The sequence below is a fragment of the Glycomyces sp. NPDC047010 genome (genome assembly GCF_040644205.1).
Taxonomy (GTDB): Bacteria; Actinomycetota; Actinomycetes; order Mycobacteriales; family Micromonosporaceae; genus Glycomyces.
The window spans coordinates 223,346-280,066 of sequence record NZ_JBEYVY010000003.1 but is presented as its reverse complement, the minus strand read 5'-3'; the positions used below and the strand labels follow the sequence as shown (position 1 = coordinate 280,066).

The window sequence follows — 56,721 nt, the reverse complement described above, 5'->3', positions numbered from 1 at the left end:
GGGGAGCGGTCGCTGACCGCGCTGGCGCTGCTCGTGGCGATCTTCCGCGCCCGCCCCAGCCCGTTCTACCTGATGGACGAGGTGGAGGCGGCGCTCGACGACGTGAACCTGGGGCGCCTGCTCGACCTGCTGCGCCAGCTCCAGGAGAACTCGCAGCTGCTCATCATCACGCACCAGAAGCGGACGATGGAGATCGGCGACGCGCTGTACGGCGTCACCATGCGCGCCGGTGTCACGCAGGTCATCAGCCAGAAGTTCTCCCGCGAAGAGGAGTAAGGGCAGCCCAGTACAGTGGTTGACGACCGTCGACTCGTGGAGGGCTTTACCTGTGGACAACCTGTGGATCTGGCTGGTCGCGGCCGTCGTCGCGATCGGTGTCGTCGTCGGCGCCGTGCTGGCCGTGCGCGGCCGGTCGAAGCCGGCCGTCGAGGCGCCCGCCGAGGAACCGCAGGTCGAGGCCGCGCCGAAGACCGAGACTCCGGCTGAGGCGCCGCAGCCCGCCGCCCCGGTCATCGAGGCCCCCGAGCCCGTCGCGGGCCGCCTGGTGCGGCTGCGGTCGCGCCTGGCCCGCTCGAACAACGCGCTCGGCAAGGGCCTGCTGGCCCTGCTCGCCAGCGACAAGCTCGACGACGACGTGTGGGACGAGGTCGAGGAGACGCTCCTGACCGCCGACGTCGGCCTGGCCGACACGACCGCGGTCGTCGAGCGCCTGCGCGAGCAGGTCAAGGTCCTCGGCACCCGCGACCCCGAGGAGCTGCGGCGCCTGCTCAAGGCCGAACTGACCGCGGTCCTCGAACCGGACCTCGACCGGTCCATCGCCACCGCCTCGCCCTCCGGCGAGGGCCCCGCGGTGATCCTCATGGTCGGCGTCAACGGCTCCGGGAAGACCACGACCTGCGGCCGCGTCGCCCGGGTGCTCATTGCTGAGGGCAAGTCCGTGGTCATGGGCGCGGCCGACACGTTCCGCGCCGCCGCCGCCGAGCAGCTGGAGACCTGGGGCGCCCGCGTGGGCGCGAGAGTCGTGCGCCGCGAGGCGGGCGCCGACCCGGCGTCCGTCGCGTTCGACGCCGTGAAGGCCGGTGCCGACGACGGCGCCGACGTGGTCCTGGTCGACACCGCGGGCCGCCTCCAGAACAAGGCCGGGCTCATGGACGAGCTCGGGAAGGTCAAGCGCGTCATCGAGAAGCAGGGCCCGGTCGCGGAGACGCTGCTGGTCCTGGACGCGACGACCGGGCAGAACGGCCTCCAGCAGGCGAAGGTCTTCGGCGAGGTCGTGCAGGTGACCGGCATCGTCCTGACCAAGCTCGACGGGTCCGCCAAGGGCGGGATCGTGATCGCGGTTCAGCGGCAGTTGGGGGTACCGGTTAAGCTGGTCGGACTCGGAGAAGGCCCGGACGACCTGGCCCCGTTCGAGGTCGGAGCGTTCGTCGACGCACTCGTCGACGGCGCCGAGAGCTGACACAGCACGCAGGCGCAAGCGGGGACCGGTGAGCCAAGACGAGATTCCGCTGATCGGCGGCAACACGAGCACGGTCATCCGGCTGGGGGACACGGTCCGCCGGAACACCGGACCCTGGACCCCCGCGGTCCACGCCCTGCTCAGGCACCTCGACGGCGCCGGTTTCACCGGCGCGCCGCGGGTCCTGGGCGTCGACGAGCACGCGCGCGAGGTGCTGTCCTTCGTGGAGGGCGAGCCGGGCAAGTACCCGCTCGCGCCGCACTGGACCACCGACGAGACCATGAGCGCGGTCGCGAAGATGCTGCGCATGTACCACGACGCGCAGTACGGCTTCCGGCCGCCGCCCGGTGCGACCTGGCGGTCCTTCGGGCCGCCGCCCCCCGACACCGAGGTGATCTGCCACCACGACGCCGCACCGCACAACGTGGTGTGGCGGCCGGACGGGACGCTGTCGCTCATCGACTTCGACCTGGCGAGCCCCGGCGCGCGGATCTACGACGTTGCGTACGCGGCGTGGACGTGGGTCCCGATCTTCACCGACCGCGACTCGATCACCTTGGGCTGGAAGAAGCCCGACCGGGCGCGGCGGCTGCGGATGTTCGCCGACGCGTACGGGCTCTCCGACCGGGACCGCCAGCGCTTCATCAAGGTCATCCGCAAGCGGATCGTCGACCACATCGAGGGCATCCGCCGGATGGCCCAGGCCGGGGACCCCGCGTTCGAGCGGATCGTGCAGAAGGGGCACCTGCGCCGTCCGGCGCGGGACCTGCGGCTGCTCGACGCCGAGCGGTACATCCTCGACGAGGCCCTGCGCTAGGACGCGAGCCCTCCGCGGAAGCGGAGGGCGAAGACCCGCCGACGAGCCGGGAGCCGGGGGTCTTCGCCCAGGGGAGCGCTCCCAATCGCGATGCGCGGACCCGTCGGAAGGATCGGGCGGATCGTTCGGGGGAGCGCCGGGCTGTGTGCTGGAACAGTGGCGCGGGATGGATTTGAGGGAATTGGAGCAAACCTACCGTGCGAGCGTTTGCCTGTCAATACATCGTCAACTGTCAATATTAAGTGCCTTGGGAGGGCGCCCACGACCCCCTGCGCCCCACCCGTCCCCCTGCGTCGCAGCGGTGCGCCCGCTCAGGCCGCCGTCCACCGCAGTTCGCGGCTCGCCAAGGGCCCGTAGGGGGTCAGCGCCGCCAGGTCCGCCTTGTGCTCGCCCGGCTCGCGGTCGAGGACCCGCGTGAAGCGCCGCTCCGCGTCCTTCGGCGGGGCCGCGATCGGCTCGCCGTTCCACACCCCGCCGACCGCGTACGGGTGCTCGGGCCTGATCCGCACCGCGGGGGCGCCGTCCTGCGCGACCACGCCGACCGCGACGTCCGACAGCCGCGGGTACGCGGACGCGGGCTCGCGCAGCAGCCGCTCCGTGGGGAGCACCTGGCCCTCCTGGAACACCGGCACGAACCCCTCGGGCGCCCACGCCGCGCCCGTCACGGACGCGTGCGCGAAGTACGCCCACCACATCGCCGGGTCCTGGATCGCCTGCCGCGGCCCCACGTGGACCGGCCGCGCGGGCTTCCCCCGGGCCTGGAGCTCGGGGAGGCTCAGCGGCCGCCCGTCCTCGTCGGCCCAGTACGCGCCGTGCTGCCCGTCCAGGAGCACCCACCGGTCCAGGTCGTCGATCCACGCCTCCGCGACGGCGTGCCCCTGCCCGACCCCGTCGTGGTAGTCCCCGCGGCGCAGCCACACCCGCCGGGCCGGGATGCGCAGCGCGTTCAGGCCCTGCGCCAGCACGATCGAGTACTCCACGCACGAGTACCGCGCGCCGAGGGCCACCTGCTCCAGGACGTCCACCGCGTCGCCCGCGTTGATGCGCGCGTTCGCGTGCCGCCACAGCGCCGACGTCCACGCCAGCAGGTCCCGCGCGGTCTGCCACGCGCCCTCCCGCGGCCGCGGCAGCCGGGACGCGAGCTGGCCCTCCCGGTGCGCCTCGATCCGGTCGAGCCGCAGCGGGGCGCCCGTCCCGGGCTCGGGCCACGCGGTGATCCGCAGCGGCGGGGCCGGGACGTTCGCCCTGGCCCGCTCCAGGACCCGGGCCCAGTCCGGGTCCGCGCCGAACGCGGCCGACAGCTCCGGCTCGAACAGGTCCGTCTGGTGGAACCCGGCCTCGATCGCCTCGTCGAGCTTCGCCCGCGCGCCCTTGAGGCCCACCTTGTGGGCCGCGATCGCCAGGGACGGCGCCCACAGGTCGCGCCAGAACTCCGCGTCGGCGCGCAGCGTCTTCTCCAGGTCGAGGAGCGTCCACCACCGCGCGCCCCGCATCGCGTCCTGCGCGACGGTGCGGACGCGCGCGAGTTTCACCGGGGAAGGGGCCTGTGCCATGCGTATGAGGTTAGTCATCCCCGGCGCGGGCGGAAAGGGCGTTGTGCGCGCGGCGGGAGGGCGCTAGAGTGAGCGGCATGATCCTTTAGAAGAGATACGGCCGCTGTGGGCGCGACTGCCGACCGGCCGACCACGATGAGTGCAGCTTCCGCTGGAAGCACGGCCATGAGACGTCGAGCAACGCTCCGTTTCGCGCTCACGTCTCTTCAAGCTCGACCCGAGAAGGGGATCCGCATGACCGACGAGACTCCGGAACCGCAGCAGGACGGCGACGACGCGCCGCTCAACCGCGAGGAGCGACGGGCGCTCGCCCGCGGCAAGAAGTCCGGCAAGGCCGGGCACCAGACGATCGGCGACAAGAAGTCGAAGGTCCGCTCGCAGATGCCGAAGGGCGGGGTCGGCAAGTTCCAGCTCCCGACCAAGAACGGCTGAATTCACAGTGAGCCAAAGCAGAGGCCGCCGGACCGAACGGTCCGGCGGCCTCCGCCGTTCACTTCGCTAGATCGCCTGGCAGGTCACCGTCGGCGTCGCCGCCGGGGTGGACCCTATGAAGCCGAAGACCTCGCGGCTCTGCCCCGAGGCGACGGTGCCGTTCCAGCCCACGTCGGTGGCCGTGACCCCCGCGCCGGAGCTGGTGATCGTCGCGTTCCACGAGGACGTGATGCGGGTCGCGCCCGCCCACGTCCAGGTGAGCCGCCAGCCGTCCAGGGCGGCGCCGGTGGCGGTCACCGTGACCTTGCCCTGCCAGCCCGAGCCCCAGTCGTTCACGACGCCGATCGCGGCGGTGCAGTCGCCGCCGACCGGGCCGCCCGTGGTCGGGCCGTCCGTCGGGGACGAGGTCGGGTCGGTCGGGTCCGGGTCGTCGCCGAAGACCGTGGCCCGCTCGGCCGTGTTCTGGATGCCGTTGGTGGACGTGAAGACCCGCTGGCCCCACGTGGTCAGCGCCGACGGGTTGAAGCTCGTCGTCTGGTCGAGCTCCCCGCCGGTGTTGCCCGAGTAGGACCACGCCAGCCAGCCGATGCCGCGGGCCTGCGCCTGCGACTGGATCGTCTCCCAGGCGACCGTCTGGCCCTGGAACGTGTCGCCGTACTCGCCGACGATGAGCGGGAGGTTCATCTCCTCGAACGCGTCGAAGTAGTCGATGACCGCCTGCGGGTTCGTGTAGACCGCGTACATGTGGATCGAGAACAGCGTGTTGCCGTCCTCGTCGGCGGCCGCGACGGTCTCCGCGTTGTCGCGCATGACGTTCTGCCAGTCCTGGCCCCAGTTCGGGGCGTCCACGACCAGCGTGTGCTCGAAGCCGATGGACCGCATCCGCTCGATCGCGTCCACCGTCTGCTGCGTCCACTGCTGCGGGTTGGTGTTGCCGACCGGCTCGTTGCCGATGTTGATGAGGACGTACGCCTCCTCGCCGTCGAGCACGCTGAACAGGCCCTGCCAGAAGGTGACGGCCTGATCCAGGGTGGCCGCACCCGACTCCTCGCCGTAGCCGGTGGTGTCGTGGACTTCGAGCATGCAGATCAGGCGCTGCGCCTTGCACTCGTCCACGATCTGCTGGACCCGCGCGGCCGTCGAGACGCCCCAGTTGCGCTGGCCGGAGCCGAGGACGACGCGGACGGTGTTCGCGCCGAGGTCCGAGATCTCGCCGTAGCTGGCGAACTCGCCCTGGTACCAGACGTCGGGGTGGGAGGTGCCGCGCATGATGAACGGGTTGCCGTTCGCGTCGATGAGCTGCGTGCCGTCGATCGAGAAGCCGCCCTGCTGGGCGCCGGCCGGGACGAGCTGCCACAGACCGCCGAAGGCGATCGCTATGGCGGCCAGTGCGGCCATGAGCCATCTGCGCATCCGACGCCGTGCCGGGGCGGCGTCGGTCGTGCCGTGTTCCATGGTGATCCCATCTGTAGGTTCGGGTCAGAGGTGAATCGGTTCATCCCGACCTCAACATAGAGAACCATAAATATCGATGGGGTTCAAGACGTGCCTGGGAATTGTCCTGGCAGGAACGACGCCCGACCGCGCGTCAGGGCTTGGCGGGGCCCGTGGAGGCGCGCGGGGAGAGCTGGGCGGGTCGGCACTGAACCGAGAAAGTGCGGTCCGCGTTCGGTTCGGCCCCGATGATCGACAGGAGCGCCTCGGCGCACTGTGAGCCGTAGGCGCTGATGTCGCGCGTCAGGGACGTGAGCGCGGGGTGGGTGAGGCGGCACAGCGGCGAGTCGTCCCAGGCCACGATCGACAGCTGGCCCGGCACGCCGATCCCCAGCTCGTGGGCGACGCCGAGTCCGGCCACGGCCGTGACGTCGTTGTCGTAGATGATCGCGGTGGGGCGCCCGGCCGAGGACAGGATGCGCCTGGTGATGCGCGCGCCCTGCTCGCCGGTGTAGTCGCTGTGGAACGTCTCCATGGACTCCAGGCCCAGGTCGGCGGCGGTCTCGGCGTAGGCGTTGTCGCGGATCTCGGTGTGCAGCAGGTGCGCGAACCCGGCGACGCGGGCGATCCGCCTGTGCCCCAGGGCGTGCAGGTACTCCAGGATCTCGCGGCACGGCTCGGCGTCGTCGTGCCAGACCGCCGGGAGGCGCGCGCCCTCGATGGGCCCGCCCACGGCCACCGCGGGCAGCCCCAGGTCGGCCACGAAGTCGAGCCGCCGGTCCGCGGTGCCCACGTCGCACATGAGGACCCCGTCGACGCGGCGCTCGGCCCACCAGCGCCGGTAGACCTCCAGCTCCTCCTCGACGGTGTCGACGATCTGGAGCGTCAGCCCGAAGGACCCGGCCGAGAGCGTCGCCTCGATGCCGCTGATGAGCTCCATGAAGTAGGGCTCGATGCCGAGCGTGCGGGCCGAGCGGCGCAGCGCGATGCCGACCGCCTGCGCCGAGGACACCGACAGCGAGCGGGCGGCCCGGTTGGGGACGAAGCCCATCTCGGCGGCGATCGCCAGGATCTTCTTGCGGGTGGCCTCGGAGACCCCGGGCCTGCCGTTGAGCGCGTAGGAGACCGCGCCCTTCGACACGCCCGCCGCGGCGGCGATGTCGGCGATGGTCACGCGCCTGGTCATCGGCGGTCCTCTCGGGGGAGATCGGCATGGGCGACCGTCGATGCGGCACCGGTCCGAACTGTAGCGCACGGCCGCTGCGAACCGGTTCAGCCGATGTCATCAAGGTATCGACATGTATCATTTCAATTTGATCACAGTGGCGTCAATACATTGACTGGGCCTGGGCAGACGTATAAGTTCGGGTCACTTATCCGGTTAAGCGATGCGGCGCCGCGGACCCCCGGGCAGTCCCCGCGCGACCGGTGAACCCCTTACATCCGAACGGAGTGATCCACCGTGATCGCGAGAACGAAACGATTCGGAGCGGCGGCCGCGGCCGCGAGCCTGGTGCTCGCCGCAGCCGCCTGCTCCGACGACGGAGGCACCGGCCAGGGCACGTCCATGGACGAGGAGGACGTCGACTCGATCACCATCTGGCACACCGGCGACGCCTCCCAGAAGCCCATGATCGAGGCCGTCGGCGCCGTCTTCGAGGAGGAGACCGGCGTCGCCGTCAACGTCGAGATCATCGACTGGGCCGACGCCCACACCAAGATCCTCACCGCCATCCAGAGCGGCGACGGCCCCGACCTCTTCACCGGCGGCCTCTCCTGGGGCATCGAGTTCGGCGAGCTCGGCGGCCTCTACGACCTCCGCCAGTACGAGTCGGAGAACCTGGAGGACAACGTCATCGACGGCCTCTGGCAGTCCATCGAGTCCCCCGGCGGCGAACTCTACGGCGTCCCCCTCAACATGACCACCTACGCGATGTTCTACCGCTCCGACATCCTGGACGAGAACGGCATCGCCGTCCCCACCACCTGGGACGAGATGGACGCCGCGATCACCCAGCTCCAGGGCGCCGGGTACGCCACCCCGTTCGTCTCCACCTGGGAGCCCATCGGCTGGCTCGACTGGTTCAACTACATGTACGAGGCCGGCGGCTCCCTCTACAGCGACGACTGCTCCGAGGTCACCGTCGACTCGCCCGAGGTCGTCGCGGGCACCGAGTACTGGGCCAAGCGCTTCTCCGAGCAGAACGTGCCCACCGACCAGCCCGACATCTCCGGCTTCGCCAGCGGCGAGTACGTCTTCGCCACCGGCGGCTCCTGGAACTACGACGGCCTCGCCACCGGCTTCCCCGAGCTCGAAGGCAAGTGGAGCTCCGCGCCCCTCCCCGCCGGGCCCGCCAACGCCGGGTCCTTCATCGGCGGCAACGTCATCGGCGTCATGGCCCAGTCCGAGGCCCCCGGCACCTCCGCCGCCTTCATCGACACCGCCTACTCCGACGCCGGAGTCGACGCCATGCTCGCCGCGGCCGCCGAGAACAACGTCCTGTGGCTGCCCCCGCGCACCGACAAGGTCATGGACACCCACCTCGACGACGCCAACAAGCAGGCCCTGACCGAGATCTTCGAGACCTCCGTCGGCCCGCCCAACTGCGCCGGCTGGGAGCCCGCCTCCCCGAACGTGCAGCTCGCCCTCCAGTCCATCGTGCTCGAAGGCGTCCCCGTCGAAGAGGCCCTGGCCAACGCCAAGACCGAGATGGAAGCCACCCTCCAGTAGCCGCGCGGGCGGGGCGCGGCCCGGCGCCGCCCCCGCCCCCTCACCGCCTCGGAGCACCCCTTGACGCTCAACCAGACCGCCCGCCCCGCGAACGAGGCCCCGCCCGAGCCGCCGAAGCGGCGCCCCGGCCACCGGCTCCAGCACTACGGCCCCGCCTACCTCATGCTGCTGCCCTTCGCGGTCCTGTTCGCCGTCTTCCTGATCTACCCGCTCGCCCGCTCGCTCTACTACTCGCTCACCGACTTCAACGCCATCAAGCCGCCCGTGTTCGTCGGCCTCGACAACTTCACCGAGCTCCTCGCCAACGACGACCGCTTCCACAAGGCCATCTGGAACACCTTCAAGTACGTCATCGGCTCGGTCGTCCTCACGATGGTCCTCGGGCTCCTCCTCGCCGTCGCCTTCAAGTCCACGTCCCTGCGCGACCGCCTCCTGCGCACGGTCTTCTTCCTGCCCTCGGTCTCCGCGGGCGTCGGCATCGTCCTGGTCTGGAAGTGGATCTTCATGGTCGACTCCTGGGGCCTCGCCAACACCGTCGTCCGCTTCTTCGGCGGCGACAACCGGTCCTGGCTCGCCGAACCCGCCATGAGCATCCCCATCCTCGTCACCATGGCCGTCTGGGGCGGCGCCGGATACGCGATGGTCCTGTTCGTCGCGGGCATCAACGCCATCCCCGACGAGCTCTACGAGCAGGCGTCCATCGACGGCGCCTCCAAGGCCCGCCAGTTCTGGCACATCACGCTGCCGCTGCTGCGGCCCGTCCTCGTCTTCGTGTTCATCACCTCGACGATCGGCGCGTTCCAGATCTTCGAGCCCGTCTACCTGCTCTGGCGCCGCTCCGCCTCCATCGTCGGCGGCCCACTCGACTCCGCCCTCACGATCGTCCCCTACCTGTACGACATGGGCTTCAACCGCTTCCAGCTCGGCTACGCCTCCGCCATCGCCTGGATCCTGTTCGCCATCATCTTCCTGGTCACCCTCGTCCAGCTGCGCGTCACGAAGACCTTCAAGGAGTTCGACCGATGAGCGTCGAGACCATCAGCGCCGCCGGCACGGTCACCAAGCGGCCCAAGAAGATCAACCTCGGCGCCGAACTCGCCCGGCTCCCGCTCTACCTGTGGGCCGTCGTCGTCCTCATCCCCTTCTGGTGGATGATCATCGCCGCGTTCAAGACCGTCCCCGAACTCATGAAGAACCCCCCGACGTTCTTCCCCCGCGACCCCTCGCTCGACTCCTTCTACGACCCGAGCGCCCCCGCCCCCGGCGGCACCCCCAACCCCGACGCCGTCCCCGGCGTGTTCCAGCGCTGGCCCGAGGTCGCGGGCGGGTTCCTGCGGTTCACGCTCAACACGTTCGGCGTCACCGTCATCGTCACCGTCGTGAGCCTGCTCATCGCCTCGCTCGCCGCGTACATGCTCACCAAGACCAACGCGCCCGGCCGCCGCACCGTCTTCGTCGTCATCATCTCCTCGATGATGATCCCGTGGCAGGTCAGCCTCATCCCCAACTACCTGCTCACCTCCGACCTCGGCATGACCGACTCCTACCTCGGCTACATCGTCCCGGGCCTGGCCAAGTCGTTCGTGGTGTTCTTCCTCGTGCAGTACCTGCGGTCGATCCCCGACGAACTCGTGCACGCCGCGCGCGTCGACGGGGCCAGCGAGTGGCGCATCTGGTGGCAGATCGTGCTGCCGCTGCTGCGGCCCGCGCTGGCGGCCATGGCGATCTTCGTGGCCCTGGGGGAGTGGAACAACTTCCTGTGGCCGCTCATCATCATCCGCGACGAGGACCTGTTCAACCTGCCCATCGCGCTGTCGAACCTGAGCAACGCGATCGTGTCCAGCCCGGGGTCGATGGGCGTCGCGATGGCCGCCTCGATGCTGGCTACGCTGCCGACAGTCGTGTTCTTCTTTCTCTTCCAGAAGCACTTCATCAAAGGCATCGCTCTCTCCGGAATCAAGGCATAGGACTAGGAGCTTCATTGAGCGCCAAGCGAACCCTGCACGAAGGCTGGACCGTCACCGGGGACCCCGGGACGCTCCCCGCCGTCGCGGCGATCCCGGCGACGGTCCCCGGGGAGGTCGTCTCCGACCTCCTCGCCGCGGGCCTCGTCGCCGACCCGTACACCGACGAGGCGGAACGCGACCTCGCGTGGGTCGGCCGCCGCGACTGGACGTACCGGACCGCCTTCGACTTCGCGGCGGGCGACGAGGACCGGATCGACCTGGTCTTCGACGGCCTCGACACCGTCGCGCAGGTCCGCCTCAACGGGACCGCCGTCGGCGAGACGGCGAACATGCACCGCCGCTACCGCTTCGACGCGCGGGAGGCGGTCCGCGAGGGCGTCAACGAACTCGAAATCGCGTTCACCTCCCCGTACGCGTACGCCGAGGCCCAGCGCGACCGGCTCGGCGACCGCCCCAACGCCTACCCCGAGCCCGGGAACTTCATCCGCAAGGCCGCCTGCAACTTCGGCTGGGACTGGGGCCCGAACCTCGCGGGCGTCGGCATCTGGCGCCCGGTGCGCCTGGAGACCTGGAAGACCGCGCGGATCGCCGAGGTCGTGCCGCGCGCCACTGTCGAGGTCGCCGACCGCGTCTTCACCGGCGTCGTCGAGTTCACCGTGGACCTCCAGCGCGCCGACGACGCGGAGCTCGAACTCGTCTGCACCGCAGGCGGTTACACCACCACCATGGCCGTTCCGGCGGGCGCCGGGTCCGCTCTGGCCCGCGTCGAGGTCCCGAACCCGCAGCCGTGGTGGCCGCACAACCGCGGCGGGCAGCCGCTCTACGACGTGGCGGTGTCGCTGCGCTCCGGCGGCGGGGAGCTCGACTCCTGGACGAGCCGGATCGGCTTCCGCACCGTGCAGCTCGACACCGAGCCCGACGCCGACGGCCGCCCGTACACGCTCAAGATCAACGGCCGGGCCGTGTGGGTCAAGGGGGTCAACTGGATCCCCGACGAGGCCCTGTTCAGCCGCATCGACCCCGCGCGCATCGAACGGCGCCTGAGGCAGGCCGTCGCCGCCGGGATCGACTACATCCGCGTGTGGGGCGGCGGGGTCTACGAGTCCGAGGACTTCTACCGGCTCTGCGACGAACTCGGCCTCATGGTCGGCCAGGACTTCCTGTTCGCCTGCGCCGCCTACCCCGAGGAGGAGCCGTTCCGGTCCGAAGTGGAGGCCGAGGCCCGCGACAACCTCGCCCGCCTCGCCCCGCATCCGAGCCTCGTCACGTGGACCGGCAACAACGAGAACATCTGGGGCTGGCACGACTGGGACTGGCAGGAGCCGCTCGGCGAGCTCACCTGGGGCGCCGGGTACTACCACGACCTCCTCCCGAAGCTCGTCTCCGAAGTGGACGGCACCCGCCCGTACTGGCCCGGCAGCCCGTACTCCGGTGCGCGCGAACTGCACCCGAACGAGCAGGCGCACGCGTCCGTCCACATCTGGGACGTGTGGAACGAGGAGGACTACGCGCACTACCGCGACTGGCGGCCGCGCTTCGTCGCCGAGTTCGGCTACCAGGCGCCCCCGACGTGGGCCACGGTGCGGCGCATGACGACCGACGAGCCGCTCCAGGCGGAGACGCCGAGCATGCTGTGGCACCAGAAGGCCGACGACGGCCAGGCGAAGCTCCAGCGCGGCCTCGACGCGCACCTCCCGCCCGTGCGCGACTTCGACGACTGGCTGTACTTCACGCAGGTCAACCAGGCCCGCGCGATCCGCCTCGGCATCGAGCACTTCCGCGCCCTCCAGCCGTACTGCACCGGCTCGGTCGTCTGGCAGCTCAACGACTGCTGGCCCGTCACCTCCTGGGCCGCCATCGACGGCGAGGAGCGACTCAAACCGCTCTGGTACTCCCTCAGGGACGCCTACGCCGACCGCATCGCGACCTTCCAGCCCCACGAGGACGGCGTGAAACTCGTCCTGGTCAACGACTCCGACACCCCCTGGAGCTCGGTCGTCGGCTTCTGGAAGTGCACCGCCCAGGGCCGCATCAACGGCCGCGCCCTCCTCACCATCGGCGTCCCGGCCCGCGACACGGCCGAACTCGTCCTCGACGCCCAGGTCGCCCCCAAACCCGGCGAGTTCCTCGTGACCGGCCGCGAGGACTTCCCCCGCGCCACCTGGTTCACCAAGGAGGACAAGGACATGGACTGGCCCACCGCCGAGTTCACCGCCGAGACCGCCACGTTCCCCGGCGGCGTCCAGGTCACGATCACCGCCGAGACCGTCCTCCGCGACCTCTGCATCTTCGCCGACCGCCTCGACCCCGACGCCGCGGTCGACAAGGCCCTCGTCACCCTCATCCCCGGCGAGCAGGCCGTCTTCACCGTCACCAGCGAGAAGATCGCCGCCTCCCCGACCCTGACGGCAGCCCTGACGACGAAACCGGTCCTCCGCGCCATCAATGACTGACGCACCGACGAAGAACCGGCCCGCAGCGAACGCTGCGGGCCGGTTCGGTGTCCGTCCTAGCTCTCTGCGGTGCCCTCTTCGAGGGCCGCTTCGCTCGCCTCGGGGGTGGGGACCGGGCCGATGCCGCCGATGACGGGGTCGTTGGGTTCGGGCTCGGGTTCCTGCTTGGCGGGCATGGGGAGGGACTGGGAGATGCGGAGGCTGTTCTGGACGAGGTCCCAGCCGAGGGGGAGGGCGACGGCGTCGGGGAGGTCGAGGTCCAGGGCGAGGTCGTCGGCGAGGCCGGCCTGCTTGGCGAGCTTGGCGACCACCGGGTGGGCGGAGCGGTTCGGGGCGTAGCACCACTTGGGGGCGGCCAGGCCGAAGTCGCGGGCGAGCATGACGGCGGCGACCGCGGCGGGGCCGTCGACGATCATCGCGGTGGAGCGGGTGGCGGCGGTGAAGATCGCGGCGGCCATCGCGCCGAGCTCGGCGCCGCCGAGGCGCGCGATGAGCTCCTGCGGGCTGCGCTTGAAACCGCGGTTGAACGCGAGGTGGTCGCGCAGCGCAGAGATGCGGCCCATCCACGCGGCGTCGAAGACCGAGCCGCCGGGGGCGTGCAGCTGCGGCTGGAAGTTGGTGATCTCGTCCTTCGCGATGAACGAGCAGACCGCGACGGACGCGGTGACCGCGCCCGCGCCGAGCCCGGAGATCAGGAGGACGTCGGCGCCCTCGTCGATCGCGCGGTCGGCGGTCTCGCGGCCCAGTTGCAGCGCCGCGTCCAGCTCGGTGTCGTCCAGGAGCGGGCCCTCGGCGCCGTCGCTGGCGCCGGTGCGGACCACCGTGAGCGGCAGCCCGGAGCGGGCGGCCTGCTCGGCGAGGGGGCCCTCGCCGCGTTCGAGGGCCGCGGTCTGATCGGCCACGGGGGCGTAGTCGCCCGCGTCCCAGTTCTCGGGGTACTCCCCGGCGAACAGGAGCATCCGCGGTGCGGTGAACGGCTCGGGGGCGTCGGTGGCCTGCATGCGGGCGGCCCAGCCGACCGCGGCCTGGAGGCGGCCGAGGCCCGATCCTTCGATGAGCGCGTCCTGGAGCCGCGCGTTCGCGCGGGTCGTCCACACCCCGTTGGGGAACTTCGCTTTCAGCTCGGCGAGCGGCCCGGCGTCGGTCGTCTGTGTCACGGCACAAGGCTAGCGCGGTGGCGGTGGGGCACAATTGCCAAGTGACCACCATCGAGTTCGCCAAAGGGCACGGCACCGGCAACGACTTCGTGATCGTGCCCGACCCCGAGGACGCCCTCCCGCTCAAGGACGCCCAGGTCGCGCTCCTGTGCGACCGCCGGTTCGGCATCGGCGGCGACGGCCTGCTGCGCGTGGCGCCCTCGGAGGACCCGGCGGCCGAGTGGTTCATGGACTACCGGAACGCCGACGGCTCGATCGCCGAGATGTGCGGCAACGGCGTGCGCGTCTTCGTGCGCTACCTCCTCGACAAGGGCCTCGCAGAGGGCCCCGAGGTCGCCGTGGCGACCCGAGCCGGGATCAAGACCGTCACGGTGGCGGGCGATGAGCTGCGCGTCGACATGGGCGCGGCCGAGTTCGGGTCGACCTCGCAGGCGTCCGTCGAGGGCTTCACCTGGCCCGGACAGGTCGTCTCGATGGGGAACCCGCACCTGGTGTGCCACCTCGGGGACGAGGCCGAGCTGGAGGCCCTGGAGCTGTTCCACCAGCCGCGGTACGACGCGGCGCTGTTCCCCGAGGGCGTGAACGTCGAGTTCGTGGCCGGCACCGCCCCGCACGTGCGCATGCGCGTCCACGAGCGCGGCGTCGGCGAGACCGCCTCGTGCGGCACCGGCGCGTGCGCGGTCGGCGCGGTCGCGCTGCGCCACGCCGGGCTCGACACGGGCGTGTGCAGAGTGGACGTCCCCGGCGGGACGCTCACCATCGAGGTCACCGATGACACCCTCTACATGACCGGCCCGGCCGTGATCGTGGCCGAAGGCGCCTTCCGCCTGTAGGGACGCGCTCCGCCCGAAGGGCGTGGGTGGGTGGGCTAGTAGTAGTTCCATCCCGAGCCCCCACCCTCCCAGGGGAAGAGGATAGGGCCGACTCTGCCGCGGGGGTGCGACAGAAACCGGCCCTCATCGTCGTCGTGTCACCCGAGCGGGTGACCGACTACCGCATCACGCGCTTGACCGCCGCCGCGACCGCGGGGGCCACGTTCGGGTCGAAGACGCTCGGGACGATGTAGGTGGCGTTGACCTTGTCCTCGCCGACGCAGTCCGCGATGGCCGTGGCCGCCGCGACCGCCGCGTCGTCGTTCCAGTCGCGGGCCTGCGCGTCCAGGAGCCCCCGGAAGACCCCCGGGAACGCGAGGACGTTGTTGATCTGGTTCGGCTGGTCGGACCGGCCGGTCGCCACGATCGCCGCGTACCGCGCGGCCTCAGTGGGGGAGATCTCCGGGTCCGGGTTCGCGAGCGCGAAGACGATCGGGTCCTTCGCCATCTTCGCGACGTCCGAGCCCTTGAGGATGTTCGGGGCGCTCACGCCGATGAAGACGTCCGAGCCCTCGACCGCCCCGGAGAGGTCCCCGGAGTAGTCGGTCTTGTTGAAGTGCTCGCCGAGCCACTTCCACGTCTCGTTCTCGCACTCCATGCCCGAGTGCAGCGCGCCGTCGCGGTCCACGGGGATGATGTCGCCGATGCCGGCCTTCTCCAGGAGCCGCATGATCGCGGTCCCGGCGGCGCCGCAGCCGACGACGGTGGCGCGCACGTCCTTGAAGTCCTTGCCGACGACGCGGAGCGCGTTGGTGAGGGCCGCGAGGACGACGATCGCGGTGCCGTGCTGGTCGTCGTGGAAGACGGGGATGTCGAGGCGCTCGCGCAGGCGGGCCTCGATCTCGAAGCAGCGGGGCGCGGCGATGTCCTCCAGGTTGATGCCGCCGTAGGTCGGCGCGAGGGCGGCGACGATGTTGACGATCTCGTCGGTGTCCTGGGTGTCGAGGCACACGGGCCACGCGTCGACATCGCCGAACTTCTTGAACAGGGCCGCCTTGCCCTCCATCACCGGCATCGCGGCCGCGGGGCCGATGTTGCCGAGGCCGAGGACCGCGGAGCCGTCGGTGACGACGGCGACGGTGTTGCGCTTGATGGTGAGGCGGCGGGCGTCGTCGGGGTTCTCGGCGATCGCCATGCAGACGCGGGCGACGCCGGGGGTGTACGCCATGGACAGGTCGTCGCGGTTGCGCAGCGGGACCTTCGGGGCGACCTCGATCTTGCCGCCGAGGTGCATGAGGAACGTCCGGTCGGAGACCTTCTTGACGTCGAAGTCCGGCATGGACTCCAGGATGTGCGTGACCTGCTCGGCGTGGGACGCGTCGGAGGTGTCGCAGGTGAGGTCGACGGTCATGCGCTTGTTGTCGGATCCGACGACGTCGAGGGCGGTGACGATGGCCCCGGCCTGGCCTACGACGGTGGCGAGGCGTCCCGCGGCGCCCGGGTCGGCCGAGAGGGCCAGCCGGACGGTGATGGAGAACCCTGCGCTGGGAAGACGGGCAGTGCTCATGCCGCTCCTTTGATGTGCACTTCGTTGTGGACCAGTTGCCGGATTCTTGAATGATGCCACTGTTCGGGACGCGGCCGCCCCGGCCCTGCGCTGGGCCGGGGCCCCGCCACAGCGCCGCGGCGCGGGTGGGATCGACGCCGTTCGCTGTGCGCGATATCGGCTCGCCACCCGGGGCGGGGCGTGTCAAGCTTGTGGTGATGCACGAACAGTACGAAGACACCCGAGAAGACTTCTCCTCCGACGCCCCTTCGACGGGCGAACTGGACCTGGAGGCGCGCCAGGCGCTGCGCCGCGTCTCCGGTCTGGCCTCCACCGAGCTCGCCGACGTCAGCGACGCCGAGTACCGACGCCTCCGCCTGGAGCGCGTCGTCCTCGTCGGCGTCTGGACCGAGGGCACCGCCGAGGACGCCGAGAACTCCCTCGACGAGCTCGCGCAGCTCGCCGAGACGGCCGGCTCCGAGGTCGTCGACGGCCTGATCCAGCGCCGCTCCAAGCCCGACGCGGGCACGTTCATCGGCTCCGGCAAGGTCATGGAGCTGAAGGACACCGTGGAGGCGCTGGGCGCCGACACCGTGATCGCCGACGGCGAGCTGTCGCCGGGCCAGCTGATCGCCCTTGAGAAGGCCGTGAACGTCAAGGTCATCGACCGCACGGCCCTGATCCTCGACATCTTCGCGCAGCACGCGAAGAGCGCCGAGGGCAAGGCGCAGGTCGAGCTGGCGCAGCTCCAGTACCTCCTGCCGCGCCTGCGCGGCTGGGGCGACGCCATGAGCCGCCAGGGCGGCTCGAACGGCGGCGTGGGCCTGCGCGGCCCCGGTGAGACGAAGCTGGAGACCGACCGCCGTCGCATCCGCGCGAAGGTCGCGAAGCTGCGCCGGGAGCTCGCGAAGCTCACCGTCACCCGCGAGACCAAGCGCGACTCGCGCACCCGCAACCGGGTGCCGGGCGTGGCCATCGCCGGGTACACGAACGCCGGGAAGTCGAGCCTGCTCAACGCTCTCACGGGCGCGGGCATCCTCGTCCAGGACGCGCTGTTCGCGACCCTCGACACCTCGACGCGGCGCTCGCGCACGTCCGAGGGCCGGGAGTACACGGTCACCGACACGGTCGGCTTCGTGCGGCACCTGCCGCACCAGCTCGTGGAGGCGTTCCGCTCGACGCTCGAAGAGGTCGCCGAGTCCGACCTGGTGGTCCACGTGATCGACGGCTCGCACCCGGACCCGCTCGGCCAGGCCGAGGCGGTCCGCGAGGTGCTCGCCGAGGTCGGCGCCGAGGAGATCCCGGAGCTGGTCGTGGTCAACAAGCTCGACCTGGTCGACCCGGACACGATGCTCCAGCTGCGCTCCGACTGGCCCGACGCGGTGTTCGTGTCGGCGCACTCGGGCGAGGGGATCGACAAGCTCCGCGACGCGATCGAGCAGGCGCTGCCGCAGCCGGACACGGAGCTGACGGTCTGCATCCCTTACGTCAGAGGCGATCTCGTCTCCCGCCTGCGGTCCCGCGGCGAGGTGCTCACCACCGAACACCGAGGTGACGGCACGGTCATAACGGCCCGTGTGGACGACCGGCTGGCCGGTGAATTGCGAGCGTTCGTCCTGGAAAAGGACTGAATTGCAGTGGTCCTGAACATGTCTCATGGGGGTCCCCGCGCTGACATGGCGTGTTCTGGAACACTTGCGTGATGCGAGAGCGCCGTGTGGGCCGTCGGCCCCTGCCTGCGCGGCTCGTCGCCGGGACGGCCGGAGTGCTCGTCCTGGTCACGGCCGCGTCCCCCGTCTTCGCCCAGGATGAAGAGTCCGGTGGCGAGGTGCTGTGCACCCTGCACGACCCGCGCAACCAGAACCCAGCGGGCATCGCCGCCGCCGCGGACGGCGACGGCTGGTGGATCGTGTCGTCCGCCGACAACCAGGACGGCACGCTGTCCGTCGAGCGCGTCGGCGAGGACTGCAATCCGCGCGGCGCCGACGAGGCGTTCATCGACCACCAGCCGCGCGACCCGCAGGCGCTGGTCCTCGACAGCGAGAACGGCGAGTACCTGTGGGTCGGCGACATCGGCGACGGCGCCAACCGCGAGTGGCTGACGCTGAACCAGCTCGACCTCAACGACCTCCCCAACAGCGCGGTCTGGCGCTACGTCTTCCCCGACGGGCCCCAGGACGTCGGCACCTTCCTGCTCCTCCCGGGCAAGAAGCCGCTGTTCGTCACCTCCGACGCGGGCGAGGCCGCCCTCTACTCGCCGTCCGGTGACAACCAGGCCGAGAACACCCCGCTCGACGAGGTCGGCACCGTTGCCCTCCCCGACGGCGGCACGGTCTCCGGCAGCGCGATGAACGCGGACGGCTCGAAGGTCGCGCTGCGCACCGAGTCCAACGTCTACGAGTGGACCGTCGAGGGCGGCGACGTCCTCGCGGCCCTGGGCGGCGAGCCCGCGGCCACGCCGGTCGCCGACTCGGGCCAGGCCGAGGGCCTCGCCTACGACGCCGAAGGCAACTTCATCACCCTCGCGTCCGAGGACAACGACGGCTCGTTCGGCACCGTCACGAAGTACGCGCCCGCCGCGCCCGTCGCCGAGGAGGAGACCTCCGGGGGCGACGACGAGGCCGCGCCGGCCTCGGGCGACGACGGCAAGAGCCTCCTGGACCGGGTCCTGGACCTGGGCTTCGGCACGATCGTGAAGATCCTCGCGGCCATCGCGATCCTCGGCATGCTCGTCATGGTCCTGGGCATCGTGGTGATCCGCAAGCACCGCAAGGCGAACCAGGACGGCGACGACGACGGGGACGACGAGCTCGGCTACGCCGCCGAGGAGTCCCCGCGCGGGCGCCGGGAGTCCTTCCTCGCCGACGACGACCCCGTGGATCTGGGCCTCGAATCCGGCCAGCCCGACCCGGACCTGGGGGAGGTCGCCCGCGGCAACGTGTACGGCGGCGCCCGCCAGGAGCCGAGCGGCAACGTCTACGGGGGCGGCGGCCAGCAGTCCCGCCCCGAGCAGGGCGGCGTCTACGGCGGCGGCGCCCGCCAGGAGCCGGGCGGCGGCAACGTCTACGGCGGCGGAGGCCAGCAGCAGCAACGGGGCCGCCCCCCGCAGGGCGGCCGCCAGGAGCCCCAGTACGGCGCGTTCGAGGGCGGCGGCCACGGCAGCGTCTACGACAACGCCGGGCCCGGCCAGTCCTTCAGCTCCCGCCAGGAGCCCTCCGGGAACGTCTACGGCGCCCAAGGCGGCGGAGGCCAGCAGCAACAGCAGCCGCCGCGGCGCGAGCCCACGGGCAACGTGTACGGCGCCCAGGGCGGCGGCCAGCAGCAGCGCCAGCAGGGCCAGACCTACGGGGGCGGAAACGCCGAACGGACCCCTGACGCCGACGACGGCTACTGGGGTCCGCCTGAAGGCGGCACGACTTACGGTCGGAACCGCTAGGCGCGCAATGAAGTTGGCGTTCGAGGTCTAGCTAGATCTTGCGGAGCACCGCGACCACGCGGCCCAGGATCTCGGCCTCGGAGGCGTCGATCGGGTCGTAGAGCGCGTTCGCCGGGAGCAGCCACGGCTTGCCGTTCTTGCGCTTCCAGGTCTTGACCGTGGCCTCGCCGTCGATCATCGCGGCCACGATCTCGCCGTTGAGCGCGTCGGGCTGCTGGCGCACCACGACCCAGTCGCCGTCGGTGATGGCGGCCTCGGTCATCGAGTCGCCCTTGACGCGCAGGAGGAAGTGGACGCCCTCGCCCACGAACTCCGCGGGCAGGGGCATGACGTCGTAGTCGCGCTCCTCGGCCAGGATCGGCTGCCCCGCGGCGATCTCGCCGACCATCGGGACGTACCGGGGCCGCGGGTGCTGGGAGCAGGTCTGGACCCCGCCCGGCGTGGACTGGCGGACCCCCACCGCGCGCGGCCGTCCGGCCAGGCGGTTGAGGTAGCCCTTCCGTTCGAGCTGCTTCATCTGGTACGCGACGGACGACGCCGAGGCGAGTCCGACCTCCGCACCGATCTCGCGGACGCTCGGGGGGTAGCCCTTGTTGTTGATGAACTCCTCGATGTATTCGAGGACTTGCTGCTGCCGACGCGTCAACTTGCGCGTTTTCGGCCGGGATGTCGTGGTCTCGCTAGCCACAGGAGGCTCCTGTAAGACAAATGGGACGGTATGTCTGATTCCGACAATGTAACTCACGTGCAGGTTCTAGTCAAACATTCGTGCGACGTCGGCGTGTCGCCGCGCTGGTAGGAATGTGTTTCCGCCTGTATTCACCCGAACGGGTGAACGATTTTACGACGCGGTCTGATTGACTCGTGTCCCCGGGGTCCGGTTTCCGAAGCTCGCCGCGCACTGATCTGCGCTATTCTTGCCACTAGATCTTGTGGTGTGTTGTATCGTCTCTCACTAGGTGTTGGGGTTCCCGCACCCGCCGGGGCGACGAGGGGCAGACTGTCCCTCCCGGCGCGACGGCCGGGGCCGCACCGATTGTCGGCGGCCCGCGAGACGATGGTTGTGAGAAGGAGACTAGCGATATGCGATGCCCTTACTGTCGCCATCCCGACAGTCGCGTGGTCGATTCACGCGAGGCGGAGGACGGCAAGATCATCCGCCGCCGCCGGGTCTGCCAGGAGTGCGAGAAGCGCTTCACCACCGTCGAGGAGTCCATCCTCGCCGTCGTCAAGCGCAGCGGGGCCACCGAGCCGTTCAGCCGCGGGAAGGTCGCCAGCGGCGTCCTCAAGGCCTGCCAGGGCCGTCCCGTGGACGCCGACGACGTCGCCATGCTGGCCCAGGCCGTCGAGGACGAGATCCGCTCGACCGGCGCCGCCGAGGTCCCCGCCCACGAGGTGGGCCTGGCGATCCTCAAGCCGCTGCGCCGGCTCGACGAGGTCGCCTACCTGCGCTTCGCCAGCGTCTACCAGGACTTCGAGTCCCTGGAGGACTTCGAGGCCGCCATAGCCCAGCTCCGCGAGGAGCACGCCGCGCGCAACAGTGGCTAGCACCACCCCGAAACATCCGATTCCCATGACCAGGCATGAGCAGACAGGGGCGAGGAACATGCCGAAGACCACCAAGGCCGCAGCAGCGCCGACGACCAGGACCGCCAAGAAGACCGGGCCCAAGGAGGGCCTCACGGTCGAGCGCGTCTTCACGACCGCGGGCGTCCACCCGTACGACGAGGTCGAATGGGAGTCGCGCGACGTCGTCATGACGAACTGGCGCGACGGCTCGATCAACTTCGAGCAGCGCGGCGTCGAGTTCCCGGCCTTCTGGAGCCAGAACGCGACCCAGATCGTCACCTCCAAGTACTTCCGCGGCGCCCTCGGGACCCCGCAGCGCGAGACCGGCCTCAAGCAGGTCATCGACCGCGTCGTCCACGCGTACCACAACGCGGGGGAGAAGTACGGCTACTTCGCGTCCGCCGAGGACGCGCAGGTCTTCGCCGACGAGCTCACCTGGCTCCTGCTCCACCAGTACTTCAGCTTCAACTCCCCGGTCTGGTTCAACGTCGGCACCGCCGCGCCCCAGCAGGTCTCCGCGTGCTTCATCCTCAGCGTGGACGACACCATGGAGTCGATCCTCGACTGGTACAAGGAAGAGGGCATGATCTTCAAGGGCGGCTCCGGCGCCGGGGTCAACCTCTCCAAGATCCGCGCCTCCGCCGAACTGCTCTCCTCCGGCGGCAACGCCTCCGGCCCGATCAGCTTCATGCGCGGCGCCGACGCCTCCGCGGGCACCATCAAGTCCGGCGGCGCCACCCGCCGCGCCGCGAAGATGGTCGTCCTCGACGTCGACCACCCCGACATCGAGGCGTTCATCGACACCAAGGCCCGCGAGGAGGACAAGATCCGGGCCCTGCGCGACGCCGGGTTCGACGTCGACCTCGGCGGCGAGGACATGTTCTCGGTCCAGTACCAGAACGCCAACAACTCCGTGCGCGTCTCCGACGTGTTCATGAAGGCCGTCGAGGAGGGCACCGACTACGCCCTCACCGCCCGCCAGACCGGCGCCGAGATCGAGCGCCGCGACGCCCGCGACGTGTTCCGCCGCATGGCGAAGGCCGCGTGGGAGTGCGCCGACCCGGGCATCCAGTACGACGACGTCATCAACGACTGGCACACCAACCCGAACACGGACCGCATCTACGCGTCCAACCCGTGCTCGGAGTACATGAGCCTCGACGACTCCTCGTGCAACCTCGCCAGCCTCAACCTCATGAAGTTCCTCGGCGACGACGGCTCGTTCGACGTCGACCGCTTCACCAAGGCCGTCGAGTTCGTCATCACCGCCATGGAGATCTCGATCTCCTTCGCGGACTTCCCGACCGAGAAGATCGGCGAGACCACCCGCGACTACCGCCAGCTCGGCATCGGGTACTCGAACCTGGGCGCCCTGCTCATGACCTCGGGCTACGCGTACGACTCCGCCGAGGGCCGCGCGCTCGCCGCCGCGATCACCGCGCTCATGACCGGCGTGTCCTACCGCCGCTCCGCCGAGATCGCCGGGGCCGTCGGCCCCTACGCCGGGTACGAGCGCAACGCCGAGCCGCACCAGCGCGTCATGGCCAAGCACGCCGCGGCCGCCGACGCGGTCGAGACGTTCGGCGACGTCGACGCCACCGTCCTCGAAGCCGCGAAGACCGAGTGGGCCAAGGGCAACGAGATCGGCGCCGTCAACGGCTGGCGCAACGCCCAGGCGTCCGTCCTCGCGCCCACCGGCACCATCTCGTTCATGATGGACTCCGACACCACCGGCATCGAGCCGGACCTCGCCCTCGTCAAGCACAAGAAGCTCGTCGGCGGCGGCTCCATGGAGATCGTCAACCAGTCGATCCCGCGCGCCCTCGCCCGCCTCGGCTACGACGACGCCGACCGCCAGGCCATCGTCGACTACGTCGCCGACCACGGCCACGTCGTCGGCGCCCCGGCCCTGCGTAAGGAGCACTACCCGGTGTTCGACTGCGCCATGGGCGAGCGCGCGATCGCGCCGATGGGCCACGTGCTCATGATGGCCGCCGTGCAGCCGTTCCTGTCCGGCGCGATCTCCAAGACCGTGAACCTGCCCGAGTCCGCGAGCGTCGAGGACATCGAGGAGGTCTACTTCCAGGGCTGGAAGCTCGGCCTCAAGGCCCTCGCGATCTACCGCGACAACTGCAAGGTCGGCCAGCCGCTCTCCGCGAAGAAGAAGGAAGTGGAGCAGGCCGTCGAGGAAGCCGTGGAGAAGGCCGTCGAGTCCATCGCGGTCCACGGCCCGATCCGCCGCAAGCTCCCCAAGAAGCGCCCGAGCCAGACCATCTCGTTCTCGGTCGGCGGCGCGGAGGGCTACATGACCTCCTCGTCCTACCCGGACGACGGCCTCGGCGAGGTCTTCCTCAAGATGTCCAAGCAGGGCTCGACCCTCGCGGGCGTCATGGACGCCCTGTCGGTGTCCATCTCGATCGCCCTCCAGTACGGCGTGCCGCTGGAGAAGTACGTCGAGAAGTTCACCAACATGCGCTTCGAGCCCGCCGGCATGACCGACGACCCGGACATCCGCATGGCCTCCTCGGTGGTCGACTACATCTTCCGCCGCCTGGCCCTGGACTACCTGCCGTACGAGGAGCGCGCCGCCATCGGCATCCTCACCACGGCCGAGCGCACCGCCGAGCTCAACGGCGAGGACCCCGCCAAGGTCTCCCAGCCCGAGGTCGACCTCGACGCGCTCCGCGCCTCCGCGCCCATCGAGGAAGCGGCCGTCGTTGAAGCAGTGACCGAGCGCGTCCAGATCGAGTCCAAGTCCCGCCTGGACATCCTCACCTCGGCCCAGGCCCGCAGCGCCGACGCGCCGCTGTGCATGAACTGCGGCACGAAGATGCGGCCCGCCGGGTCCTGCTACGCCTGCGAGGGCTGCGGCGCGACCAGCGGTTGCAGCTAGATATCGATCCGCCCGAGAGGGGCCGTCCCGCACCCGCGGAACGGCCCCTTTCGCATGCTCTGATCCGCTTGTGTCCCATAGGCCCGGGTCCCCGCGTCGTGCGCACGCTGGCACAACGGCAATAGAATGGGGGGTACCGCCCGCCCCTCGCTTCCCGGAGGCACCAATGCAGCCCTTGGCTCCCGGCGATCCCGAACGGATCGGTCCCTACCGGACCATCGCCGAACTCGGCCGCGGCGCCATGGGCCGCGTGTTCCTCGCCAGCGCCCCCGACGGCCGCCCCGTGGCCGTCAAGCTCATCGCGGCCGCGCTCATCCAGGACGAGGAGTTCCGGGCCAGGTTCCGGCGCGAAGTGGACGCGTCGAAGCAGGTCGCGGGCGCGTACACGGCCTCGGTGCTCGACGCCGGGCCGGACGACCCGGTCCCGTGGCTCGCCTCCGAGTTCCTCCTGGGCCCCAACCTGAAGGACGTCGTGGAGGCTTCCGGGCCGCTGCCCGAGCCCGCCGTGGTGCGCCTCGCCGCGGGGCTCGCGTCGGCGCTGGCGGCGATCCACAAGGCCGGGATGGTCCACCGGGACCTCAAGCCCGCGAACGTGATCCTGGCCGCCGACGGCCCGCGGGTGATCGACTTCGGGATCGCGCGCGCCGCGGACGGCGTGACGGACACGAACCTGACGAAGACCGGCGGGGTCATCGGCACGCCCGGTTTCATGTCGCCCGAGCAGGCCGAGTCCGGCACGGTCTCGGCCGCCTCCGACGTGTTCTCGCTCGGCTCGGTCCTGGTGCTCGCCGCGACCGGCACGAGCCCGTTCACGGGCGCCTCGACACTGGAGACGCTGAACAACGTGGTCCGGTCGCAGCCGGACCTGTCGGTGCTGTCGCCGCGCGTGCGCTCGATCGTCGAGCGCTGCCTGATCCGCCTCCCCGGAGCCCGCCCCACCCCCGCGGAGCTGATGTCGCTCATCGGCCCTGTGGCGCCCTCTACGCGCCCCTGGCCGGACGCGGTGAACGCACTGGCCGAGCGCCAGCGCTGGGAGCTGTCGAGCCTCCTGGGGGACGCGGGCGTGCCCTCGACGCTGGTGGACACCGCCGCCCCGACCGGGCCGCCGCCGACCCCGAACGCGCCGACGTCGGTCTTCGACGGCGCGGTGCCTGGTGCCTCCCCGGTCGCCCCCACCGCCGCCTACCCGGGCGCCGTGCCCGGCGGCGAGCCCCCGGCCCCGAATTCCGCGTTCCCGATGTCCGCGCCGCCCGCCTCGCCGGTGACGTCCGTGCCGTACTCGCAGCCGGGGGCCTACTCGGCGCCCCCGCAGTCCCCGGCACCCGGCTACGCGCCCGGGCAGGTCTCGCCCGGCCAGTACCCGACGACGCAGCAGCCCGCCATGCAGTACACGGCGCCGCAGTACACCGCCCCGCAGCAGGCGGGCCAGTTCGCGCCGCCGCAGTACCCGGGCCAGTCGCCGGTCTACGGGCCGACGCCGCCGTTCGGGCAGCCGCCGAAGTCGAACGCGACGGCCGTCGGCGTCACCGTGATCGCCTCGATCCTCGCGATCGCGCTCATCGGCGGCCTGGTGTGGTTCCTCAACGGCGACGGCGACGACCCGGGCGACGACCCGACCGGGGCGGTCTCCCAGAACGACCCGGAGGACCCCGACACCTCCGAGCCCGACGACCCGGACACGTCCGAGCCGGACGACGACACGACCACGGCCTCCTCGGGCCAGTGGACCGAGGTCTACTCGAACTACACGGTCCAGCTGACCACGACGTTCGACTCGGCCACGACCTGCCAGTACACGGCGGTCGACTTCGACGACATCTCCACGAACGGCTCGATCTGGACCGAGTACATGACCTCGGACGCGCCCGCGTACTACACGGACCTGGTCCTCAACCCGTGCGACATCGACTTCTCGACGAACACGGGCCAGACCAGCTACCTGTACACGCCGTCGGGGATCTCGGGGACGTTCTTCGACGCCGCGGTCACCGCGGACGAGTGCTGGGCGGAGATCGACGGGTCGAACCCGGCGCTGTCGTGGACGATCGACCCGTGGGACCCGGCCGCGGCGCCGCTGACCGTGGGCATGAGCCTGTGCATGTACACCGACAAGGCCCAGATCGTGGTCGCCGACGTGACCTCCGTGACGCCGGAGGACTCCACGACCTGGATGAAGGTGGAGTTCACCGCGGCGGTCTACGCGATGTCGTAGCGCGGTCTGGATTTTTCAAGCACGACCGTGCTATTTTGAGGACGTGCGGAAAGGCGAACTCACCAGGCAGGCCGTCGTGGACATCGCGATCCGGATGGCCAGGTACTCGGGGCTGTCCGGGCTGACCATCGGGTCGCTCGCGGCCGCCGCCGACATGTCCAAGTCCGGTGTGTACGCCCACTTCAAATCCAAAGAGGCCCTTCAACTCGCCTGCATGGAGCGCTACTCCGAGCAGTTCAGCGAGGAGGTCTTCCGGCCCGCGCTGGGCAAGCCCCGCGGGATCACGAGGCTCCAGGCCCTGGTCGAGCAGTGGATGGCCTGGTACGCACACCCGGGCGGCTGCCTGTACCTGGCCGCCGCCGCCGAGTTCGACGACCTGCCCGGCCCCCTGCACGACCGCATGGTGGCCGAGCAGCGCCTGATGCTCGACTCGCTCGCCCGGATCGCCTCGACGGCCGTCGCCGAGGGCGAGCTCCCCGAAGACACCGACGTCTTCCAGGTCGCGCAGGAGGTCTTCGGCATCCTGCTGTCCTACAACTGGATGAGCCGCATCCTGTCCTATCCCGACGCTGCCGACCGCGCTTGGGCGGCGTTCCACCGGCTGATCGACAGTCACAGTTCCTGACCAGGAAGGCCACGCACCCATGGCGTCCACGACCCAGAGTTCCGGCTCGTCAAATAAAAGCACGACCGTTCGTGCTCCTTGGTACATCCGCTCCGCCTTCACGGCCGCCGAGCGCGTCGCGCCCGGCCAGGCCGCGAAGTTCCTGTGCGAGATGTGGTTCCGGCTCCCCGCGGGCCCCGACAAGCGCCTGCGCGGCCCGGCCCCCGCGGGGTCCTCGGTGTTTGAGCTCGAATGCCTCGGCACGACCGTGTGGGGCTACGACTGGGGCGAGGGCCCCCTCGTCTACCTCGTGCACGGCTGGGGCGGCTCGACCGGCGACTTCAAGTTCATCGCCGCGAACCTCGTCGCCTCCGGCTTCCGCGTGGTCGCCTTCGACGCGCCCAGCCACGGCAACTCCGGGCCGGGCCCGTGGGGCGACCGGCACGCCAACGGCATGCACCTGGTCGACGCGATGTCCACCGTCCACGAGAAGTTCGGCACCCCCTACGGGGTCGTGGGCCACTCGATGGGCTGCCTCAGCGCCGTCCACGGGATGCTGATGAACGGCGAGGACCTCGCCGGGATCCGCCTGGCGATGCTCGCCCCGTTCATCGGCGGCAAGGAGGGCTTCCGCGACACGATCGGCGCGATCGTCCCGGTCGGCCCGCGCATCATGGACCGCCTGGCCCCCTTGGGGGAGGCCAAGGCCGGAGTGAAGCTCGACGACTTCTCCCTGCGCGGCGTCGACGTGCCGTCCCCGGCGCTTATCGTCCACGACCGCCGCGACCGCCCCAACCCGTTCCGCCACGGCGAGGCCGTCGCCGCCGCCTGGCCGAACGCCGAGCTCATGGCGACCGAGGGCCTGGGCCACCGCAAGATCCTCGCGAACCCGGCCGTCTCCAGCGCCGTGACGCAGTTCTTGAGAGGTTAGTGGCGCAACAAGGGCCGGGTCCAATGGACCCGGCCCTTTCACGTTGCGGCGCTTAGCCTTCGTAGTGGATCGTCAGGCGCGTCCACGCCCCGATGTTGATGTAGGTGCCGTCCCCGACCGGGAACTCCACGTTCGGCGCCAGCGGCTCGTCCGAGCCGTTGAGGAACGTGCCGTTCGAGGAGCCGACGTCCATGATCGTCCAGGAGCCGTCCGGCTTGGCGTACAGCCGCGCGTGCTGCGCGCTCACGCCCGGGTCCGCGACGTCGCCCGACAGGTCGATGTCCGGGGTGATGCCCCGCTTGGCGCTGTAGCGGCCGATCCCCAGCTCGCCCTTGTCGAGCGGGAAGCGGCGCGGCTTCGCGAACGACGGGTACTGGAGCTGCGAGGCCCCGTCCGAGGCCGCGACCTTGTTGAAGTAGCCCTGGTCCGCGGTGACGGCGACGCCCCAGCGGGTGGCCGCCTGGCCGGCGGGCGCGTAGTTCGACGCGAGGTCCGCGGGCTGCGAGTCGGGCATCGAGAACCCGCCGGTGCCCGTCGAGGGCGGCGCGGAGGTCGGGGCGCCGAACGGCGCGGCGGGCACGCCCGGAGGCGGCCCGGGGGGCGCCGAGGTCGGCGCGTACGACTGCTGCCCGTACGGGTCCTGCCCGTAGCCGGGCTGCTGGCCGTAAGGGTCCTGCTGCGGCTGGCCGTACGGGTCCTGGGGCTGCGACGGCTGCCCGTAGGGGTCCTGCTGGCCGTACCCGCCCGGCTGCTGGCCGTACGGGTCCTGCTGCTGCGGTTGACCGTAGGGGTCCTGTCCGTACCCGCCGGGCTGCTGTTGCTGCTGCCCGTAGGGGTCCTGCTGCTGCGGCTGGCCGTACGGGTCCTGCCCGTAACCGCCCGGCTGCTGCTGCTGGCCATAGGGGTCCTGCTGGCCGTACCCGCCGCCCTGGGGCTGCGACTGCCCGTACGGGTCCTGTCCATAGCCGCCGGGCTGCTGCTGCTGCCCGTAGGGGTCCTGCTGCTGCGGCTGGCCGTACGGGTCCTGCCCGTAACCGCCCGGCTGCTGCTGCTGGCCGTAAGGGTCCTGCGCGTACGGGTCGTTCGACGGGTAGCCCTGTCCGAACGCCGCAGGGGACTGCGGGGGCTGGCCTTGCTGCCACGCCGGGTTGGGGGTCCCGCACTGCTCGCAGAACTGTGCCTGCGGGAACGCCCCGCACGCGCACTGGTACCCGCCCGGCTGTGGGGCACCGCCGTAGGTCGGCTGGTAGGTCAAGGTCGTCCCCCTCCAAGCATTTGGGTGTACTCGGCCTCGCTGACGACACCGAGCAGCGGGGCGGCCCCGTTCTCCCCGTTCGGCGAGCCCTGGTCAGCGCGCTCGCGCGCGCGTTCGTCGACCTGGACCGAACCGGGGGATTCGAGTTCCACCACCGCGACACTGATGTTGTCATGCCCGCCGTTAGCGAGCGCTTGTCGTGTCAACGCTACCGCCTTCTCGCCGACACTGCCGTCCGGCAGTGGCAGAAGGTCGTGATCGTCATTGAAATAACGCGACAGACCATCGCTGCACACTACGACATGCCCGCCTCCCAGATCCACGCGGAGGAGGTTCGGGTTCAGCGTCGGCGCGTCCGCGCCGAGCCACGCCAGCAGGGCTTTCGCGTACGGATTCTTGTACCGCTCATCGGACGGGTCCACGCCCTGGTACTCCAGGCGCGCCTGGATCGTGTCGTCCACCGTGAGGCACCGCGCCTCCTTCTCCCCGGCCCAGTACGCCCGCGAGTCCCCGACCCAGCACAGGATCACCTGGTTCCCCTCGACGACCGCCGACACGTACGTCGACGACGGCGGCGAGTTCGGGTACTGCTTGCCGACCGCGGCCACCGCCGAATGGGCCGCGCCCACCCCGCGACGCGACGCGTCCTCCGCCGACAGGCCCTCGGCCAGCGCCGAGCGGATCTCCGTCACGGCCGCTTCCACCCCTGCGAGTGACGCCCGCTCGGAGTCGGAGGCGCCCGAGACGCCGTCGCACACCACCGTGATCTTCCGGCCGTCCTCGGCCAGGGCGATCGCGATCGAGTCCTGGTTGTAGTGGTGGCGCTTCCCGACGTCCGTCGCCGCGCCGATGCCCGGCATCTCGAACGTCAGGTGGTCGTCGGAGCCGCCCGGATGCTCCGGGTTCTCCTCGACCGCGGCCGACGAGCGCCACGGGACGGCCTCGGCGGGGACCTCGAACTCCTCCAGGTCGCCGCCGCAGTCCTCGCAGAAGCGGCCGAGGTCTGCCGGGAGACCGCAAGCGGTGCAACGCTTCGCGGCGCCCATGGTCGGTGAGGGCTGCATAGGGCTCCTTCGCTACAGCATCGTGCGGGGGCGGTGGCGGTTGGCCAGGTCGAAGTAGTACACCTGGTCCTCCCTGCGGGTGCAGGCGTGGGCGAGGTCCCGGTAGGCCCGCTCCAGCGCCAGGCGCAGCTCGCGCTCCTCGGGGCGCGCCCCGAAGACCGGCGGCTCCGCGGCCGGACCGGTGCGCTGCACCGTGTCCAGCGCCAGGTGCAGGATCCGCGTGGACACCAGGTGCCGGCGCCGCGGTTCGAGCTTCAGCTCGTCCAGGCGCCCGGCCATGTGGTGCAGGTCCAGCAGCGACGGCGGCGACGTGCGCGAGTGCAGCGCCGTCTGGATCGCCGCGGTCTGCGCGATCCCGTACTGCGCGGAGGTCTTCGGGACCTGGTGCAGCGCCGTGATCGCGTCCGTCGAGTTGCCTTCGAGGTCCAGCAGGCGCGCCCGGCCGTACGCGGCCGACACGAACCGGTGGTCGCACGCCCAGATCCGCGTGTAGTGCGGCAGCGCCAGGTCGGCGCGGCCCGCGAGCTCCGCGCACGCCGCCAGCGCCAGGCGCGGCGACAGCTCTCCGGGCAGGTGCGAGTAGACCGCGTCGAAATGCGCCGCGGCCGTGGCGAAGTCCGCGGCCAGCAGCGAGATGATCCCCCGCAGCCACGTCACCTGCCACGTGTTCCCCTCGCGCTGCGCGAACTGGTCGAGCACCGCCGCGGCCTGGTGCAGCTCGCCCGCGTTCACGAGCGTGCGCACCCGCCGCAGCTGCACCTCAGGGCTCTGCTGCGGCGCCGAGTTCAGCTCCGTGAGGATGCCGTTCACGTCCGTCGCCTGCTGCGTCGCGAGGAACGCGGCCATCGGGTCCGCGAGGTCCACCATCGGCGTCGGCAGCGCGTGCGCCACGTCGAACGGGTCGCCGACCGCGTGGACGTCGTACTCCACGTCAGGCTCACCGAACACCGACTGCTCACCGGAGAACAGCGTCGACGGCTCCGAGCGCGGCTCCCCGCGCTGGATCGACTGCACCTCGTGGAGCACCCCGCGCACCTGCGTGCGCATGTCGTCCGCGTCCTGGAACCGCGAGCGCGGCTCGATGTGCGTGGCGCGCATCAGCAGCCGGTGGAACGACCCGTACTCCGCGAACTGCGGGGCCTCCGACGCCGGCGGCAGGTGGTCCCGGTACGTCGTCGTGAAGCCCTTGAAGTCCAAGGCCAGCACGGCCATCGAGCGGCCGATCGTGTACAGGTCCGAGGTCACCGACGGGCCCACCGAGAGGATCTCGTCGTTCGGCACCGAGTACCCGGGCGTCCCGTAGATCGCCGACTCCATGTCCTCGACGTGCCGCACGGCCCCGAGGTCGATGAGCTTCAGCCACGTCTCCACGTGGATCACGTTGTCGGGCTTGAAGTCGCAGAACAGCAGGCCCCGGTCGTGCAGGTAGCTGAACGCGGGCAGCAGCTCCGCCGTGTACGTGAGGACCTGCTCCAGCGGCAGCGGCTTCCTCTCGCCCTCCGCGTCGCTCGCGTCCCTGATGTCCCGCAGGGACTTCCCCGCGATGTACTCCATCACGATGTACGACTGGAGCTGCCCCGAGCGCGGGTCCGCGGCCGTCACGAAGTCGTGGATGTCCACCACGTTCGGGTGGTCGATCCCGACCAGGAACCGCCGCTCGTTGATCGCCGCCTCGATCGCGTCCTCGTCCGAGGTGTTGATCAGGCCCTTGATGACGACCCACCGCTGCGTCAGGTCGTCCGCGAAGTTCCGGTCGTTCGCCAGGTAGATCCAGCCGAGCCCGCCGTGCGCGATCGCGCCCAGCACCTCGTACCGGTCCGACAGCAGGTCGCCCGGCGCCAGCGCCGGGGTGAACCAGTACCGAGCCCGGCAGTACGGGCAGAAGCCCTCGACGCGGCCCGTGCGGCCCGCCTGCGGGCGCCCCACGGGCTTCCCGCACGAGGAGCAGAACCGCTTGTGCTCGGACACCTGCGGCGAGGCCATGACCGCCTCGGCGGGGTCCCGCGGCGGCACCGGCGGCATGTCCGACAGGCCCCCGCGCTGGCGCGTGCTCGACGTCGTCGACCGCGTCACCGGCCCGGTGATCGGCTGCGGCAGCGGCGCGGCCGGGGCCCGGTACGGCGCGGGCGGCGGGGAGGCGACCGCGTTCGCGGGCACCACCTGCTGCGACTGCGCGACGTGGGCCTGCGGCGGCCCGACGGGTGCCGTGAGGCTTGGCGGCGACAGCGCCGCCGTCCCCGGACCGGAGGGCCCCGGGGGCGCGAAGCCCGGCTGCGGCGGCACCGCCGGAGGCGTCGACATGCGCCGTCGCACCGCGAGCGTGTCGCTCTCCTCGGTCGGCGGCTGCTGGTACTGGCCCGCCATGTACCGCTGGGTGTGCTCGGGCGGCGGCTGCTGGTCGCTCATCGGCTCCCCTAATCCCGGTACTGCGTGGTCAGCGCGGCCGGGCCCGTCGCGAGCGGACCGGCCAGCCACGCGTCGTACGACGCCTGCCAGCGCCCGTCCGCGATCATGTCCGCGAGCGCCCCGTTGACGAACCGCGCGAGGTCCGTGTCGCCCTTCTGGAACGCGATCCCGTAGTGCTCCTCGGAGAACGCGTCCCCCACGACCTGGAGCGTCGGGTCCTGCACGGCCATGCCCGCGAGGATCGTGTCGTCGATCGCGACCCCGTCGACGGTGCCCTGCTGGAGCAGCACCAGGCAGTCGTTGAAGTCCGGGACCGTGACCGGCTGGACCTCCGGGTTCACCGCCGCGATGTTCCCCACGGAGGTGGAGCTGGCGCCGGTGCACACCTGCTGGTCGGCGGTCATCTCGGCGAGGCCGGTGATCCCGGAGTCCTTCGCGACGAGGAGGCGCTGGCCCGCGTGGTAGTACTCGGTGGAGAACTCGACGTTCTCCCACCGTTCGCAGTTGATCGACATGGTCCGCACGACCATGTCGACGCGGCCGTCGGCGAGGGCCTGCTCGCGCTCGGCGGAGTTCATGGGCACCCAGCGGACCTTCGTCGCGTCGCCCATGACGGCCTGGACCATCGCCTCGGCGATGTCGATGTCGAAGCCCGCGAGGTCGTTGGTCTCGGGGTCGCGGTAGCCCATGAGGTTCGTGGACTGGCTGATGCCGATGCTGATCTGCTCGGGGTTCTCCAGCAGCGCGCGCGCCTGCTCGGCGGTGACCGCGCCGGGGGAGTAGGAGGACAGCGGGTCGCAGCTGACGTCGGTGTCGGCGGGGCTCGCGTCGGGGGAGAAGTTGATCCCGTCGGGGAGCGGCGTCGGCACGTCGATGCTCGGCGGCTCCATGCTCGCGGGGCCGGAGCACGCGGCGAGGGCGAGGCACGCGGCCGCGGCGAACGCGGCGGCGGTTCTTCCGGTTCGGTTCATGCGTAGTACTCCGCCACTCGGACTTGGATGCCGACGGCCGCGCAGATGAGCGCGGCCAGGGACAGGGCCGCGAGGCCCGCGGCGGCGCCCGAGAGGGTCCGCTGCGCGTCGAGGGTCGCGTCGACGAACCTGTCGGCGCTGGTCTCGGTGGCCTCGGTCAGGGCCGCGTTGAGGCCGTTGAAGGAGGTCTGGAGGCTCGCCTCGTCGTCGCCGACGGCGAGCGCCACGGCCTCGGTGTAGTTGCCCTCCTGGGCGAGCTTGACGACCTCGCCGTGGCCGTTGCTCCACGCGGTGGCCGCGTCGCGGGCGGCGTCCACCTTCGCGCCGAGCCCGGCGTCGTCGGCGAAGGCCGCGTCGAGCTGGTCGAACAGGCCGCCGTCGGCGGTCAGCTCCTCGATGTGCTCGGCGTAGCGGGTCGCGGCGTCGTCGTCCTCGCCGCGGGCGATGAGCAGGAGCGACTCCTCGGCGCGGGCCTGCTGGGCCGCGATCTCGGCCTGCGCGAGCAGTTCGAGCGGGCCCGAGCCCTCCTCGTGCGACCGGTTCGTGTGGCCCGCGGACGCCAGTGACGCCATCGCCAGCCACCCGGCGAACACCACGAGCAGGACCGTGGCGCCCACGAGCCCGAGGTTGAACGTGCGGTTGGTCTTGCGGGTGAGCCACAGCTGCGCCCAGACGAGTGTTCCGAGGGCCGCGATCACCAGTGCCGCGGCCGCCCACGGGAACGCCGCGGCGCCGTCGCGGGACTCGGTGAGCTGCGCGAGCGCGTTCTCCTGGAGCGTGTGCGCCGAGGGGAGCATCTCCTGGCGCATGAGCGTGGACGCCTGCTCCTGGTAGGTCGCGCCGACCGGCTCGCCGAGCCGGTTGAACGTGCGGGCGGTCTCGACCAGGCCCGTGTACACGGGCAGGCGGGCGTTGAGCTGGGCGACGAGCTCGACGTCCTCGGCGGTCTTGACCTCGCCGGCGGCGGTCGCGAGGGCCACGGTGGCGTCGCGCAGCGCGGTCCGGTACGTCTCGTTCATCTCCTCCGACGGGGTGCCCGCCGTCAGGTACGAGGACGCCGCGGTCGCGTCGGCCTGCGAGAGCGCCTGGTACAGCTGGAGCGCGGCCACCGAGAGGCGGCCGGACTGGCTGGTGGTCTCCTCGATGACCGCGGACTTCGCGAGGATCGAGGTCATGCCGGTGACCCCCGCGCCGAGGATCAGGACGGCGAGGACCACGAGGACGCCCCGCAGCTGGCCGGGCGTCTGCCGCAGCGCGGCCGCGACCCGGTCGGTCCACCGGCCGGGCGCCGCACCGGGGGCCGGCGGGCCCGCGGCAGGCGGCGCCTGGGTCGGGGCTGGAGGGGACTGGACGGCCAAAACTGCTGCACCTCAACTCGAAGACGACTGTCGGGACTGCGCCGCGCGCACGCAACCGTGACTGGAGTGTCGGGGGACTCCCACATGGTATCGGCAAGCGGCAACGCCCGCGGGCTGCCGCCCTGTCGCGCCCGCTGCCGGTACGGTAGGGCCCGTGCAGCACCCGAACGGCCCGGCCCCGAACGCCGCCAACGAGTCCGATGTGGACGACGCGAGGTGGATGCGCCGCGCCTGCGAGCTGGCACTGCGCTGCCCGCCCTCGGCCACGGCGTTCAGCGTCGGCGCCGTCGTCGTCAAGGACGGCCTCGTCGTCGGCGAGGGCTGGTCGCGCGCCGAGGACCCGCACGACCACGCCGAGGAGGTCGCCCTCCGCCACGCGGGCCCCGCCGCCCGCGGCGCGGTCGCCTACTCGTCAATGGAGCCCTGCGCCCGCCGCGCCTCCCGGCCCGCGCCCTGCGCGCACCTGCTCGCGGACGCCGGACTCGTCCGCGTCGCGTACGCCATGCCCGAGCCCGCCAACTTCGTGGCCGCGCCCGGCGGGGACGCCTTTCTGCGGGAGCACGGGGTGGTCGTGACCGTGATGCCCGAATTCGAGGCGGCGGCCGCAGAGCCGAACGCGCACCTCCTATAACCTGGGACCCATGAGGCCACTCATCGACGCAGTCGAGGCCGCCGCCTGGACCGACGCGGTCCGCATCGACGTCCGGTGGACGCTCGGCGGCGACTCCAAGGAAGCCGAGTACGCCGCGGGGCACCTGCCCGGGGCCGTCTGGCTCGACTTCGACAGGGACGTCTGCGGGCCCGTGGGCCCGGTAGGCGGCCGCCATCCGCTGCCCGATCCCGAAGCGCTCCAAGGGGTCCTGCGCGCCGCCGGGATCGACGACGGCACCCCCGTGCTCGTCTACGACGGCGGCGACGGCATGTCCGCCGCCCGCACCTGGTGGACGCTCCGCTGGGCCGGGATCGAGGACGTCCGCGTCCTCACCGGCGGCCTCGCCGCCTGGAACGAGGCCGGGCTCCCCCTGGAGACCCAGGTCCCGCAACGGCCTGCGGGCAACGTGACCGTGCGCCCCGGCGGCCTCCCCGTGCTCGACGCCGACGGCGCCGCCGCCTGGGCCGCCGAGCACCGCCTCGTGGACGTGCGCAGCCCCGAGCGCTACCGCGGCGAGTTCGAGCCCGTCGACCCCGTCGCCGGGCACGTCCCGGGCGCGGTCAACCTGTTCCTCGCCGAGGACGACCTGAACGACATCGACCGCATCAGGGCCCGCTACGAGGCCGTCCCCGAGCCCGCGTTCTACTGCGGCTCCGGGGTCGGCGCCGCCCGCAGCGCGCTCGCCGCCACCGCCGCGGGCCTGCCGACGCCCCCGGTGTACATCGGATCCTGGAGCGACTGGACCGCACGCGGCCGCGAGGTCGCCCGCGGGGAGGAATCATGAAGCGACTCCTGATCGCCGCCCCGGCGGCCCTGCTCCTCGCCCTCGGGGCGTGCAGCGACGAGACCCCCGAGAACGAGGGCCCGCTCGACACGGCCGCCAACGAGGAGTCCGCGTCCGAGGAGGGCACCGAGCCCGTGGAGCTCGACCTCGCCGACGCCGCGGGCGCCTGCCCGTTCATCGACTCCGCGCTCCTCAACTCCACCACCGGCGAGGACTTCCGCTTCGCGTCCGGCGGGCCCGGCGAGGACGCCGGGGAGGACGCGCCCGCGCAGCTCACCTGCGCCGTCCAGACCGGCGAGGCCGCCTACCCGGACCTGACGCTCTTCATCATCGGCACCGACGCCTCCGTCGACGTCTACGAGGAAGAGCTCGCCGACGGCACCTCCGAGGTCACCGGCCTCGGCGAGGCCGCCTACTGGATCGTCCACACCGAGGACACCGGCGCCGGCCCCGCCCTGGAGATGGGCTGGTACGACGGCGGCACCATCTTCGAGATGCGCTACACCACGCCCGTGGACACCGACCCAGCCGCGGTCGAGGGCCTCGTGGACGGCTTCGCGCAGCTCGCCGTCGGCATCTCGACGGCCCAGGCCGAAGCCGCCGGGTAACCGCACTTCCGAGAACGGCCGCCGGACCCCGGTCCGGCGGCCGTTCCGCCTCCCCGCACACGCGAGCGCCCTCCCTGCCGGGGGTGCAAGGAGGGCGCTCAGGTGCGGAGTGCAGTTCGGGGGGTTTCAGGCGTTCGGCTCCGGGAGCGGAGCTACCGCGCAGTTGAAACCGTTTCCAACGCTTTGGCCAGCCTACGCCCCGGTAGTCCCGTGGTCAAGACTCAGTCAGGCGCTTGAAAGACACGACGGTCCCCGCGAAACAGCTTGCGCCGCAACGAATTCGGACTAAACGACAGGAACGGCGAAGATCTTCGCGGCGTCGTCCACCGACAGGCGCAGCGTCCGCGTCCCGGAGGTCACCGCGACCTCGCCGTCCTGGCGGTCCACCGCGATCTCCGCGCCCGGGTCCACGCCCGCCTCGTGCAGCGCGTTCAGCAGGTCCGGGTGGGTCTGCGCCGACTCGCACAGGCGCGTCACGCGCACCTTCGCGCCGGAGGACACCACGCTCAGGGGCCGCTCGTCGGCCTCGCGCGCGTCGGACGGCGCGTTCGCGTCCAGCTCGCCCAGGCCGGGGATCGTGTTGCCGTACGGGGACCGCGTGGGGTGCTGGAGCAGCTCGTACACGCGCTTCTCGACGGTGTCGCTCATGACGTGCTCCCACTTGCACGCCTCGTCGTGCGCCTCGGTGTAGGACATCCCGATGACGTCGACCAGGAGCCGCTCGGCGAGCCGGTGCTTGCGCATCACCGCGACCGCCTGGCGGCGGCCCTCCTCGGTGAGCTCCAGGTGACGGTCGCTCTTCACGTTCAGCAGGCCGTGGCGCTGCATCCGGCCGACGGTCTGCGAGACCGTCGGACCGCTCTGCTCCAGCCGCTCGGCGATCCGGGCGCGCAGCGCCGGGACGCCCTCCTCTTCAAGTTCGAGGATGGTGCGCAGGTACATCTCGGTGGTGTCGACGAGGTCCGTGGTCACAGCTTCGTTCCTTCACTCTGTCCGCCCGCAGGGCACCGGGCGGGGTGGGTCAAGTAGCCGCCAGACCCCCTGTCTGCACCAATGGTATACGGCGATCAGGCCACATAGTCGGCGAGCCGTCCCGCGTAGTCGGGCTGGCGGAGGCGGTGCAGCGCGTTCTTCTCGATCTGGCGGACCCGCTCGCGGGAGAGGCCGAAGTCCGCGGAGACCTCTTCGAGGGTGCGCTGGCGCCCGTCGTCGATACCGAAACGCAGGCGGAGGACGGTTTGTTCCCGTTCGGGCAGGGACGCGAGGACGTTCGCGATGTGGCGGCGCAGCAGGGCGTAGGACACCGCGTCGTCGCCGGCGTTCTCGCGGGGGAGGTGCGCGACGAGGTCGCCGAGGGCCGTGGAGTCGTCCTCGCCGACGGTCTGGTCGAGGCTGACCGGCTCGCGGTCGTAGGACATGAGCTCCAGGACCTTGCCCGGGGTCGTGTCGAGCTCGCGGGCGATCTCCTCGTAGCGGGGCTCGCGGCCCAGCTCGGCCATGAGGTCCTGGCGCACCCGGTTCATCCGCTTGATCTGGTCCACCGTGTGGGCGGGCACCCGGATCGTGCGGGACTGGTCGGTGACGGCCCGGTTGATGGCCTGGCGGATCCACCACGTGGCGTACGTGGAGAACTTGTAGCCCTTCTGGTAGTCGAACTTCTCGACCGCGCGGATCAGGCCCAGGTTCCCCTCCTGGATCAGGTCCAGCAGGCTCATCCCGGCGCCGGAGTAGCGCTTCGCCACGGACACGACCAGGCGGAGGTTCGACTCCAGCATCCGCTGCTTGGCGGCGCGGCCGTCGGCGGCGACGCGGGCCAGGTCGGAGCGGCGGTCGGGGTCGGTGGTCTCGCAGATGCGGCACTCGGCCATGAGGCCGGCCTCGATGGCCTTGGCGCACTCGACCTCCTCGGAGGCGGTGAGCAGGCGGTGTTTGCCGATGCCGTTGAGATAGGCGCGCACGGGGTCGCCGGAGTACTCGGTCGCGCGCTGCGCCGGTCGCTGGGCCGGTCGCTGACGGATGCTGTCGACAGGTGCCATCGGTTTCGCCTTTCGCTGCAATCCCCCCGTGCGGGAGGGGCCCCGCACCGGGCCCGGCGGGCACCGGGCTCGGGTTTACCAGCTTGCAGCGGTTTTCTCGCTTTGCGATCCCCCGGCTCGAAGGGTGGCACGAACCCGGGAGACACGATCAGATATTCGGCTTCGGGGCCTGCCAGCGATACCTGATGGCCACCATCCGTACAACGAAGATCGTCGCGATGGCGATCAGCATGAGCGTCCAGTGGCCGATCTGCGACTCCCACCGGGCGCCCACGGCGACGATGATCGCGCCGATCACCGCGGCCATCGCGTAGAAGTCCTCGCGCAGGACCGCGGGGATCTCCTGGACGAGGATGTCGCGCAGGATGCCGCCGCCGATACCGGAGAGTACTCCGACGATGCAAGCCGCGTAGACCGCGAAGCCGTAGTCCAGGCCCTTCAACGTCCCGACCACGGTGAACAGCGCGAGCCCGGCCGCGTCGAGGACCAGCATGGTGGGGCGCATGCGCGAGAGCGCGGGGTGGAACCGGAACACCACGAGGGACGCGAGGACCGCGACGAGCGGGTACCGCCAGTCGGTGAGCACGAGGGGCTTGGCGTCGATGAGGATGTCGCGCACGGCGCCGCCGCCGAGCGCGCAGAGGGTGCCGATCACGACCACGCCGAACAGGTCCAGGCGCTTGCCGACCGCGGCGCTCGCGCCGGAGGCGGCGAACACCGCGGTGCCGATCAGCTCCGCGACGAGGCTCATGCTCGTCGGCTCGAATCCAGAGATCGCAGTGGTCACACGAGCGTTATAGCAGCCCGGCCCGCGTCACACAGGCGCTCCGGAGGAAGGTGAGAGCCGCGCTTCGCGCTACTTGCGCATCTTCTCGTAGATGTCCTTGCACTGCGGGCAGATCGGGAACCGGTCGGGGTCGCGCGTGGGGACCCACATCTTGCCGCACAGGGCCTTCACCGGGACGCCGTCGACCATCGCGGCCATGAGCTTGTCCTTCGGGACGTAGTGCGAGAAGCGCTCCTCGTCGCCGTCCTCGTAGGTGTAGTTCGGCTGGGTCTCGGTCTGCTCTTCGAGCAGGGTCGAACCGCCGCCGTCCAGACCGCCGGTACCGGTCTCGGGAAGTCCGCTCACGTTGGCTCACTCCTCATCGCGCGGGCAATATCCCTCAATATTGCCACGCAGAAGTTCCGTACCCCGAACTGATCGAGGGCGGCGGGGCCACGCGGGGATCGCCTACTCGGAATCGATCATCGGCCGGTCGGGCGCGGGGAGCGTCTCGGCCCGCCGCTGCCGGTGGAAGAACCGCCCGGGGCGCTTGACGACGCGGTCGTTCGCCAGGAGCACCGCCAGCCACGGGAGCACCGCCATGCCTGCGACGCCGAACAGCAGCCACAGCCACAGGTACGGCGCGTCGGCCATGACGAGGATGCCGAGCAGGATCACCAGGAAGCCTCGGATGGACATCATCACGACATAGCGGATGGTCCGGTACCGGCGCTCCTCCTCCAGGGAGAGGGACGCATCGGTGATGACCGCTGTCTTCTCACGCCGACCCACGCTGTGCCTCCCAGTCCGCCCGCCCACCCTGGTTCGAGCGTACGCCTGCGCCATAGGGGAGGATCGGGGGCATGAGAGCAGTCGTCCAGACCGTCGCCGAAGCAGAAGTCACCGTCGACGGCGCGAGTGTCGGCGCGATCGAGGACGGCCTCCTCGTCCTCCTCGGCGTCACCCACACGGATGGAGACGACGAGGCGCGCTGGACCGCCGAGAAGATCTGGAGCCTCCGGATCTTCAAAGGGCACGGCCGCGAAGGCGAGCGGTCCGCGTCCGACGACGGGGCGCCGATCCTGCTGGTCAGCCAGTTCACGCTCTACGCCGACACCCGCAAGGGCCGCAGGCCCTCCTGGAACGCCGCGGCTCCCGGCCCCGTGGCCGAGCCCCTGGTCGAGGCCGTCGCCGCCCACCTGCGGGCGCTCGGCGCGCACGTCGAGACGGGGAAGTTCGGCGCCATGATGCGCGTCTCCAGTGTCAACGTCGGCCCCAACACGATCCTTCTGGAGCGATGAACGTGACCCGCCTCGCGGCCTAGAATCATCCGGGTCCGTCGTCCACCGTAAGGAGCCCGCATGATCCCGGCCGCCCCGCCCGAGTCGCTTCCGTCGCTTCGGGTCTGGCAGCGCAAGGCGATGGTGTCGTACCACCGGGGTCAGTCGCGGGACTTCCTCGCCGTCGCCACCCCGGGCGCCGGGAAGACCACGTTCGCCCTGCGCATCGCCTACGACCTGCTCGCCGACGGCACCGTCGACACCGTCACGGTGGTCTGCCCCACCGAGCACCTGAAGGTCCAGTGGTCCGGCGCGGCCGCGCGGTTCGGCATCCAGCTCGACCCGGCGTTCCGCAACTCCGCCGTCCACAGTGCCGCCGACTACCACGGCGTGGTCCTCACGTACGCGCAGATCGGCGCGGACCCGGCGGTGCACAAGCGCCGCACGCTCGCCCGCCGCACCCTCGTGATCCTCGACGAGATCCACCACGCCGGCGACGCCCGCTCGTGGGGCGACGGCGTCAAGACCGCGTTCGAGGAGGCCGAGCGGCGCCTGGCGCTCACCGGCACCCCGTTCCGCAGCGACGACAACCCGATCCCGTTCGTGGACTACGAGGAGTACGACGACGGCGCGAAGCGCTCGCGCGCCGACTCCCTCTACGGCTACCGGGACGCGCTCGCCGACGGCGTCGTCCGCCCCGTCATGTTCATGGCCTACTCGGGCCAGGCGAAGTGGCGCACCAGCGCGGGCGACGAGCTCGCCGTGCGCCTGGGGGAGCCGCTGACGAAGGACCTCACCAGCCAGGCGTGGCGCACCGCCCTCGACCCGGAGGGGGAGTGGATCTCGCAGGTGATCCGGGCCGCGGACCGGCGGCTGTCGTCGCTGCGCGCCGCGGGCATCCCGGACGCGGGCGGGCTCATCATCGCCTCGGACCAGAACTCGGCCCGCGCCTACGCGGGCATCCTGAAGCGGGTCACCGGCAAGAGCGCATCGATCGTCCTGTCGGACGACGCGGGCTCCTCGGAGAAGATCGCGAAGTTCGCGGTGTCCGAGCAGGAGTGGCTGGTGGCGGTGCGCATGGTGTCGGAGGGCGTGGACATCCCGCGCCTGGCGGTCGGCGTCTACGCGACGAACGCGCACACCCCGCTGTACTTCGCGCAGGCGATCGGCCGCTTCGTGCGGTCGCGGCGCCCGGGGGAGACCGCGTCGGTGTTCCTGCCGAGCGTGGTGCCGCTGCTGACGCTCGCGGAGAACCTGGAGCAGGACCGCGACCACGTCATCAAGCCGAAGTCGGAGGACCAGGACCCGGAGCTGCTGCTGGAGCAGGCGCAGCGGGTCCTCAACGAGGGCACCGAACTCGGCGGGCAGCGCGAGACCCTGGAGTCGAGCGCGGAGCTGGACCAGGTGATCTTCGACGGCGGCTCGTTCGGCCTGCCGGTGCAGTCGGGGAGCCACGAGGAGCAGGAGTACCTGGGCCTGCCGGGGCTGCTGACGCCCGAGCAGATCCACCTGCTGCTCCAGAAGCGCCAGCGCGAGCAGATGTCGAAGCAGAAGGGCGGCGGCGCCCGCACGGAGGTCGCGGAGCGCCAGACCGCGGAGCCGCCGATGACGAACGCGCAGCGGCGCCTGAAGCTGCGCAAGCAGTTGAACGCGCTCGTGGGCGCGCGCTCGTTCTCCACGAACGAGCCGCACGGGAAGATCCACGCGGCGCTGCGCTCGAAGTGCGGGGGCCCGCCGAGCGCGCAGGCGACCATCGAGCAGCTGGAGGAGCGGATCGCCGCGATCCGCTCCTGGTAGCGGGTTCAGGGGACGACGCAGGGCCCGAGCGGATATCCGCTCGGGCCCTTGAAGTCTCTGTCGTGCGGGCTAGTTCTCCGAGGCCATGAGGTCGGTGCCGCGCCACTCGAATTCGGGGTCGGCGGTGAAGTCGATGGCGATCGGGACGAGCTTCTCGGCGAACTGGTTCGCGTGGTGGCCGCAGAAGACGAGGTCGCCGCCTTCGGCCAGGGTCACGCGAAGCTTTGCCGCGGCGCTACACCGATCGCAGCGCTCGCCCGCGATCGGACGTTCCTCCGTCTGGGGCGGGGGCGTCAGGGTGGATGTCATACCAGGTCCTCCGCTGCGTTCGGTCGTCATGCAATCTGCATGACGCGGGTGTTCTGTCGGCCGGTTGACCGGCTCGTTCCGTTCAACGCCTGCACTGTACTACCCCTTCCCGACAAGTTCCGACTGAGACTCGGCTCACTCGCTCTTGCGGTCGGGATAGTTGTTCCACACCGTAGCCCACGAACCGGCGATCGACAACCCGGCGCGTCTTTCAGGTACCCACCCTTTCGGGTGATACACACCAGGTCCCGGCCTTGCGGTGACGGGCGGTTCGCCTGCGGTGTATGCCGACAGCGAAACCGGACCCCGCTAATCGAGGTAGTCGCGGAGCACCTGGGAGCGGGACGGGTGTCGCAATTTGGACATCGTCTTGGACTCGATCTGGCGGATCCGCTCGCGCGTGACGCCGTAGACCTGGCCGATCTCGTCCAGGGTCCGGGGCTGGCCGTCGGTGAGGCCGAAGCGGAGCCGCACGACGCCCGCCTCGCGCTCGGAGAGGGTCTGGAGCACCTGCTGGAGCTGTCCCTGGAGGAGCGAGAAGGAGACGGCGTCGACGGCCACGATGGCCTCGGAGTCCTCGATGAAGTCGCCGAGCTGGCTGTCGCCCTCGTCGCCGATGGTCTGGTCGAGCGAGATGGGCTCGCGGGCGTACTGCTGGATCTCCAGGACCTTCTCCGGGGAGATGTCCATCTCCTTCGCCAGCTCGTCGGGGCTGGGCTCGCGGCCGAGGTCCTGAAGCAGCTCACGCTGTATGCGGCCGAGCTTGTTGATGACCTCCACCATGTGGACCGGTATGCGGATGGTCCGCGCCTGGTCGGCCATGGCCCTGGTGATCGCCTGCCGGATCCACCAGGTGGCGTACGTGGAGAACTTGTAGCCCTTGGTGTAGTCGAACTTCTCGACGGCGCGGATGAGGCCGAGGTTGCCCTCCTGGATGAGGTCCAGGAACGCCATGCCGCGGCCGGTGTAGCGCTTCGCGAGCGAGACGACGAGGCGGAGGTTCGCCTCCAGGAGGTGGTCCTTGGCGCGGTCGCCGTCGCGGACGATCCATTCGAGGTCGCGGCGCATCTGCGTCGGGATCTCGCCGCCGGCCTCCTTGAGCTGCTTGATGCGCTCGACGGCGTACAGGCCGGCCTCGATGCGCTTGGCGAGCTCGACCTCCTGGGCCGCGTTGAGGAGGGGGACCTTGCCGATCTGCTTGAGGTAGGCGCGGACGGAGTCGGCCGAGGCCGTCATCTCGGCGTCCTTGCGGGCCTGCTTGAGGGCTTCGGAGTCCTCCTCGTCCCACTCGAAGCCGTCTTCCTCGTCGTCGCCCTCTTCGTCCTTCTTGGACTTGCGGGACGTCGCCTTCTTGGCGGCCTTCTTGCGGCCGGCCTTCTTCGCGGGGGCCGCGGCGGCGGCCTCGGCCAGCGCGTCGTCGTCCTCGGCCGCGGCGGCGAGGTCGGCCTCGTCGGGCTCCTCCTCGCCGGGGGCGGCCTTCTTCGCGACGGCCTTCTTGGCCGCGGTCTTCTTCACGGCCGCCTTCTTGACGGCGGTCTTCTTCGCGGCCTTCTTGACCGGGGCCTCGGCCTCGTCGGTCTCGGCTGCGGCGGCCTTCTTCACGGCCGTCTTCTTCACCGCGGTCTTCTTGGCGGCCTTGGCCGTCGTGGTCCGGGAGGAGGTGGCGGTGCGGGCGGCGGGGACGCGCTTGCGCGTGGAGGAGGAGCCGTCCACGACCACGGTGACGTCGGCCTCGGCGAGCGCGCGGAGGACCTTCTTGCCTTCGGCGGGGGAGGCCGACGCCGACTCCAGAACCTGGGCGACCGTCGCGGACGTCAGCTGCCCGTTGCTCTCTCGGGCCAGAGCGAGCAGCGAGTCGGTCAGGGAATTGACGTCTGTGCCGGTGGGACGTGCGTCAGTCACGAGCAACCTTCCGAGGCAATGGCGGGCACGGCGCAGCCGGGCTCCATAGCGGGTGAGCATTGGATATTGGGTCGGCAGCCCAGGTCGGCACAACGACCGGGCAGGCGTGAATTGTAGCGCCGAAAATCGCCTGCGGCCCGTCCGTGATGCCGTTTCGAGCTGTGTTTCCGCATTTTCAGTGAGGCGTCGGGGGTGACGGCGGCCTATTCTACCGTGCAGGTGCCCTCGGGCGCCTCGATGCCGCCGCTCTGCGCGAACGACTGCCGTGCGTCGGACGCGGACCTGACCTCGCGGAAGTCACTCCCCAGGGTGATCGTGATGGGCTGGTCCCAGTCGAGCGCGAACCCGTCGCGCCCCTGGTAGAAGTACGCGTACGTGTGCAGCCCGGCGGCGTACTGCTCGGGCCCGTACTGGACCAGCGCGGTGCCGTCGTAGGTCTCGGGGGCGTCGCCGGTGTCCACGACGACGAAGCCGCGGTCCTCCAGCTGCGAGGCCGCCTGCTCGGCGAGGCCGGACTGGTCCGTCCCGTTGAGGACGATCACCTCGATCTCGGAGGGGTCGGGGATCGGCGCGGTCTTGATCTCCACGGCGCCCGGCTCGCAGTCGCTGCTCGCGGAGAGCTGCGAGTCGTTCTTGATGGCCCAGAGCGTGGCCAGTCCAGCGACCAGCGCCAATGCGCACAGCACGATCAAAGCGCGGATACGAGCGATACGCACGGCTTGCCTCCCCGAGTGTTCTGACCCCAGCAGTTCATCTTCTGGCACCTAGACGATCCGACGTCCCGCAAACGTTGCCATGGAGAGGCTATCGTGCGCGGGTCGTCTCCGTGGGCGAGAGGCGGTACACTCGCAGCCCTCGTAAGGAAAGTGTTTCTCGCCACAATGGGGATGAAAAAGCGGGGGGCATCGTGTATAGGAATGGACTGCACGCGGTAAGGTACGCCGCCTGCACGGAGGAACCGAACCCGCCCGGACCCGAGCCGAGCCGCCGTGTCACCCGAGCACGACGGCGGCACCCCGAGCCCGGATCCGGTGCCACGAATGCAAAACCAATGGGAGTGGAAAACGATGGCAACCGACTACGACGCCCCCCGCCGGGACAAGGAAGAGAACGCCGGACCCGACGGCATCGAGGCCCTCGCGAAGGGCCGCACCGATCAATCGGGGTCGGTGGATGTCGACGAAGCCGAGGTCGCCGAGAACTTCGAGCTGCCCGGCGCCGACCTCGGCGACGAGGAGCTCTCCGTCAAGGTCCTGCCGATGCAGCAGGACGAGTTCCGCTGCTCCTCCTGCTTCCTGGTCCACCACCGGAGCCAGTACGCCAAGGAGAAGAACGGGCAGCCGATCTGCAAGGACTGCGCGTAGGCGCGACTGACGACCCCTCGGACAGCGCACGGCTCGTAGGAACTCCCTGCGGGCCGTCTCGCTTGCCCCGGGAGGCCCGTTCACCCGCCGTTCAGACCCCGGCGGGCTCGGACGCCAGCATCGCGTCACGGAGCCGCTCGGGGCGCCGCGAGGACACGATCCAGTACGGCGTCGGGTCCTCCGGGTCGTCGAGCACGATCCGCACGCCCCGGTTCAGCCACGGCCGCTGCACCGCGAACGCCAGCGGGTGCTGGGCCACGCCCAGCGCGTCCGAGTACGCGACGGGCTCCAGCACCTCGACCGAGGCCACCGCCGACATCGGCAGCCGCGCGTCGTCCACGTGCAGCCACACCTCGCCGGACTCCTCGACCACCCGCACCGGGAGCCGCCCCAGCCACCACGCCCCGACCAGGGGCACGACCAGGACCACCGCGCTGGCGGCCACGCGCCACCAGCGCATGTCGCCCATGTTCGACAGGGCCGCGGCGACCACCGCGAGCGCCAGCACGGCGAGCCAGCCCGCCACCGGGAGCCTCATGCGCTCGGCGTACCGTTCCCCACTCCTCATGTCTGAGACCATATCCCCGCACCCCCGGTTCCCGCCGCGGCGTGCGGCGCGAGTGAGAGGAACCCGATGACCGCGGAAGTCCCGGTCGCCGTCCGGCGGCTCGACCCCGACCTGCCCGTCCCCGCCTACGCCCACCCGGGCGACGCGGGCGCCGACCTGTACGCGGCCGAGGGGGTCACGCTCGCGCCCGGCGGGCGCGCGCTCGTCGGCACCGGGGTCGCGGTGGCGATCCCCGACGGGTACGTCGGGTACACGAACCCGCGGTCCGGGCTCGCGCACCGCCTCGGCGTCACCATCGTGAACGCGCCCGGCACGATCGACTCCGGGTACCGCGGTGAGATCAAGATCAACCTCGTGAACCTCGATCCCGAGCGGACCGCCGTCATCGAACGCGGCGACCGTGTCGCACAATTGGTTGTCCAACCGGTGGTGCGAGCCCGCTTCACCGAAGTCGACGGGTTCGCGCCCACCGAGCGCGGCACCGGCGGCCACGGATCCACCGGCGGGCACCGCCGACTTGCAGAGGAGAGCGAACGTGTTTAAACGGCGACGGGGGTCGAAGAAGCAGCGCCCCGCTGAGGGCGCGGTCCTCGACTCGCTGGCCGAGAGCGGCGACACCTACGAGCGTGAGGCCACCGAGGGCCCCTACGACGCCGCCGACGCCCCCGAGGACGACATCCGGCGCATCGACCTGGGAGCGATCCGACTGCCCGTCCCCAAGGGCGTGGGCTTCCAGGCGCAGACCGACGCCAAGGGCAACATCAGCCAGGTCCTGCTCACCACGGGCGCGTCCGCGCTCCAGCTGCTCGTGCGCGCCGCCCCCCGCTCGGAGGGCATCTGGCCGGAGATCCGCGAGGAGCTCGCGGCCACCGTCAAGGGCCAGGGCGGCGAGACCGAGGAGGTCGAGGGCCGCTGGGGGACCGAGCTCATCGCGAAGGTCGCCACGAAGAAGGGCGCCAACACGGTGCGCTTCTGCGGCCTCGACGGCCCGCGCTGGTTCGTGCAGGCCACGTTCCAGGGGCAGCGCGCCCTCGACGAGGACGCGGCGCCCGAGCTGGACGAGGCCCTCACGAACCTGGTGATCGACCGCGGGAACATCGCCATGCCGGTGCGCGAGCCGCTGCCGCTGAAGCTCCCGCCGAAGATGGCCGAGGAGGCCGCGGCCCGGATCGCCCAGCGCAAGGCCGAGGGCGGCGACGGGTCCCGCGCGATCATCGCGGCCGGGGACACCCCGCGCCCGCAGGTGCGCCGCAAGCCCTCGCCCCGCCCGAAGCGGTAGTGGACGCCGCCCCCGCCCGCCCGGGCCTGCGCGCCTGGCTGCGGCGCCTGGCGGTCCCGCAGCAGGAGCTGTTCGCCGCCGAGGTGCGCCGCGAGACCGACCCGGACGCGGTCCCGCTCGCGGACCTGGAAGCGCGGCAGCTCGCCGTCGTGGCCGGGCGCCTGCGGGCCGTCGTGCACCGCACCGACGGGCGCTCGCCGTCCGTGGAGGCGGAACTGTACGACGGCACCGGTCAGGTCGCATTGGTCTGGATGGGCCGACGGCGTATCGTGGGCCTGGAGGCCGGGACCAGGCTCGCCGCACGCGGACGGGTCGGCCGGCTGGGCGACGGTCGCCTCGCGATCTTCAACCCGACCTACGAGCTGCGCCCCTGAGCGCGGACCGTCCCGAACTGGAAGGCCCGCATTGAGCACCGAGACGCCGAGCCGCAAACCCGACGCCGAGTCCCGCGACGGCGCCGACCCGGACGAGCTCCCGCCGTTCACCGAGCAGCTCTCCCAGCAGCTCGGCGGCGTCAAGGGCGTCGTCGAGGCCGCCGTCCCGATCACCCTGTTCGTGGTCCTCAACCCGATCCTGCCCGATCAGATGGGGCCCCTGTCGGGCCTCCAGTGGGCGATCATCCTGTCCGCCGCGAGCGCCCTCGGCATCGCGGCCTGGCGGGCGGTCCGCAAGGAGTCGGTGCGCCACGCCCTCAACGGGCTCTTCGGGATCGCGCTCGGCGCGTTCCTGGCCTGGCGGTCCACGGACGCGCGGGACTTCTACCTCCCCGGCATCATCCAGGGCGCGATCTACGGGGTCCTGCTCATCGTCTCGGCGCTGGTGCGCCACCCGGTCATCGGGTGGATCTACGCGGTCGTGGCGCAGGGCGGCAAGAAGGAGTGGCGGCAGAACAAGCCGCTCGTGGACGTCCTCAGCCGCATCACGATCCTGTGGGGGATCGTCTTCATCATCAAGAACGCGGTCCGCATCTGGCTGTACTGGATCGACGCGGAGAACGCGCTGGGCCTGGTGACGCTGTTCGGCGGCTGGCCGGTGACGATCGCGCTGACGGCGTTCACGATCTGGGCGGTGCGCCGCCACATGAAGGCCGTCGAGGAGGCGGCCGCCGCGTCCCCGAACGCGGCCTGAGACTCGCGTAGAACGGCCCGGAGCGTCCGCTCCGGGCCGTTCTCCGTTCCCGCCTAACTCGGGAAGCACTCGAAGGCCGGTGGGGCCGTGAGCGAACCGGAGACGTTGAACCCGAACTCGACGGTGCCGTTCAAGGGCACCGCGGCGTTCCAGGAGACCGGGGACGCCATGTCGACGCCTCCCATGACGGAGTGCTCGGCGTTCCATATCTGGCTGATCGTCACGCCCGAACTCGGCCAGGCCCAGTGGAGCATCCAGTTGTGGATCGCCTGGGTGCCGGTGTTCTTGACCTTGACGCTGACCGTGGCGCCGGAGCCCCACGAGTTGACCGTGGCCGTCGCGGAGCACGCGTACCCGGCGGCGGGGCCGCCGGTGGTGGGCTCCTCCGTCGGCTCACCGCTGGTCGGACCGCCCGTGGTGGGCCCGCTCGTGGGCTCCTCGGGCTGGCCGTCGCCGAACCACACGTCGGAGCACGAGTAGAACGACTGGTCGAAGTGGCTGGCCTGCCAGATCATGAAGACCACGTGGTGGCCGGTGCGGTTCGGCGCCGACACGGGGATGTCGACGAGCGTGCCGCCGCCGCTGGGCGGGGTCCGCCCGACGCCCGGGTCGATGTCGCCGGTGTCCTTCAGCAGCTCCAGGTCGGCCCAGTCCAGCGCGTCGGTCTGCGCGTCGTACCCCTGTTTCGTCACGTAGATCCGGTAGTAGTCGGCCCCGTGGTTGGCCTGGTCCCAGTTGGTGAACGTGAAGTTGTTGTCCACTTGGGTGGTCTTCCAGGGTCCGGGGTCGTCCAGGGGGGCGTACCGGGTGCCGCCCGTGAGGCCGCCGGAGCAGAGGTGGTTGTCGGGCAGGGCCGCCTGGTGGTTGCCGCCGACCTGCTCGCGGTAGAGGCCGTTCCAGTTCCACATGGCGTTGGGGTCGTTCTGCCAGGCGGCCCAGCACATCGGGTCCTCCTGGGCCATGTCCGGGTTCTGGAAGTCCGAGCCCCACCGCTCCCAGCAGCTGTAGTGCCGCGAGGAGGGGCCGATGGCGGTGCCGTGGCTGGAGGCGGGCTGGACGAACAGGACCGCGGCGGTCCCGGCCGCGAACAGCGCGGCTATGAGGACGATGAGGCTGCGCAGCTTTCTGCCGCCCGCGCCTCGTCTTCGGAAGTTGAGCATGATAGCGCTCCCAAAATATAGGAACATTGAGAACCTTCAATGTAACGTGAGCGCGGAGCGGATGTAAACCCCACCAGGGGAAATTTCGTCGCCTCGCCCGATCAAACGCGCCCGGCGGCACGGACCGGTCAGAGGCGGGTCTTGCCGAGCATCACCGCGCGCGTCGCGTCCTCGGCGTCCTCGTGGCACACGAACACCAGCTCGTCGCCCGCCTCCACGGTGTCGTCCGGCGTCGGCGCGATGACCCGCCGGCCCCGGATGATCGCCACCAGCGCCACGTCGTGCGGCAGCGGCACCTCCGCGACCCGCCGCCCCACGTGCGGGGCGTCCACGGGCAGCGTGATCTCCACCAGGTTCGCCTGCGACTGGCGGAACGTCAAGAGCCGCACCAGGTCCCCGACGCTGACGGCCTCCTCCACGAGCGCGGCCAGCAGCCGCGGCTTCGACACCGAGACGTCGACGCCCCACTCCTCGTTGAACAGCCACTCGTTCTCGGCCCGGTTCACCCGCGCGACCACCCGCGGCACCGCGAACTCCGTCTTCGACAGGAGGCTCACCACCAGGTTCACCTTGTCGTCCCCGGTCGCGGCCACGGCCACATCGCACATCTCCAGGTGCGCCTGGCGCAGGTTCTCCAGCTCGCACGCGTCCGCGAGCAGCCACTCCGCCTCCGGGACCCGCTCGGGCCGCATCGAGTCGGGGTCCCGTTCGATCAGGAGCACCTGGTGGCCGTTGCCCACCAGCTCCGACGCGATGGACCGGCCGACGTTCCCGGCCCCGGCGATCGCCACCCGCATCACGACACCCCCTGCGGGGCCGCGCCCGCGATCCGCTTGATCCCCGCCTCGTCGCCGTCGGCGACCAGCATGAACACCTGGTCGCCGTCCTGGAGGACCGTCGACGCGGTCGGCAGCGCCGCCCGCCCGAACCGGTTGATGTACGCCACCCGGTGGCCCGTCGCGTGCTCCAGGACCGCCAGCGCCGTCCCGTACCAGCCCTCGTCGCACAGCACCTCGACCATCGACAGCGTCGCCGTCGGGTCCCGCCACAGGGCCTCCTGCCCGTCCGGGACGAGGTGGCGCAGCAGCCGGTCGGCGGTCCACCGGACCGTCGCCACCGTGGGGATGCCGAGGCGCTCGTACACGGTGGCGCGCTGCGGGTCGTAGATCCGCGCGATCACCTTGGGGACGCCGTAGTTCTCGCGCGCGACCCGCGCGGCGATGATGTTCGAGTTGTCGCCCGAGGACACCGACACGAACGCGTCGGCGCGCCCGATCCCCGCCTTCGCGAGGACCTCCCGGTCGAACCCGACGCCGCGCACCGTGGTCTCGTCGAAGTCCGGACCGAGGCGCCGGAACGCCTTCGGGTCCTGGTCGATGATCCCGATCGTGTGCCCGCGCTCCACCAGGCTCCGCGCCAGGGACGAGCCGACGCGCCCGCACCCCATGATCACCACGTGCACCGGCACCCCACCCCTCGATCGGACGTGCAGTGACCTTACCGCGCCCCCGGTCGCGGCGCCCCGCTCGCGTCCTGTCCGGACTCCCCCGAAATATGTCGGCGCGGGCTGCGTCATCCGGTCCCCGAAAGCGTCTAGCTAATGGAACGTGTTCTGCCGCAAAGGAGCCCTGATGGAACGTCACCCGTCCCTGTCCCGCCGCGCCCTCATCGGCGGCCTCGCCGCCGGAGCGGTCGCCGCCGCCGCGACGGCCGCGCCCGCCGCCGCGAAAGGCCGCGGCCGCAAGCCCAAGAAGCTCGTCCCCGGCGACCTCGTCGTCGTCCCCGCCCCCGGCGGGCCCTCCACCGCCGCGGCCGTCGCCCGCGGCACCGCGATCCTGGAATCCTGGGGGCTGCGCGTCGAGCTCACCGAGCACGCCCTCGACACGTTCGGGTACCTGTCCGCGCCCGACGAGGACCGCCTCGCCGATCTCAACTACGCGTTGGGCCACCCGGAGGCCAAGGCGCTCATGACCGTCCGCGGCGGCTACGGGACCACCCGGATCATCGACGGCGCCGACGTCGAGGCCCTCGAAGACCACCCGAAGCTCGTCATCGGCTACTCGGACATCACCGCGCTGCACTTCGCGGTCGCCGAGCAGACCCGCATTCCCACGCTCCACTCGCCGATGATGGCCTGGTCCTCGAACAACACCGACGCGACCGCCGCGTCCCTCAAGGCCGCCGTCATGACCGCCGACCCGGTCGTCCTCACCCGCGACCCCGCCGAGTCCACGGCGGGCGTCGAGGTCCCCGGGACGGCCTCCGGGAAGCTCCTCGGCGGGAACCTGTCGCTCATGGCCGCCGAGCCGGACCGGTCCAACTGGCCCGACCTCGACGGCGCGATCCTCCTGGTCGAAGAGGTGGAGGAGGCCCGGTACCGGGTCGACAACATGCTCACCCGGATCATCCGGGCCGGGCATTTCGACGGCCTCGCGGGGATCGCGGTCGGCCAGTTCGTGCCGCACCCCCTCGACGAGTACCGGCCCGGCGAGTGGACCATGAACGAGGTCTTGCTCGACAAGCTCGGGGACCTCGGCGTGCCCGTGCTCGGCGGCCTGAAGATCGGCCACGACCTCGACCCGCGCGTGGTGCCCCTCGGCACCGGCGCGGTGCTCGACACCGCGGCCGGGACGCTCACCGTCGAAGCGGCCGTCCGGGACTGACGCGCACCAGTGGGGCCGCGGGGAATCTCGCGGCCCCGTGGCGCGCCGCGGGGCGCTACGCTACGGCCGTGACAAGGTCGTGGGCGGTCCTCAAGCGGCTGCTGGTGGGCGAGCCGTTCGCCTCGGGGCGCGGATCGTCCCTCGTGCTCTCCAAGCGGTACGCGATCCCGCTGCTGGCGGTCAACCCCATCTCCTCGATCGCGTACGCCCCCGAGCAGGTGTTCCTCGTCCTCGGCGTCGCCGGGACGGCCGCGTTCGCGCTGTCGCCGTGGACGGGCCTGGCGATCGGCGCGGTCATGGTCGCCGTCATCGCCTCGTACCGGTACACCGTGCAGGCGTACCCGGGCGGCGGCGGGGACTACCGGGTCGTCACCGCGAACTTCGGGCCCGGCGCGGGCCGCCTCGCCGCGGCCGCGCTCGTCCTCGACTACATCCTCACCGTCGCCGTGTCCACCGCGGCGGCCGTCGCCGCCGTGGACGCCCTGGTGCCGGGCCTGCGGCCCTGGCGCGAGTGGCTCGCCGCCGCCGTGATCGCGCTGCTCGCCGCGTTCAACCTCCGCGGCCTGCGGGTCTCCGGGCGCGTCGCCGCCGCCGTCACCGTCGCGTTCGTCGCCGGGGTCGCCGCGATCGTCCTCACCGGGCTCGTGCGCCTCGCGACGGGGGAGGACCTGACGGCCGCCACGGCCGGGCAGGACGCCCGCGAAGGCGCCCAGGAGTGGACCTCCGCGGCCCTGTTCCTGCTGTGCGCCAGGGCCTTCGCCGCCGGGTCGGTGGCGGTCACCGGCATCGAGACGTTCACGACCCGCGTGCGCTTCTTCCGGCCCCCGCGCGGGCGCAACGCAGCCGCCGCGATCACCACCGTCGGCGCCGCCACCGTCGCCCTGTTCATCGGCACCGTGGTCCTCGCATTCCTCACCGGCGCCCAGACCTCCGCGAACCCCCGGAGCGACCCGGACCTGCGCTACCCGCTCCTCGCGCAGCTCGCCGACACCGTCTTCGGCTCCTCGCCCGCCGCCGTGTGGCCCGTCATGCTCGCCACCGCCGCGGTCCTCCTCCTCGCCGCGAACACCGCGTTCGTGGGCTTCCCGCAGCTCGCGTCCGTGTTCGCCGAGGACTCGCTGCTGCCCCGCCAGCTCCACAAGCGCGGCGACCGGCTCGTGTACTCCAACGGCATCCTCATCCTCGCCGTCGCCGCCGCGCTCCTCGTCGTCCTCTACGGCGGCGGCGCCTACGAGCTCATCGGCCTGTACGTCGTCGGCGTGTTCCTCTCGATGGTCCTGTCGCACGCCGCGATGTCCCGCCACTGGCGCCGCGTGCTCGACGTCGAACGCGACCCGGGCCGGCGCGCCCGCGCCCACCGGGCCCGCGCCACCGCCGTCGCCGCGGTCCTCGCGTGCGCCGCCGTCCTCGTGATCGTCGCGTTCACGATGTTCCGGCGCGGCGGCTGGATCGCCGTGCTCATCATCGGCGGCTGCTACCTCCTCATGCGCGCCATCAGCACCCACTACGCGGCCGTGCGCGGCGAGATCGAGCTCCCCAAGGGCAAGCCGCCGCTGCCCTCGCGCAGCCACGCGATCGTCCTCGCCTCCAGCGTCAACCTGCCGCTCATGCGGATGCTCTCGTACGCGAAGGCCCCGCGGCCCGACACCATCACCGCGCTCACCGTGAACGTCGACGCCGCCGCGTCCCGCCGCCTCGTCGCCGAGTGGGACCGCCGCCGCATCGGCGTGCCCCTCACCGTCCTCGACTCGCCCTACCGCGAGATCACCGGCCCGATCGTCGACTACGTCAAGGCCCGCCGCCGCGACGCCCCCAGGGACGTCGTCACCGTCTACCTCCCCGAGTACGTCGTCGGCCTCGGCCCCCAGCGCGGCCGCCTGTCCCGCGGCTACTTCAACTGGTCCACGAGCCTGCTCCACAACCAGACCACCAAGGCCCTCCACCGCCAGCTCAAGTACGAGCCCGGCGTCATGGTCTGCACCGTCCCGTGGATCCTCGGCGACAGCACCGAGCCGCCGCCGCTGCGCCGCATCCCCAAGTAGCGCGATCCCCGCATCGCACGGTCCCGTATCCTTGCGTGCGGCCCGCCGCACCCGGCGCGGGCCGAGGGGGAAGAAGGACACCATGATCGTCACCGTCGGAGACGTCGCGGCCGGAGGCCACTGCGTGGCCCGCGTGGACGGCGAGGTCTACTTCGTGCGCCACGCCCTCCCCGGCGAGCGCGTCCGCATCGAGATCACCGACCGCAAGAAGCGCTTCGCGTTCGCCGACGCCGTCGAGGTCCTCGAAGCCTCCCCCGACCGCGTGACGCCCCCCTGCCCGTGGTCCGGGCCCGGCAAGTGCGGCGGCTGCGACTTCCAGCACGCCGCCCCCGACGCCCAGCGCCGCCTCAAGGCGAAGGTCCTGTTCGACCAGCTCACCCGCATCGGCGGCATCGACCCGGCCCTCCTCGACGGCGTCGAGGTCGAGGCCCTCCCCGGCGGGCCCCTCGAATGGCGCACCCGCATGCAGTACGCCGTCGACGAGGACGGCCGCCCGGGCCTGCGGCAGCACAAGTCCCACGACCTCGTCCACATCGACTGGTGCCGCATCGCCTCCGACCGCATCCGCGAATCGGACGTGCTCGACCGGAACTGGGACGGCATGGGCGCCGTGGGCGTCGTCCACGCCGACGACGACGAGCTCTCGGTCTACACGCAGCTGCGCCGCACCGCCCGCCCCCACCACAAGAGCGGCCCCAGGCTCCTCCACCAGACCGTCGGCGACACCGTGTTCGAGATCGGCTTCGACGCGTTCTGGCAGGTCCACCCCGCCGCGGCCCCCACGTTCCTGGAGACCGCGATCGACTTCCTCCAGCCGCGCGAAGGCGAGTCCGCGTGGGACCTGTACGCGGGCGCCGGGCTCTTCGCGACCGGCCTCGCCCCCGCCGTCGGCGACACCGGCCGCGTCATCGCCGTCGAGAACGCGCCCGCCGCGCGCACTGCCGCGAACCTCGCCTCGTTCAAGAACGCCGGGGCGATCGACGGCGACGTCGCCGCGATCATCCCCGACCTCGGCTCGGTCGACCTCGTGGTCCTCGACCCGCCCCGCGCCGGGGCCGGGGCCGAGGTCGTCGTGGCGCTCGGCGAGGCCCGGCCGCGCGCGATCTGCTACGTCGCGTGCGACGCGGGCGCGCTGGCGCGGGACGCGAGCGACCTCGCGATCGAGGGGTACGAGTTGAAGCGCCTCCGCGCGTTCGACGCGTTCCCGATGACCCAGCACTTCGAGACGGTCGCCCTCTTCGAGCCGGTCGACTGAGGCGCATAATCGGGTGGTGGGGTAGCCTGTCGCCCCAGCAGAAAGCACTCCTCGGAGCCGATCGATGA

52 protein-coding genes and 1 pseudogene (2 of these 53 only partly in view) are annotated in these 56,721 nt (G+C 71.2%); 30 read left to right on the top strand and 23 right to left on the bottom strand.

Annotation, left to right across the window (positions count from 1 at the left end):
- The 3 genes in view from smc to AB0A65_RS07685 are tightly spaced (at most 52 nt apart) and all read left to right on the top strand, a layout consistent with a single transcriptional unit that may run on beyond the window.
- Positions 1–276 carry the end of a chromosome segregation protein SMC gene (gene smc / locus AB0A65_RS07695; RefSeq protein WP_359947936.1) on the top strand. It extends 3,267 nt beyond the left edge of the window, so only the last 276 of its 3,543 coding nucleotides appear in the window; the start codon falls outside the window, past its left edge; it ends in the stop codon at positions 274–276.
- A gap of 52 nt (positions 277–328) precedes the next feature.
- Positions 329–1,459 carry a signal recognition particle-docking protein FtsY gene (ftsY, locus tag AB0A65_RS07690; RefSeq protein ID WP_359947933.1) on the top strand — a complete coding sequence of 377 codons (1,131 nt, stop codon included), beginning with the start codon at positions 329–331 and terminating at the stop codon, positions 1,457–1,459.
- Between the two features lie 28 nt (positions 1,460–1,487).
- Positions 1,488–2,276 carry an aminoglycoside phosphotransferase family protein gene (locus AB0A65_RS07685; RefSeq protein ID WP_091053185.1) on the top strand — a complete coding sequence of 263 codons (789 nt, stop codon included), beginning with the start codon at positions 1,488–1,490 and terminating at the stop codon, positions 2,274–2,276.
- A gap of 311 nt (positions 2,277–2,587) precedes the next feature.
- Here the strand turns inward: AB0A65_RS07685 and AB0A65_RS07680 are convergent, their stop codons facing one another.
- Positions 2,588–3,829 (bottom strand): transglutaminase domain-containing protein, encoded by a 1,242-nt coding sequence (locus AB0A65_RS07680; RefSeq protein WP_359947930.1) that lies wholly within the window; start codon positions 3,827–3,829, stop codon positions 2,588–2,590.
- 234 nt (positions 3,830–4,063) lie between these two features.
- Between AB0A65_RS07680 and AB0A65_RS07675 the strand changes: the two genes are divergently transcribed.
- Complete coding sequence (locus tag AB0A65_RS07675) at positions 4,064–4,261, top strand: hypothetical protein (RefSeq protein ID WP_359947927.1); 198 nt, start codon at positions 4,064–4,066, stop codon at positions 4,259–4,261.
- A gap of 66 nt (positions 4,262–4,327) precedes the next feature.
- On the opposite strand, the gene AB0A65_RS07670 is transcribed toward AB0A65_RS07675, so the two are convergent.
- Together AB0A65_RS07670 and AB0A65_RS07665 are read right to left on the bottom strand one after the other, a co-directional pair.
- Positions 4,328–5,716, bottom strand: a complete 1,389-nt coding sequence (locus AB0A65_RS07670) for a cellulase family glycosylhydrolase (protein WP_359947924.1) — start codon at positions 5,714–5,716, stop codon at positions 4,328–4,330.
- A 133-nt stretch (positions 5,717–5,849) separates the two neighbouring features.
- Positions 5,850–6,881, bottom strand: a complete 1,032-nt coding sequence (locus AB0A65_RS07665) for a LacI family DNA-binding transcriptional regulator (RefSeq protein WP_359947921.1) — start codon at positions 6,879–6,881, stop codon at positions 5,850–5,852.
- Between the two features lie 276 nt (positions 6,882–7,157).
- On the opposite strand from AB0A65_RS07665, the gene AB0A65_RS07660 reads away from it, so the two are divergent.
- Genes AB0A65_RS07660 through AB0A65_RS07645 form a run of 4 tightly spaced genes read left to right on the top strand, consistent with a single transcriptional unit; the run spans position 7,158 to position 12,846 of the window.
- Entirely contained in the window at positions 7,158–8,426 is a 1,269-nt protein-coding gene (locus AB0A65_RS07660) for an extracellular solute-binding protein (protein ID WP_359947918.1), read from the top strand.
- Positions 8,427–8,486: 60 nt separating this feature from the next.
- A complete protein-coding gene (locus tag AB0A65_RS07655; protein ID WP_359947915.1) occupies positions 8,487–9,452 on the top strand; it encodes a sugar ABC transporter permease in 966 nt (321 codons plus the stop codon).
- Complete coding sequence (locus AB0A65_RS07650; RefSeq protein ID WP_359947912.1) at positions 9,449–10,393, top strand: carbohydrate ABC transporter permease; 945 nt, start codon at positions 9,449–9,451, stop codon at positions 10,391–10,393. Before AB0A65_RS07655 ends, AB0A65_RS07650 begins: the two co-directional genes overlap by 4 nt.
- Before the next feature lie 14 nt (positions 10,394–10,407).
- Complete coding sequence (locus tag AB0A65_RS07645) at positions 10,408–12,846, top strand: glycoside hydrolase family 2 protein (protein ID WP_359947909.1); 2,439 nt, start codon at positions 10,408–10,410, stop codon at positions 12,844–12,846.
- Between the two features lie 56 nt (positions 12,847–12,902).
- Here AB0A65_RS07645 and AB0A65_RS07640 read toward each other — a convergent pair whose 3' ends face one another.
- Entirely contained in the window at positions 12,903–14,003 is a 1,101-nt protein-coding gene (locus AB0A65_RS07640) for a nicotinate-nucleotide--dimethylbenzimidazole phosphoribosyltransferase (protein WP_359947907.1), read from the bottom strand.
- Between the two features lie 50 nt (positions 14,004–14,053).
- Here AB0A65_RS07640 and dapF point away from each other — a divergent pair, with 50 nt between their 5' ends.
- Positions 14,054–14,836: a diaminopimelate epimerase gene (dapF, locus tag AB0A65_RS07635; protein WP_359948689.1), complete on the top strand. Its 783-nt coding sequence runs from the start codon at positions 14,054–14,056 to the stop codon at positions 14,834–14,836.
- Between the two features lie 157 nt (positions 14,837–14,993).
- Here the strand turns inward: dapF and AB0A65_RS07630 are convergent, their stop codons facing one another.
- Complete coding sequence (locus AB0A65_RS07630; RefSeq protein ID WP_359947904.1) at positions 14,994–16,382, bottom strand: NAD-dependent malic enzyme; 1,389 nt, start codon at positions 16,380–16,382, stop codon at positions 14,994–14,996.
- 197 nt (positions 16,383–16,579) lie between these two features.
- Here AB0A65_RS07630 and hflX point away from each other — a divergent pair, with 197 nt between their 5' ends.
- Both hflX and AB0A65_RS07620 read left to right on the top strand, forming a co-directional pair.
- Positions 16,580–17,992, top strand: a complete 1,413-nt coding sequence (gene hflX / locus AB0A65_RS07625) for a GTPase HflX (RefSeq protein ID WP_359947901.1) — start codon at positions 16,580–16,582, stop codon at positions 17,990–17,992.
- Between the two features lie 71 nt (positions 17,993–18,063).
- Complete coding sequence (locus AB0A65_RS07620; protein WP_359947898.1) at positions 18,064–19,797, top strand: hypothetical protein; 1,734 nt, start codon at positions 18,064–18,066, stop codon at positions 19,795–19,797.
- 31 nt (positions 19,798–19,828) lie between these two features.
- Here AB0A65_RS07620 and lexA read toward each other — a convergent pair.
- Positions 19,829–20,443: pseudogene (lexA, locus tag AB0A65_RS07615) on the bottom strand (transcriptional repressor LexA); the annotation flags it as partial.
- A gap of 437 nt (positions 20,444–20,880) precedes the next feature.
- Here lexA and nrdR point away from each other — a divergent pair.
- The 5 genes from nrdR to AB0A65_RS07590 all read left to right on the top strand — a co-directional run bounded on the left by nrdR (position 20,881) and on the right by AB0A65_RS07590 (position 28,006).
- On the top strand, positions 20,881–21,345 hold the full coding sequence (gene nrdR, locus AB0A65_RS07610; RefSeq protein ID WP_359947895.1) for a transcriptional regulator NrdR: 465 nt from the start codon (positions 20,881–20,883) through the stop codon (positions 21,343–21,345).
- Positions 21,346–21,403: 58 nt separating this feature from the next.
- Positions 21,404–24,259: a vitamin B12-dependent ribonucleotide reductase gene (locus AB0A65_RS07605; protein ID WP_359947892.1), complete on the top strand. Its 2,856-nt coding sequence runs from the start codon at positions 21,404–21,406 to the stop codon at positions 24,257–24,259.
- Between the two features lie 166 nt (positions 24,260–24,425).
- A complete protein-coding gene (locus tag AB0A65_RS07600; protein ID WP_359947889.1) occupies positions 24,426–26,471 on the top strand; it encodes a protein kinase in 2,046 nt (681 codons plus the stop codon).
- Positions 26,472–26,514: 43 nt separating this feature from the next.
- Positions 26,515–27,096, top strand: coding sequence for a TetR/AcrR family transcriptional regulator (locus AB0A65_RS07595; RefSeq protein ID WP_359947886.1), 582 nt, complete (start codon positions 26,515–26,517; stop codon positions 27,094–27,096).
- Between the two features lie 19 nt (positions 27,097–27,115).
- A complete protein-coding gene (locus AB0A65_RS07590) occupies positions 27,116–28,006 on the top strand; it encodes an alpha/beta fold hydrolase (RefSeq protein WP_359947883.1) in 891 nt (296 codons plus the stop codon).
- A 52-nt stretch (positions 28,007–28,058) separates the two neighbouring features.
- Here the strand turns inward: AB0A65_RS07590 and AB0A65_RS07585 are convergent, their stop codons facing one another.
- The 5 genes from AB0A65_RS07585 to AB0A65_RS07565 are packed head-to-tail and all read right to left on the bottom strand — an operon-like array spanning position 28,059 to position 35,060.
- Positions 28,059–29,261 carry an FHA domain-containing protein gene (locus AB0A65_RS07585; RefSeq protein WP_359947880.1) on the bottom strand — a complete coding sequence of 401 codons (1,203 nt, stop codon included), beginning with the start codon at positions 29,259–29,261 and terminating at the stop codon, positions 28,059–28,061.
- Entirely contained in the window at positions 29,258–30,325 is a 1,068-nt protein-coding gene (locus tag AB0A65_RS07580; RefSeq protein WP_359947877.1) for a PP2C family serine/threonine-protein phosphatase, read from the bottom strand. The genes AB0A65_RS07585 and AB0A65_RS07580 overlap by 4 nt, the downstream gene beginning before the upstream one ends.
- 12 nt (positions 30,326–30,337) lie before the next feature.
- Positions 30,338–32,731 (bottom strand): tetratricopeptide repeat protein, encoded by a 2,394-nt coding sequence (locus AB0A65_RS07575; RefSeq protein WP_359947874.1) that lies wholly within the window; start codon positions 32,729–32,731, stop codon positions 30,338–30,340.
- 8 nt (positions 32,732–32,739) lie between these two features.
- Positions 32,740–33,702, bottom strand: a complete 963-nt coding sequence (locus tag AB0A65_RS07570; protein WP_359947871.1) for a glutamate ABC transporter substrate-binding protein — start codon at positions 33,700–33,702, stop codon at positions 32,740–32,742.
- A complete protein-coding gene (locus AB0A65_RS07565) occupies positions 33,699–35,060 on the bottom strand; it encodes a hypothetical protein (RefSeq protein ID WP_359947868.1) in 1,362 nt (453 codons plus the stop codon). The genes AB0A65_RS07570 and AB0A65_RS07565 overlap by 4 nt, the downstream gene beginning before the upstream one ends.
- Before the next feature lie 154 nt (positions 35,061–35,214).
- On the opposite strand from AB0A65_RS07565, the gene AB0A65_RS07560 reads away from it, so the two are divergent.
- Genes AB0A65_RS07560 through AB0A65_RS07550 form a run of 3 tightly spaced genes read left to right on the top strand, consistent with a single transcriptional unit; the run spans position 35,215 to position 37,104 of the window.
- Positions 35,215–35,691 carry a deaminase gene (locus AB0A65_RS07560; protein ID WP_359947865.1) on the top strand — a complete coding sequence of 159 codons (477 nt, stop codon included), beginning with the start codon at positions 35,215–35,217 and terminating at the stop codon, positions 35,689–35,691.
- Positions 35,692–35,701: 10 nt separating this feature from the next.
- Positions 35,702–36,496, top strand: a complete 795-nt coding sequence (locus AB0A65_RS07555) for a sulfurtransferase (protein ID WP_359947863.1) — start codon at positions 35,702–35,704, stop codon at positions 36,494–36,496.
- A complete protein-coding gene (locus tag AB0A65_RS07550; RefSeq protein ID WP_359947860.1) occupies positions 36,493–37,104 on the top strand; it encodes a hypothetical protein in 612 nt (203 codons plus the stop codon). The genes AB0A65_RS07555 and AB0A65_RS07550 overlap by 4 nt, the downstream gene beginning before the upstream one ends.
- A 285-nt stretch (positions 37,105–37,389) precedes the next feature.
- Here AB0A65_RS07550 and AB0A65_RS07545 read toward each other — a convergent pair whose 3' ends face one another.
- From AB0A65_RS07545 to AB0A65_RS07525, 5 genes are all read right to left on the bottom strand, one after another.
- A complete protein-coding gene (locus AB0A65_RS07545; protein ID WP_359947858.1) occupies positions 37,390–38,076 on the bottom strand; it encodes a metal-dependent transcriptional regulator in 687 nt (228 codons plus the stop codon).
- 95 nt (positions 38,077–38,171) lie between these two features.
- Positions 38,172–39,140: a sigma-70 family RNA polymerase sigma factor gene (locus tag AB0A65_RS07540; RefSeq protein WP_359947855.1), complete on the bottom strand. Its 969-nt coding sequence runs from the start codon at positions 39,138–39,140 to the stop codon at positions 38,172–38,174.
- A gap of 148 nt (positions 39,141–39,288) precedes the next feature.
- Positions 39,289–39,927: a TRIC cation channel family protein gene (locus tag AB0A65_RS07535; RefSeq protein WP_359947852.1), complete on the bottom strand. Its 639-nt coding sequence runs from the start codon at positions 39,925–39,927 to the stop codon at positions 39,289–39,291.
- 69 nt (positions 39,928–39,996) lie between these two features.
- Positions 39,997–40,239 (bottom strand): DUF3039 domain-containing protein, encoded by a 243-nt coding sequence (locus AB0A65_RS07530; RefSeq protein WP_359948686.1) that lies wholly within the window; start codon positions 40,237–40,239, stop codon positions 39,997–39,999.
- 135 nt (positions 40,240–40,374) lie between these two features.
- Positions 40,375–40,698: a DUF3099 domain-containing protein gene (locus tag AB0A65_RS07525; protein WP_359947849.1), complete on the bottom strand. Its 324-nt coding sequence runs from the start codon at positions 40,696–40,698 to the stop codon at positions 40,375–40,377.
- Between the two features lie 71 nt (positions 40,699–40,769).
- On the opposite strand from AB0A65_RS07525, the gene dtd reads away from it, so the two are divergent.
- Together dtd and AB0A65_RS07515 are read left to right on the top strand one after the other, a co-directional pair.
- Positions 40,770–41,207, top strand: coding sequence for a D-aminoacyl-tRNA deacylase (dtd, locus tag AB0A65_RS07520; protein WP_359947846.1), 438 nt, complete (start codon positions 40,770–40,772; stop codon positions 41,205–41,207).
- A 60-nt stretch (positions 41,208–41,267) separates the two neighbouring features.
- On the top strand, positions 41,268–42,983 hold the full coding sequence (locus tag AB0A65_RS07515; protein WP_359947843.1) for a DEAD/DEAH box helicase: 1,716 nt from the start codon (positions 41,268–41,270) through the stop codon (positions 42,981–42,983).
- A 69-nt stretch (positions 42,984–43,052) separates the two neighbouring features.
- Here AB0A65_RS07515 and AB0A65_RS07510 read toward each other — a convergent pair whose 3' ends face one another.
- The 3 genes from AB0A65_RS07510 to AB0A65_RS07500 form a co-directional block, all read right to left on the bottom strand.
- Positions 43,053–43,292 carry a hypothetical protein gene (locus AB0A65_RS07510; RefSeq protein ID WP_091053111.1) on the bottom strand — a complete coding sequence of 80 codons (240 nt, stop codon included), beginning with the start codon at positions 43,290–43,292 and terminating at the stop codon, positions 43,053–43,055.
- Positions 43,293–43,601: 309 nt separating this feature from the next.
- Positions 43,602–45,254, bottom strand: coding sequence for an RNA polymerase sigma factor (locus AB0A65_RS07505; RefSeq protein ID WP_359947839.1), 1,653 nt, complete (start codon positions 45,252–45,254; stop codon positions 43,602–43,604).
- Between the two features lie 143 nt (positions 45,255–45,397).
- The gene (locus tag AB0A65_RS07500; RefSeq protein WP_359947836.1) at positions 45,398–45,910 is read right to left on the bottom strand and encodes a LytR C-terminal domain-containing protein; all 513 of its coding nucleotides are present in this window, start codon (positions 45,908–45,910) and stop codon (positions 45,398–45,400) included.
- 351 nt (positions 45,911–46,261) lie between these two features.
- On the opposite strand from AB0A65_RS07500, the gene AB0A65_RS07495 reads away from it, so the two are divergent.
- A complete protein-coding gene (locus tag AB0A65_RS07495) occupies positions 46,262–46,558 on the top strand; it encodes a DUF4193 domain-containing protein (protein WP_359947834.1) in 297 nt (98 codons plus the stop codon).
- A 91-nt stretch (positions 46,559–46,649) separates the two neighbouring features.
- Here AB0A65_RS07495 and AB0A65_RS07490 read toward each other — a convergent pair whose 3' ends face one another.
- A complete protein-coding gene (locus AB0A65_RS07490) occupies positions 46,650–47,126 on the bottom strand; it encodes a DUF3093 domain-containing protein (protein WP_359947831.1) in 477 nt (158 codons plus the stop codon).
- 66 nt (positions 47,127–47,192) lie between these two features.
- Between AB0A65_RS07490 and dut the strand changes: the two genes are divergently transcribed.
- Genes dut through AB0A65_RS07470 form a run of 4 tightly spaced genes read left to right on the top strand, consistent with a single transcriptional unit; the run spans position 47,193 to position 49,533 of the window.
- On the top strand, positions 47,193–47,669 hold the full coding sequence (dut, locus tag AB0A65_RS07485) for a dUTP diphosphatase (protein ID WP_359947828.1): 477 nt from the start codon (positions 47,193–47,195) through the stop codon (positions 47,667–47,669).
- Positions 47,662–48,405 (top strand): DUF3710 domain-containing protein, encoded by a 744-nt coding sequence (locus AB0A65_RS07480; RefSeq protein WP_359947825.1) that lies wholly within the window; start codon positions 47,662–47,664, stop codon positions 48,403–48,405. Before dut ends, AB0A65_RS07480 begins: the two co-directional genes overlap by 8 nt.
- Positions 48,405–48,779: an OB-fold nucleic acid binding domain-containing protein gene (locus AB0A65_RS07475; RefSeq protein WP_359947822.1), complete on the top strand. Its 375-nt coding sequence runs from the start codon at positions 48,405–48,407 to the stop codon at positions 48,777–48,779. The genes AB0A65_RS07480 and AB0A65_RS07475 overlap by 1 nt, the downstream gene beginning before the upstream one ends.
- Positions 48,780–48,810: 31 nt before the next feature.
- Complete coding sequence (locus tag AB0A65_RS07470) at positions 48,811–49,533, top strand: DUF3159 domain-containing protein (protein WP_359947819.1); 723 nt, start codon at positions 48,811–48,813, stop codon at positions 49,531–49,533.
- A gap of 53 nt (positions 49,534–49,586) precedes the next feature.
- Here the strand turns inward: AB0A65_RS07470 and AB0A65_RS07465 are convergent, their stop codons facing one another.
- The 3 genes from AB0A65_RS07465 to AB0A65_RS07455 all read right to left on the bottom strand — a co-directional run bounded on the left by AB0A65_RS07465 (position 49,587) and on the right by AB0A65_RS07455 (position 52,155).
- Entirely contained in the window at positions 49,587–50,693 is a 1,107-nt protein-coding gene (locus AB0A65_RS07465; RefSeq protein WP_359947816.1) for a lytic polysaccharide monooxygenase, read from the bottom strand.
- Positions 50,694–50,821: 128 nt separating this feature from the next.
- Positions 50,822–51,490, bottom strand: coding sequence for a TrkA family potassium uptake protein (locus AB0A65_RS07460; RefSeq protein WP_359947813.1), 669 nt, complete (start codon positions 51,488–51,490; stop codon positions 50,822–50,824).
- On the bottom strand, positions 51,490–52,155 hold the full coding sequence (locus AB0A65_RS07455; RefSeq protein WP_359947811.1) for a TrkA family potassium uptake protein: 666 nt from the start codon (positions 52,153–52,155) through the stop codon (positions 51,490–51,492). Before AB0A65_RS07455 ends, AB0A65_RS07460 begins: the two co-directional genes overlap by 1 nt.
- A 169-nt stretch (positions 52,156–52,324) precedes the next feature.
- Between AB0A65_RS07455 and AB0A65_RS07450 the strand changes: the two genes are divergently transcribed.
- The 4 genes from AB0A65_RS07450 to AB0A65_RS07435 form a co-directional block, all read left to right on the top strand.
- Positions 52,325–53,356 (top strand): LD-carboxypeptidase, encoded by a 1,032-nt coding sequence (locus tag AB0A65_RS07450; protein WP_359947808.1) that lies wholly within the window; start codon positions 52,325–52,327, stop codon positions 53,354–53,356.
- 68 nt (positions 53,357–53,424) lie between these two features.
- Positions 53,425–55,398 carry an amino acid permease gene (locus AB0A65_RS07445; RefSeq protein ID WP_359947805.1) on the top strand — a complete coding sequence of 658 codons (1,974 nt, stop codon included), beginning with the start codon at positions 53,425–53,427 and terminating at the stop codon, positions 55,396–55,398.
- Positions 55,399–55,480: 82 nt separating this feature from the next.
- Positions 55,481–56,653, top strand: coding sequence for a TRAM domain-containing protein (locus AB0A65_RS07440; RefSeq protein ID WP_359947802.1), 1,173 nt, complete (start codon positions 55,481–55,483; stop codon positions 56,651–56,653).
- A gap of 64 nt (positions 56,654–56,717) precedes the next feature.
- Positions 56,718–56,721, top strand: partial view of a hypothetical protein gene (locus tag AB0A65_RS07435; protein ID WP_359947799.1) — the 5' portion only. Its footprint extends 704 nt past the window's final position; 4 of the gene's 708 nt are visible here — the first part of the coding sequence; the start codon lies at positions 56,718–56,720; its stop codon lies off the right edge, out of view.

Bases quoted from the DNA above. Each gene is read 5' to 3' on its own strand.
- AB0A65_RS07490 (WP_359947831.1), bottom strand. From the start codon at position 47,126: ATGAGGAGTGGGGAACGGTACGCCGAGCGCATGAGGCTCCCGGTGGCG.
- AB0A65_RS07450 (WP_359947808.1), top strand. From the start codon at position 52,325: ATGGAACGTCACCCGTCCCTGTCCCGCCGCGCCCTCATCGGCGGCCTC.
- AB0A65_RS07550 (WP_359947860.1), top strand. From the start codon at position 36,493: ATGAAGCGACTCCTGATCGCCGCCCCGGCGGCCCTGCTCCTCGCCCTC.
- AB0A65_RS07590 (WP_359947883.1), top strand. From the start codon at position 27,116: ATGGCGTCCACGACCCAGAGTTCCGGCTCGTCAAATAAAAGCACGACC.
- AB0A65_RS07650 (WP_359947912.1), top strand. From the start codon at position 9,449: ATGAGCGTCGAGACCATCAGCGCCGCCGGCACGGTCACCAAGCGGCCC.
- AB0A65_RS07495 (WP_359947834.1), top strand. From the start codon at position 46,262: ATGGCAACCGACTACGACGCCCCCCGCCGGGACAAGGAAGAGAACGCC.
- AB0A65_RS07460 (WP_359947813.1), bottom strand. From the start codon at position 51,490: ATGCGGGTGGCGATCGCCGGGGCCGGGAACGTCGGCCGGTCCATCGCG.
- AB0A65_RS07580 (WP_359947877.1), bottom strand. From the start codon at position 30,325: ATGCAGCCCTCACCGACCATGGGCGCCGCGAAGCGTTGCACCGCTTGC.
- AB0A65_RS07505 (WP_359947839.1), bottom strand. From the start codon at position 45,254: ATGCTCACCCGCTATGGAGCCCGGCTGCGCCGTGCCCGCCATTGCCTC.
- AB0A65_RS07465 (WP_359947816.1), bottom strand. From the start codon at position 50,693: ATGCTCAACTTCCGAAGACGAGGCGCGGGCGGCAGAAAGCTGCGCAGC.
- AB0A65_RS07515 (WP_359947843.1), top strand. From the start codon at position 41,268: ATGATCCCGGCCGCCCCGCCCGAGTCGCTTCCGTCGCTTCGGGTCTGG.
- dut (WP_359947828.1), top strand. From the start codon at position 47,193: ATGACCGCGGAAGTCCCGGTCGCCGTCCGGCGGCTCGACCCCGACCTG.
- AB0A65_RS07665 (WP_359947921.1), bottom strand. From the start codon at position 6,881: ATGACCAGGCGCGTGACCATCGCCGACATCGCCGCCGCGGCGGGCGTG.
- AB0A65_RS07600 (WP_359947889.1), top strand. From the start codon at position 24,426: ATGCAGCCCTTGGCTCCCGGCGATCCCGAACGGATCGGTCCCTACCGG.
- AB0A65_RS07670 (WP_359947924.1), bottom strand. From the start codon at position 5,716: ATGGAACACGGCACGACCGACGCCGCCCCGGCACGGCGTCGGATGCGC.
- AB0A65_RS07575 (WP_359947874.1), bottom strand. From the start codon at position 32,731: ATGAGCGACCAGCAGCCGCCGCCCGAGCACACCCAGCGGTACATGGCG.
- hflX (WP_359947901.1), top strand. From the start codon at position 16,580: ATGCACGAACAGTACGAAGACACCCGAGAAGACTTCTCCTCCGACGCC.
- AB0A65_RS07570 (WP_359947871.1), bottom strand. From the start codon at position 33,702: ATGAACCGAACCGGAAGAACCGCCGCCGCGTTCGCCGCGGCCGCGTGC.
- AB0A65_RS07540 (WP_359947855.1), bottom strand. From the start codon at position 39,140: ATGGCACCTGTCGACAGCATCCGTCAGCGACCGGCCCAGCGACCGGCG.
- dtd (WP_359947846.1), top strand. From the start codon at position 40,770: ATGAGAGCAGTCGTCCAGACCGTCGCCGAAGCAGAAGTCACCGTCGAC.
- AB0A65_RS07555 (WP_359947863.1), top strand. From the start codon at position 35,702: ATGAGGCCACTCATCGACGCAGTCGAGGCCGCCGCCTGGACCGACGCG.
- AB0A65_RS07675 (WP_359947927.1), top strand. From the start codon at position 4,064: ATGACCGACGAGACTCCGGAACCGCAGCAGGACGGCGACGACGCGCCG.
- AB0A65_RS07510 (WP_091053111.1), bottom strand. From the start codon at position 43,292: ATGACATCCACCCTGACGCCCCCGCCCCAGACGGAGGAACGTCCGATC.
- nrdR (WP_359947895.1), top strand. From the start codon at position 20,881: ATGCGATGCCCTTACTGTCGCCATCCCGACAGTCGCGTGGTCGATTCA.
- AB0A65_RS07620 (WP_359947898.1), top strand. From the start codon at position 18,064: ATGCGAGAGCGCCGTGTGGGCCGTCGGCCCCTGCCTGCGCGGCTCGTC.
- AB0A65_RS07440 (WP_359947802.1), top strand. From the start codon at position 55,481: ATGATCGTCACCGTCGGAGACGTCGCGGCCGGAGGCCACTGCGTGGCC.
- AB0A65_RS07680 (WP_359947930.1), bottom strand. From the start codon at position 3,829: ATGGCACAGGCCCCTTCCCCGGTGAAACTCGCGCGCGTCCGCACCGTC.
- AB0A65_RS07630 (WP_359947904.1), bottom strand. From the start codon at position 16,382: ATGAGCACTGCCCGTCTTCCCAGCGCAGGGTTCTCCATCACCGTCCGG.
- AB0A65_RS07605 (WP_359947892.1), top strand. From the start codon at position 21,404: ATGCCGAAGACCACCAAGGCCGCAGCAGCGCCGACGACCAGGACCGCC.